Origin of the sequence: Frigoribacterium sp. Leaf44 (assembly GCF_001421865.1) — a bacterium.
Classification (GTDB): Bacteria; Actinomycetota; Actinomycetes; order Actinomycetales; family Microbacteriaceae; genus Frigoribacterium.
The window spans coordinates 24,292-81,356 of the sequence record NZ_LMLG01000010.1; the positions used below are offsets into that span (position 1 = coordinate 24,292).

A 57,065-nucleotide genomic window follows, 5' to 3' on the forward strand; every position below is an offset into this window, starting at 1 on the left:
GGGCGGGCCGTCGTCCCGGGCGCCGCGGCAGGCCACCCGCCGCCTGCGGCCCGCGGCCTACCGCCAGCGCCGCAGCGCCACGCGCTGCACCACGTTCAGCACGGTGTCGCTCAGCGTCCCGAGCAGCGCCAGCAGCACGATGGCGAGGAAGATCCGGTCGACGCGTCCGTTCGACTGCGACTCGGTCAGCAGGAAGCCGAGGCCCATCGACGACGCGATGAGCTCGGCCGCGACCAGGAACAGCCACGCCTGCGCGAGCCCCAGCCGCAGCCCCGACACGAGCGAGGGCAGCACGGCCGGCAGCTGCACCCGGGTGAAGAGCGACACCCGTCGCAGGCCGTAGGCGCGTCCCGCCTCGACGAGCTGCGGGTCGACGTGCCGCAGCGACCCCGCGACGGTGGTGAAGACGGGGAACGCCGCTCCGATCGCGATCAACGTCACCTTGGAGTCCTCGCCGATGCCGAGGTACAGGATCAGCAACGGCACCCAGGCCAGCGACGGCACCGCCCGCACGGCCGCGATCGACGGTGCGAGCAACGCCTCGCCCACCCGTGACAACCCGACGACGGCGCCGACGACCAGCCCGATCACGGACCCGACCACGAATCCGATCAGCACCCGCTGCACCGAGATGGCGATGTAGAGGCCGAGCTGACCCGTGGCGGCGAGGTCGACTCCTGCCCGCGCCACGTCCGCAGGGGACGGCAGGCGGTACGAGGGCACTCCGTCGACGGTGGTGGCGAGCACCCAGGCGGCGAGCACGGCGGCCGGCACGAGCACCCCGAGCAGTGCCAGGCGGCGGGGAGGGGTCGCGCCCGGGGCACCCGGGCGTCGCGGGGCGGGCGACCCGGACGAGGAGGCGCGGCGTCCGTCCTCGGCGACCCGCGCCTCCTCGGTTCGGGGGGTGGCGGTCAGGGTGCTGCTCACGAGGTGGACGCGGCTTTCGCGTACGAGTCGTCGAAGAGCGAGTCGAGGGCGGCGTCGACGTCGTCCTGCGAGGGGACGTCGCCCGACTCGACCAGGATCGGGCCGACGGTGTCGAGGACGGCGCGCTGGTCGGCTCCGGGGGCGGGGTCGATGTCGAGGTGGGTGCGGTCGATCACCGTGGTGGCGACGGCGGGGTCGATCGCGGCGGCCTTGGCCAGGATGGCGGCGGTCTCGTCCGGGTTCTCGAGTGCCCAGGCGCGGGCCTTCTCGTACGAGTCGACGACGACCTGCGCGACGTCGGGCGACGCCTCGAGGAACGACTCGGTCGCGTTGAGGAACCCGTAGCTGAGGAAGTCCACGTTGCGGTAGAGCAGCTTCGTGCCCGACTCGGCCTCGCTCGCGGCCATGATCGGGTCGAGCCCGGACCAGGCGTCGACGCTGCCGTTCTCGAGGGCGGCACGTCCGTCGGCGTGCTGCAGGTTCTGGATCGTCACGTCGGAGGCACTCAGCCCGGCCTGGTCGAGCGCCTGCAGCAGGAAGAAGTACGGGTCGGTGCCGGTGGTCGCCGCGATCGTCTTGCCGCGGAGGTCCGCCACGTCGGTGACGGTCGAGTCGCCCGGGACTACGAGTGCCGACCACTCGGGCTGCGAGTACACGTCGATCGTCTTGATGGGGGAGCCGTTCGAGCGGGCGAGCAACGCGGCCGAGCCGGCGGTCGAGCCGACGTCGACCGCTCCGGCGCGCAGCAGCTCGTTGGCCTTGTTCGAGCCGGCCGACTGGGTCCAGTTGACGGTGACGTCGTCGCCGAGGGCGTCCTCGAGGTAGCCCTGGTCCTTCACGACGAGGCTGAGCGGGTTGTAGGTCGCGAAGTCGATGTCGAGGGTGTCGGTCGACCACTCGCCGTCGCTCGCGCCGGTGCCTGCGGCGTCGGCCGAGCCGGTGCCGGCGTCCTCACCCGCGACGCAGCCGGTGAGGAGGAGGGCGCTCGCCGCGGCGAGGGCGAGACCGCCGGCCCAGGAGGCGCGGGTGCGGGTGGTGGGGGAGGTGCGGAAGGTCATCGGTTCGTCTCCGTGCTGTCGGGGGCGGTGCGGTGGTCTGCGGGGGTCGGTGCGGGTGCGGTCTCGGTCCGGGGGCGTCCGGCGGTGGCCGTCGCGCTCAGCGTGCTGGCGGTCGAGTGGCCGGCGTGGACGCGGTGGACGCCGAGGTCGGCGAGCAGCTGGAGGCGCAGTTCGGCCAGGGCGGGGTCGTCGCGGTCGCGGGGGCGGTCGCCGGGCACGGTGACGATGCGCTGGATGCTGGGGGCGACTCCTGCGGTGTCGGCGTGCGCCGCGCCTCCTGCAGTAGGGGCGGCTGCGCCCGTGTCGGACGCGCCCGTGGCGTCGGCGGGCCGGGGCTGCTGCTGCGAGAGATCGGCGAGGACGACGATGCGGTCGGCGAGGTAGAGTGCTTCGTCGACGTCGTGGGTGACGAGCAGGACGGTGGTGGGTTCGGCGCGGTGGATGTCGAGCAGCAGGTCGTGCATGCGGAGGCGGGTGAGGGCGTCGAGGGCTCCGAACGGTTCGTCGAGCAGCAGCACCTTGGGGGCGCGGGCGAGGGCTCGGGCGAGGGAGGTGCGTTGGGCCATGCCTCCGGACACCTGGCGGGGGCGGAGGCCGGCCGAGCTGCGGAGTCCGACGAGGTCGAGTAGTTCGGTGATGCGGGCCCGGCCGGCGGCCTTGTCCGGTTTGCTGCCCGTGGTGCCCTTGCCGGCCTCGGCGCGCTCGCTGCGCCTGCGAGCCTTCGGCAGGCCGAGTTCGACGTTCTGGCGGAGGGTGCGCCAGGGCAGGAGGCGCGGCTCCTGGAACGCGATGGCGCAGCGTTGGTCGGTGGGCCGGGTGGGGGAGTCGTCGATGTCGACGGTGCCGGAGTCGGGCTGGTCGAGGCCGCCCACCTGGCGGAGCAGGGTCGACTTGCCGCAGCCGGAGGGCCCGACGATGGCGATGATCTCGCCGGCCTTGACGTCGAGGTCGAGGTCGTTGAGCACGGGGCGCTCGCCGAATCGTCTCCCGACGCCGCGCAGACGGATCGGCAGGGCCGAGGAGGCGCGGGTCGTCGAGGTGGGCATGTCACGACGGTAGGTGGGCGGGGTGCCTGCCGTCCCGTGGGGTGTAACGGGGCGAAACACTCCGTTCGGTCCGCCCTGCCCTGGTTCGGTCTCAGGCACACCCATTCATCGGCTATAGTTGTGGGGTTGCCTCGGTCGGGGCAACACCAAGACCTGGGTTGCAATTCGAACCCGGATCTCGGGCTGTGGCGCAGCTTGGTAGCGCACTTGACTGGGGGTCAAGGGGTCGCAGGTTCAAATCCTGTCAGCCCGACCACGGGTGCGAGTTAGCAATCGGCCTGAGAACTGTTCACAACGAAGAAGCCCACCGAGAATATCGGTGGGCTTCTTCGTTCTGCTCGGGCTCGTTCCGGGGAGGCTCAATCGGTTGATTGCTAGCTCCAAGATTGTCCTTATCTCCGGCGCTGCAGGTACCGGCAACACTCGAAAGGTCGAGCACGTCGCGTCGTTCTCATTAGAAGCTCGCCAGTGTGTCCTCGTCAAGACCAATACCGCCGTCAAGAGCCTTCGGAGCTGAATCGCGACCAGCGATGCTTACTTCAGCACCGTCGTCAGCCACCTCAGTTCGAATGCCTCAGGCTCATCGCACTATGACCTACTCGCCATTGACGAGTGCAACACCGTCAGCAACTCGGAGCCGCTCAAGGTGCTCGATAAGACGACGCTCGACCTTCTCGTACTCGTCGGTGACGTTTACCAGATTGAATTCATCGAGTTCGGCGACTGGTTCCTAACCATCCGTTCCTACTTCACACCGGACCAAGTCTTCGAGCTCACCAAGCCGTATCGGACCAGGGGCCATATGCTCATGGTGCTCTTGAACCGGGTCCGCGCCCTCGACGACAGGATTGACGAGTCCATGTCCGGTCGCGAGTACGCCCGCCCGCTAGACGCATGCCTCTTCACCGGCACTGACCGGGACGACGTTGTGCTCTGCCTGAATTGCGACGGCCTCTACGGCATCATCAATATCGACGGCTTCTCGCAGACCAGCAACCCGGCAACCGCTGTGGTGCGGGGCAATTCAACCTTGAATGTCGGCGACCCCGTGCCGTCTAATTTTTAGCGAGATGGACCGCCTTCGCCCAGTAATTTCCACAACTTGAAATTCACGATCACCAAGCGCGACCACAAACCAATTCAAATCTCCCTCGATGTCTGGTTAAACCTCGGTGGCAGCGAGCGCATTGACCGCATTTATTTTTGGGGGGTGTTTAGCGGCACATAGGGTTGTTGTGCGCCCATAGGGTGTGGGGTGTGAGCGTATTCGACCGAGGCCCGCTAGAGTCCGAGACCATTGCATCGCTCGTGCGACCGGCGCTAAAGGCCGCGGGGTGGCGGGAAGACCAGATCTTGCCGGAATACGCCATTAAGGCGTCACGGCAGGTTGCGCTGGGCACCTCCGTCCGTGCATTACATCGGGAGTTCGCCGACTTCGTGCTCGAGGCGACCCCCGGCACGCCGGTTGCGGTCGTCGAAGCGAAGCGCGAGTATCGAACCGCAGATGATGCAATGCAGCAGGCCATTAAGTACGCCGTGAAGGTCGATGCTCTGCTTGCCTACGGCACAAACGGCACCGACATCATCCAACACAACCTCCGGACAGGGCAGGAGCGACGCGTCGACGGATATCTGCCGCCTGCGGCAACGTGGGCCGAGTACATCGCGGCCAACGAGCTTGATGACGCGGGTGCCGAACTCATTGCGATGCCCTTCAACCGTGGCCGAACGACTATCACCGGTGACATCGTCAGGCCGCGGCCATACCAGGTTCAGGCAATAAATCGCGTGCTCTCCGCGATCGCTCGCGGCGATGATCGGGCGCTGCTGCTCATGGCGACCGGTACCGGCAAGACATTCACGGCTATGCAGATCGTCGCGAAGCTGCGTGCGTACGCGGCGGTGGCAAAGGCTAACGCCAACTTCCGAGTGCTCTACCTTGCCGATCGGGACGCACTGCTGACGCAGCCGATGCGCAAGGACTTCCGGCCGGCGTTCGGCCCCGACCCTGTTCACCGGGTGCTTGGCGGTACCGACCTGTCCCGCGAGCTGTATTTCGCCTCTTACCAGTCTTTGACCGGGCAGAGCGACGGTGCGGTGCTGCTCGGGTTCCCGCAGGATTTCTTCGATCTGGTCATAGTCGACGAGTGCCATCGCGGGAGCGCCGAGGAGAACTCGCGGTGGCGGGCCGTGCTTGACCGTTTCGCCGGCGCAGTGCAACTCGGCCTGACAGCGACACCGCGCGACGACCGGGTGCAGAGCTACGAATACTTCGGCAATCCCTTGTTTGAGTACTCGCTGCGCGACGGCATCGAGGACGGCTACCTGGCGCCCTACCGAGTGCGGCGGGTCGCCTTAACGCCGGACGCCGAGGGTTGGCAGCCTACGCCGGGCGAACGCGACCGCTTCGCCCGTGAGATCCCCGATGACATGTATGAGACGCGCGACTTCGAACGTCTCGTCTCCCTGCTGCCGCGGACAAGGCTGGCCGCGCGTCACCTGTCACGCCTGCTGCGGGCACACCCGTATCCACGGGCGATCGTGTTCTGCGTCGACACGGAGCACGCGTCTGAGATGCGTAGGGCCCTCATCGCAGCGAACGCCGATCGCATGACAGTCGACCCTGAGTGGGTGGTACGCATCGTAGGGAGTGAGGGCGAGAAGGCGCGGCTGCTTGACGACTTGTGCGACCCAACCCGCAGTAGTCCCGCGATCGCGACGACATCGCGGCTGCTGGCAACTGGAGTCGACGTCGAAGACCTCACTCATGTCGTACTGTTCCGCCCAGTCGGTTCGATGATCGAGTTCAAGCAGATCATCGGTCGAGGGACGCGGCTCTACCCCGAGAAGGGCAAGACCGAATTCGAGATTATCGACTACGTCGGCGCCTCGGTGAAGTTCAATGATTCGAAGTTCGACGGCTTCCCGGTGCACATCACGGTCGAGTACATCGATGACGAAGGGGAGGTCATCGATTCGACGGACGAGCCCGTTGGAGCTGAACAGATCGACGGTTGGAACGAGCTTCCGACCGGCGATCCGTACGTGCATGTACCCAGCCCTGGTTTCGACGTTGAGCCGGGGCCCGGTGTCGTCTCTCGGATGCGTGAAAAGTACTACGTCGACAATGCCGATTTCGACGTTGAATCCGAGACAGTCCTGGTCCCGGATGTGTCGTCCGGCGAGCTGCGGCTGACGGACTACGGCGCGTACGTGCGCGATCGAGTCCGCGCACTCGGCGATGCCGAGACCGTGCGAAGCGAATGGGCACACGCGGAATCGCGCGAGCGGCTGCGGGCTGGGCTAGTCGACAGCGGGGTCGATCTTGACGAAATCGTCGTGACGACCGGTGTGCCGGGCATCGACCCGCTCGATGCGCTGCACCATCTCGCGTGGAACCTGCCGACCCGAACGCGTTCGGAACGTGCGCGCAGAGTGCGGGAGGCGCATGACACTGAGTTGCGCGGGCTTGAAGCGACGGCGAGGGCTTTGCTCGAGGGGCTGTTGCAGCGCTATGAGGAGCACGGGATTGCCGACCTTGAGACGACGCAGGTGTTCAAGCTTGAGCCACTCAGCGCCTTCAGCGTCGGCGAGCTCGCGCAGGCAGTCGGGGGCGCGGCAGGACTCCGCGACCAGCTCCGCCTGGTTCAGGAGTGGTTGTACGCAGCATAAACTTGAGTTTGGTGGAGTGTCGGCGCACGGAACTCAAGTTACTATTGAGTTGATCAGCCGCTAGACTAGGTTCATGATGCAGCGCAGAACGGATCAGCGCCGTCTCCTCGAGGCTTTGGCCTACCGGCAGGCGGGGTACTTTTCGGCTGCACAGGCAAAGGATGCCGGGTACAGCTATCAGGCGCAGAAACATCACGTCGACGTCGGCAACTGGGTGCGCGTCGATCGTGCCCTGTTCCGGCTGCAGTCGTGGCCATCTGGCTCCGAAGACCAGTACGTGCGCTGGTCTCTCTGGGGTGCAGGACGCGGAGTCGTCTCGCACGAGTCGGCACTGCAAGTACACAGGCTTTCCGACGTCGATCCGGCGAGGATTCACCTCACCGTGCCGCCGGGTTTCCGCGCAGAAGACCCGCTCGTAGTGCAGCATCGCGAGCCGCTGTCCGAAGCGGACATCGAGGAGCGCGAAGGCTGGCGGGTCACCACACCGATGCGCACCCTGGCCGACATCGCGAGCGGCGACGCCTCGCAGGAGATCGTCGACAGCGCAGTCGCGGACGCGATCGAGCACGGAATGCTGACACGCCGAACGCTCCGGCGATGCACCGCTGACCTGTCTGACAGGGCCGCGCTCCGCCTCGAACGTGCCCTTGCCGCGGTCGAGGCGGCAATGCGCTCGGTTGACGATGTCGGGCTCGGCGCGTGACGCGGGGCGATGCCGAGAGCCTCACCCAGCGCATCCGGAATGCCGCCGCCGAAGAGGGCATCGCCATTCCGCGTTTGCGGAGCCGCATCGCTTTCCAGCGCATGCTAGCCCGACTCGCCGCTGATGGCGGCTGGGTGCTCAAGGGCGGGTTTAGCCTCGAAACTCGGCTCGGGCTACGCGCGCGGGCGACCAAGGATCTGGACCTGCTGCTGCGCAGCCCGGGTCTCTCGAATCCGATCGACCTGCAGGATGCCCTTGACGAGGCGCTCGAGGCTGACCTCGGCGACGGGTTTACCTTTCGCGTGCGCCTGCCCAGGCAGATGCGCATGGAAGAAGCCGAACCGTCGACGTGGCGCGTTGTTGTCGAGGTGCGCTACGCGGACGCTGAGTTCGGCGTCGTAACGGTCGACGTCGTGACGGCGGCGGACGATCGCGCGGGCGTCGATGGCGCGGCGCCACTGCAAATTGAGCCCGTCGTGGTCGGTGAACCTTTCTGGGTCCCGGCGCTCGATCCGCACCGGCACGCGGCAGAGAAGTTCCATGCGTACGCCCGCCTTTACGCGTACGAGCGACCGTCGTCGCGGGTGAAGGACCTGATCGACCTTGCCCTTTTCGATGAAAGCGCCATGCTCGACGGCGAACGCCTCTACGCCGCCTTGGTCGAGGTCTTCGCCGAGCGCAACACAGAGTTGCCGTCTCGGCTCCCGGATCCGCCCAGCGAGTGGGCTGTACCGTTCGCGTCGCTTGCCGCCGAAACTGGCTTGAAAGTTGTAGCGCTCGACGCAGCACGCGACCTTGCCCACAACCTCTACGAACGCGTTCGCGCGCACCGCACCCCCACACCGGAAGGCACCATCCCATGAGCCCGATCGCCCATCCGGAGATCGCCCTGACCCAGTCGCGGTTGCAGGCCGTCATCAAAGAGGCGCGAAACATCATGCGCAAAGACGCGGGGCTTAACGGCGAGCTCGATCGCTTGCCGCAGCTCGCGTGGTTACTGTTTCTGAAGGCGTTTGACGACCTCGAAGACGAGCGGAAGATCCTCGACCCCGGGTACCGGCCCGCGCTGCCCACCGAGTACCGGTGGCTCACCTGGGCCGGCGAATCGAACCTCACCGGCGATCCGCTGTTGAATTTCGTCAATGAAAAGCTGCTCCCTCACATCCGAGGGCTCCAGGGCACAGGAGACGCGGGAGATCCGCGCGACACGCTCGCGCGGGTGTTCACGGATGTTTCTAATCGGATGCGCTCAGGTCACCTGTTGCGCGCCCTGATCGATCAGCTTGACTCCATACAGTTCTCGAAGTCCGATGAGATGCATGCGATGGCCGTGTTCTATGAGTCGATGCTGCGCGAGATGCGCGACGCTGCCGGCGACTCGGGTGAGTTCTACACGCCGCGCCCGCTCATCAAGTTCGTCGTTGACCAGGTGGACCCAAAGCCGGGCGAGGCGATCATGGATCCTGCCGTCGGCACGGCGGGCTTCCTCCTTGAGGCGTACCGGCACGCGACGAAAAATGCCTCGGCGGGGCAGGTTCAGCAGACGGCGGCGCAGTTGCGGGGCGTAGAGAAAAAGCCGATGCCGTTCCTGCTCGCAGAGATGAACCTGCTGCTGCACGGCGTCGATCGTCCGAACCTTCAGCTCGGCAATTCCCTCGCATTCGGGCTGAACGAAGTCGCGCGCGACGGCGTCGACGTCGTAGTCACAAATCCTCCGTTCGGCGGCGAAGAGGAAGCCCTAATTGCCACCAACTTTCCGACGCAGTACCGCACCCAGGAGACCGTCTGGTTGTTCCTGCAGTCGATCATGGCGCGCATCAGCACGAGTCGGTCGGGTCGTGCCGGCGTCGTCGTGCCGAATTCGACGCTGTTCGACACGGGAGTTGGAGCCCGCATCAAGCGCGACCTCATGGAGCGATTTAACCTCCACACCGTCGTACGGCTGCCGAACGGCGTTTTCTCGCCGTACACGCTGATCCCGTCAAATGTGCTGTTTTTCGAGCGGGGCAAACAGGACACGGTTTGGTTCTACGAGATCGCGGCGCCCGATGGCCGCAAGAACTATACGAAGACGAAACCCATGCGAGTCGAGGAGTTTGCCGATTGCCAGGAGTGGTGGGGCGGGAACGATCGCGCCGGTCGTATCGAGACCGAGCATGCGTGGAAGGTGCCGCTGGAAGAGATCGTCGAGAGCGAGTACAACCTCGACCGGCACAGCCCGAACCGGGCAGCAAGCCTCGACCAGCGTTCTCCGAGAGAACTGGTCGCGGAGTTGCTCGATGCTGAGCGCGAACTGCTCGAAGTTTACGAGCAGTTGCTGCGGCAGATCGAGGGGTTCACGGCGTGAACGTTGAACGGAGGCAGATCGGTGAAATTTGTTCTCGCCGGCAGGTGCCCGTCGAGATTGACCCGGCCGCTCTGTACGTCAAGGCGGGAGTTCGGAGTTTCGGCAAGGGGGTGTTCAGTTATGAGGCTTCCCCGGGTGCCGAGATCGGCAAGCTAAAGTTCTTCGAACTTGAACCCGATCGGCTCGTGGTGAGCAATATAAAGGCCTGGGAGGGAGCTGTTGCTGTGACCCACCAGCCCGAGGCAGGCCGGGTCGTGTCGAATCGGTTTCTTACGTATTCGTCCGACTCGGTATCGCTGCAGTATTTGCGCCACTGGCTCCTTTCAGCAGTCGGCAACCATGCTTTGCAGGCCGCGTCACCCGGGTCAGCCGACCGAAATCGAACGCTCGCGGCAAGTCGCTTCGAGGCGATCTGGGTCCCGCTCCCACCTCGCCCGGAACAAGACCGTATCGCCGACCACCTTGACATCCTTTCCGCCCGGATCACGAAGGCCAAGTGGACTTCACCTTCAGATCCAGTGTTGGCGCGGTTGCCGCACCTTATCGGCGACCTACTCCGAAGTCTCGATCTTCCACTGGTGGCGGTGGGTGATCTCGCTGCAAACAAGCAGGAGATCATCCACCCGGGCGACGACTTGTTGGGCGCCGAAGCGTTCATCGGCCTCGAACACGTGGAGTCGCATACGGGTAGGGCTTCGCAGGGTCGCCCGATCGACAGTGAAAAAGGAAGGAAACTCCTGTTCCGATCAGGCCAAGTGACTTATGGATATCTCCGTCCGTATCTAAACAAGGCTTGGGTCGCCGAGTCAGTAGGGCTCTGCTCAGTTGAACAGTTTGTCTTGCAGCCGACGCACAACGTCGACCCACGGCTACTTTCCCTAGTGCTTCGCTCGGACTTCACGTGGAATGCAGCCAAGACAGCAACGAACGGCCTCCAGCTTCCTCGTCTTAGCCTCAAGAAGCTGCTCGCCTTCTCGGTACCTGACATCAGAGGAATTGCTGAGCCCGAGAGCGTCGTCGCTCTAGCGGAGCGCATGACCGATCTAGCGTCGCGTATCGATGCTAGGCGCTCGGATCGGCTCGCGCTCGCAGATGCGATTCTCCCTGCCGCCCGCAATGAGATCTTTAACTCGATGCTCTGATCTCGCGGTGGTGCGCCACTACCCACCCGCAACGAGGGCCTGACTTAGGGTGCTAAGTGGAGTTACATGGTCGTGGCGGCGCTGGCCGCGATCATCGGCAACGTGTTGTACTTGGGCGCAATCGTTTGGCTCGGGTCGTGGATGCGGTCGGGGGTCGTGGAGCGGTGCCGCGAGGGCGGGGCACCGGCTGGCGGTTCAGGCACGGGCCCGGGCACGAGTTCGGCCTCTGTCCACGGGGGAGACGGGTGCCGTCGTACGGGCCTGCGGACTCGACATCGTCGCTGAACGCTGCTGATGATACGGAGATTCCGGCTGCGACCCGGGTTGTGACCGGCGACGAGGTGCGCGAGTCAAAGCCCGAGGAGGAGGGGCAGCAGCGCCTCAATCGCTAGCTGGTGAAGTTCGGCGTGCCGGACCAAGCCTGCTGGCACCCTAGGTGCTGCCGACAATGTTCACCGCAGCGACGCTCGTCAACACCGGGGTGTCGAAGAGCGGGGTGATGCTAGGGCAAGTCAGGGCGACCGTGCTGTAGACGGTGACGGCGGTGACGGCGGTGGCCAAGGGGAGTGAGGCGTCACATCGGCCTGACGAGGCATTAAGTCCAGCCCCTTGGGAGCGAGGCGCCTAAAGGTCGGCGCTTTCATCGACGACATAAACCTTCCGAAGGGGAATTCTTGCCCGCCACGTCGGCGAGAGCTCCTCGTAGTTAGAGATGACGAGTTCGACGAGTTCTTCTCCCCCGACAAGTCGAAGTCCCCGCCGCTGTCTCTCTATTGACAGCGCCTCGCGCGAGTATGTGCCCAAGGTTACGAATAGTCCTAGCTCGTCGCTAGCGAGGGTTCCGATGAGCTGACCGACCTCAGGTGCCCCAACGGTTGACGTCCGTTGCTTGCATTGGACTTTGATCAGAGGAGGCTCGACGCCAAGGGGGTCTCTATGAGCAATCACATCTATTCCGCCGTCGGCGGAGTACTGAGTGACGCGAGCCTGATAACCGAGTGTGCGAAGGACAGCCGCCGTGAATTCCTCGAACTCTCGGGGGGAAATGGAGCGAGTCAGCTGCTCGAGCACGAAGTCCTTCGTTTGCCGGTGTACGCGCTCTGCCCGCGGTTCATCGATGACATCGTCTTCAGGTGAAGAGACCGCGTCGACCGTCCTCGCTATGACCACAGGGTCTGCAGTTGACGATGTCAGGGCTGCAAGAAACTCGGAGTGGTGGCGCTTGACGCCAAAGACGGTCAGTACGGAACCGATTTCGTAGAGCGCGCTTTGCGAGAAAACAGTCCGAGACAGACCCACTTTTTTCCACTCAATTCGGCGCCGATGACGGTGTGTGTCTGCTTGCGACTCGAAGTAGTAATCGCTTGTGATGGTCCCGATATTGAGCGTGGAATCCGGCTTAAACGGCGCGACAACGATGTCGCCCGCCTGCATGCCGTCACGAAAGCGGAGAAGGGTACCTGCCCATACGGGGACCGCTCCCGGTTTGATGTCCGGATAAGCCGAGGACACGGACGCCTTAATGTCGTCGCGGCTGTTGCCTATGTTGCGCAGATCACCGATCTCGTCCCAGCCGATGCTGATGAATCCTTGATCGAGGAGTTCGTAGGTCATCGTGTCGTTATGAATCGCCCACATCTTCGTCACGGAGCTGACCTTAGCGGCACCAAAGCGTCTGCCAGCGCCCGAATCCTTGCCGACACGGTCGTGCTTGCTGGTGAAAACCGCCACGACGCATCCCATAAGGTCCATGTATGGGCACAAAGCGAGGGCTACTCGAGCAACACATAGCTGTCTTCGGCGAAAGCGGTAGCGGGAAGACCGTCTTGCTGTCGTCCTTTTACGGCGGCGCGCAAGAGCCCTCATTTCGGGAAGAAAGCCTTTTCGGCATCGTGGCCGACGACTCTGGGCAGGGCACGCGCTTGCATCAAAATTACCTTGGCATGAGAGACGCCGCACGAAGGCCTTCTACTACCCGATTTTCTTCGACGAGCTATGCGTTCTCTCTTCGTAGGCGCGATAAGCCTTCAGCAGTTGCCAAGAAAAGAAAGCCGTCAGGTGACCTGAGGCTCGTTTGGCATGACTATCCAGGTGATTGGTTCAGTGAGGAGCCCAGCAGCGCAGAAGAAGCCGAGCGTCGAGTCGAGACTTTTCGCTCACTCCTCACCTCGGACGTTGCCCTGATGCTCGTAGACGGTCAACGTCTCGCGGAGAACGTGGGCGAAGAAGAGCGGTACCTCAAGGCACTTTTTACAAACGTTCGTAATGGCATTAGTAAATTGGAAGATGATCTGCTCTCCGGCCGCAAGCCCTTCGCGCGATTCCCGCGAATATGGATCGTGGCCTTGTCGAAAGCTGATCTGCTGCCGGACCTCAATGTTGTGCAGTTCCGAGATCTTGTCATCGGCAAGGCTGGTGGCGAGCTAAGTGATCTCCGACTGGTTCTTCAGGGGCTAATTCAGATGCCTGAAGCTCTTTCTATTGGGGAAGATTTTGTTCTCCTGTCCTCTGCCAAATTCCAGCCGCAACGTATTCGGTTGGATGAACGTGTCGGACTTGACTTGGTGCTGCCCATAGCCGCGGTGCTGCCCTTCATGAGACACGAGCGCTGGGCCAGGGGCCTAGAAAAAGGCGGGGAGGTCGCGACCATTCTGTCGCGCCGAGCGAATGACTTCGCGGCCTTCATTGGCGGCCGATCGAACTTGCCAGGTCCCTTCGGCGCAGTCGTCAACATGTTGGCCCAACCTGCTGCTGAGATCGCCGCAAAACTCGCTGCTGAGACTGTTGACGAGTTGCATCGTTCAGCCGTTGCGAGACGTGATTTCATGACTGCAGTCCTGACGGGTCTCAAGATGGATCTCGATCGGGGTGAGCGAGAGCGAATTCTGATGCAGAGCCTCCGATGAGATTTATCTGGGCTTCGAGAGGCGAACAGTGGGGGTTTCGGTTTCTCATTGACGGTGGGATGTCAGACCCGCTGGCGGTGTACGAAGCAGCCTTTAGCGCAGTTGGTGACGACCACGAAGTCTTGAAAAGGTCCAAGGACTTCGTGGCATTGCGTTTTGATGACCCACTAAATAGACGTGACCATGCTGGCCGAGTCATTCCTCACGACTTCGTGCTTTTCATCAACCCGAAACTTGTCAGTTCAGTTGGGGAAGCACGTCAGATGGTTTGGCCTGAGGTATCCGAGCGTTTCGCCAGTATTTGGACGAGCCGAGAACCGCCACGCCCATAAGTCGTCGGGGGCCTGTCAATCGTGCATCACTGATGATGCGGACAGGGAATACGGCAAATGACACCTTCATGTTGCTCAGCCGCGTCCGCGCCTCCTCGTTTTCCCCCACCGAAGCTGAATACTGTCCTATGCCCGAGGCTCGTATGTCGTCGCGACGGCGCCGGAGGCGAGGTCGTGGCGGGCGGTCGGGGTGAGGTCGAGGGGGTGGGGGAGGCCGGCAAGCAGGTGCGGGCCATGGCCGGCGACCCAGGGGTAGACGGTGAACTCGTACTCGTCGACCAGGCCCCAACCGACGACGTCGGTGGCGAAGGTGGAACCTCCGAGACGGAGCGGGCCGCCGGGCCGGCTCTTCAGCTCGCGCACCGCCTCACGCACGTCACCGCCGAGCAGCTCGGCGTTCCAATCGACGCTCTCGAGCGTCGTCGACGCCACGTACTTCGGGATGTCGTGGATGGTCCGGGCGAAGGGCTGCATCCAGTCGGGGAACCCGTCGGAGGCGGGCGGACGCCAGGACTGCTCCATCAGCTCGTAGGTGACCCTCCCCAGCAGCAGACCGTCGGCCTGCGCGAGAGCCTCCGTGGCGAGCTGGTGGACCTCGGCATCCGGTCGACCCTCACGGTGGTCGATGCAGCCGTCGAGGGTGACGTTGATGGAGTACGTGAGCGTCCTCATGCCGGGGAGGCTAGCCCCACGACGCAGACGCCACCAGAGGCGCGGGTCCTACCGCCCGTCAGCCCAGTGCGTCGGCCGCGCGAAGCCCTCGGGCAGGCGCGTCGCCCCATCGCCCCGGGCGCTGTTGACCTGCATCTGCGTCAGGTAGATCGCCCCCGACAAGTCCGCCCCGGCGAGGTCGGCGTCCCGCAGGTCGACACCGAGCAGGTCACAGCGGTCCAGGTTGGCCCCGCGCAGGTCCGCCGCGATCGCGATGCTGCCGCGGAGCGTCCGACCCCGCAGATCCGCCCCGGCCAGGGCCGCACCCATCAGGTCGCTCCCCGGCTCGAGCGTCGGCCCCTTGGCTCTCGACCGCCAAGGAGGCGCGGGTACGGCCGCCCGGGCGACCTCACTCGCCTGCACCAACAGCGGGCGCACCGCGTCGTACTCGGCGTCGACGTCGAGGGCAGCCAGCTCGTCCGGCGTGCCGTCGGTGAGGCTCCGGACGTGCTCGAAGGCGGCGAGCCACGGGGCCGGGTCGGGGGTGGCTGCTCGGGCGCTGACGTGTTCGGCCGCGGCGGCGTGTTCGCGCTCGCGCTCGACCAGCGTGATCGCCTCATCCAGGTACCAGAGCAGCTCGTGCAGCCTCCGCACGAGCGGGAACGTCGAGAACATCTCCTGACGCGCCGCGGGGTCGTCACGCCACGATCGCCCGGCGAACGTCTGCCGGCTGACCTTCTGCCCCGCCCCGAAACAGTCGAACACCGTGCAGCCCTTGAACCCACGCTCACGCAACTGCGGGTGGATGCGGCAGCCGTCGTGCTCGTCGAGGTTCGTGCACGGGTCGCCGGCCGGCTTGTCGAACGGGAAGTCGGCGCTCTTCGTGAACGCCAGGGCCACGCAGCACAGGCCGAAGCAGTTGGCGCAGTCGGCTCCGAGGTCGGCGCGGCGGCCCAGCTCGATCCGTGTGCGGGTGCTCATCGGATCAACGCTAACGGGCGCAGCGGGCTGGGGCGATCGAACGGGGGGCGGATCACTTGTCCCACACCGTCACCGCAGGGAGACCACGAGCCGCTCGCTCATCGGTGACGAGGTCGGTGATGAGTGCGGTCTTCGCGGCTGTGTAGGCGCGTCCGTCGTCGAGGCCGGCCAGCGCCTCCTTCAGGGTCGCGTAGCGCCGTCGCGCGACCGGGTCGCGCAGCAGGCGGTCGCGGAACAGTCGCTGGTTGCACGCGTCCCACTGGTCGGGGCGGAAGACGTGGAGGATGTGCGTGCGTCGCGCTCCGTCCAGCCGGACGTAGACCGCGTGGGTTTTCGGGCCCGCGGCGTGTCGTTCGTAGCCGAGGTCGGTCAGGGCGGCACCTAGGGAGAAGGGGTCGGTGCCGGGAGACGTGCGGGCGGCGACGTCGATGATCGGCTTCGCGAGGAGGCCGGGGACGGCCGTGCTGCCGATGTGCTCGACGGCGTCGACCCGGGTGCCGAGGGCGATCGCGAGACGCTCGGCCTCACGGCGGTAGTCGTCGGCCCAGGTGGGGGAGTGCGGCTGCAGATCGACCATCGGGGCGATCGTACGGGGTGTCACTCTCGGCGGCGCGGGGTCGAGTGGTCCCGGATCGTCGTTCGCCCGGAGGGTAGGGACGATCCGGGACCACTCGATGACCGGTGGGGCGGACGACCCGCGCCTCCTAGGGGGTCGTCGGGCGGAGGTCGGCGAGGGGGCGCGACCAGGCGACCTCGCGGGCGAGCTGGCCGGAGGCGCGGAAGAGCCGCACCTGGTGCGTGTCGGGGAGGGCCGCGGCGAGGGCGTCGCGGTCGGCGGGGGTGAAGCCGAGTTTCTGCCAGAACGGTCCGGAGCGGCGGGAGAAGAGCCAGGCGTGGCGGGCTCCGTGCGCGGCGGCGTCGGCCAGGGCGTGGCGGGCGAGACGGGAGCCCGCGCCGCGCGTGCGGGCGGCGGGGGCGACGGCGACGCTGCGGATGAGGGCGTGCTCGCCGTCGGCGCTCAGCTCGTAGCCGGTGCTGCCGACGACCGTGCCGATGGCGTCACGGTCGGCCCAGAGCCGGAGGCGCGGCGCGGGGGAGTCGAGACCGGCGAGCGTGAGGTCGGCGGCGGCGAGGAAGGCGCGGAGGTCGGCTCGGGCGTCGGCGTCGGCGTCGGCATCGGTCGGGGCGATGCGGACGAGGGGCATGGGGCCATTCTTCCTGGGGCTCGGTGGGCTCGCCGGGCTCGAGTGGGCAGAAAGTGTCCTTCGGGGGCGGCGGAAGGACACTTTCTGCCCACTCGAAGACGCCGGGGTGGGCCACGGCCGCTCAGAACGGGCCGCGCGGGGGAGTCGCGCCCGGAGGCGGCGACCTAGCCTGGCGGGATGCTCGTCGTCGTTCCGCTCATCGTATTCGCCGGGTGCGCTGTCGTCTTCGGAACGACGCTCGCCGCCGCCCGGGGATGGCTCGGGGTCAACCACCTCGCCGGCATCCGGTTCCGGCACGTGATGGCGTCGCCCGTGGCGTGGCAGGCCGGGCACCGTGCAGCACTCGTGCCGGTGACGGTGGGATGCGCGCTCGCCGTGGGGTCGGTCGTGGTGCCGCTCGTCACGGGCCCGTCGGAGGACGCAATGGCCATCTGGGCGATCGTGAGCATGGTCGCGCTGCTGTTCGGCACGCTCGTAGGGGCGTGGCGGGCGGATCAGGCGGCGACGGACCTACTGGGGAGCTGAGCCAGAAGGATCAAAACAATGACGTCGCCCTTCCCGCGGTGGGGAAGGGCGACGTCATCGACGATCAGTTGGTCCAGGTGGTCTTTTCGTAGTCGAAACCGCCCGTGACGTCCATGACGATCTGGGCCGGGTCGGCGACATTGAAGCCAACGACGTAGCTGACGGACGAGCCCGGCAGGATCGTCGTCGAGGGCGAGCCGGTGAGGCCGCCCTCAGTGTCGAAGATCTGCTCGGCTTCCTGGCTGCCCGATGAGGCGCTGATGTACGTGAGCGACGGGTCGTAGCCCTCGGTGCTCGTGTTGGTGATGGAGATCGTGAACTTCACGTTGCTGGGCTGCGATCCCGTGAGGGCGTACTGGCTCGGCGTGAAGGCTTCCGGGGCGCTGATGCCGAGGGTGAGGCCGTCGAAGGTTGCAGTCTCGCCGAAGGTGAATGTCGTCTTGGCGGCTTCCGTCGCGGGTGCGGCGCTCTGTGATGCGGCCGCGGCGACCTGGGTCATGTTGGGCGCGGCTTCGCCGCTCGTTCCCGTCGCCGGGCTGCCTGAACAGCCGGCGAGGGTCAGGCCGATGAGGGAGGCGGCGGCGAGGGCGGTGGTGATCTTCGTGGCGCGGGACATCGTGTGTCTCTTTCTGCGGGTTCTCGACGGTGGAGAGGCCCTGCATTCGGGTGCAGAGCAATCCTCAGGACCCTATGGGTGGGAGTCGACCCCGGGAAACGGTTTTCGACAACAGATGTCTATTTCACCTCATGAGTGATGTTCATTCACCGCCAGGTGGCCTGGGGGATGGCTGGCCTTGGATGCGTGGTGACCCGGAGGTGAAATCCACCGTTCTACCCCCGGACGGGGGCTGCCTCCGAGCTCGGGCCACCGCCGACACTGTGCGAGGTCGATTCCGGCCTGACTTCGAGGGGGAACGAAGATGACGCTGTGGTGGAACAGGCTCACGAATACGGGTCGCGTATTGATCGCGTGTGGGTTCATGGCCTTCCTTCTAGTTGTGGGAGGTGCAGCGAACGCGGCCGCCGTGGCTGCACTCTCCGGGGCAGGCCAGGCCGCTGGCCCGGACGGCGCGGCGCGGCCCTTTGTTGCCGTCGACGCGACCACGAGCCCGACCCCCACTCCGACGCCCACCCCGGTCGTCAACATCACCCGCGTCGACGAGAGCGAAAGTGTTCCTTTCGAGTCGGTCTCGGTCGACGACCCGAACCGCGACGTCGGCACCAGCGCCGTGACGACCACCGGACGGGCAGGCACGAAGGTCCACACCTACGAGGTGACGACCACTGACGGAATCGAGACCGCGCGCTCTCTCGTCAGCGAGACCGTCACGGTCGCCCCGGTGCCGCAGGTCACGAGCGTCGGAACCCGCGTGCCCTACGTCGCCCCGGCACCCGTCGCCGCACCGGCACCGGCACCGGCACCGGCTCCGGCTGCGGGTGGGTGCGACTCGAACTACTCCGGGGCGTGCGTCCCCGTCGCCTCGGACGTCGACTGCGCCGGAGGCAGCGGCAACGGCCCCGCGTACGTCCAGGGGCCGGTCACCGTCGTCGGCTCGGACGTCTACGACCTCGACCGCGACGGCGATGGGATCGCCTGCGACCGGTAGGCGCTCGCCAGAAACGCCTCCTGACAAGGGTCGAGTGGTCAGAAAGTGTCCTTCCCACGCGGCGGAAGGACCTTTTCTGACCACTCGATCGGGCCCGCCGGCCCGGACGCGGGCTGACCTCCCCAACGGGGGCTCGTCTGCGCGTCACGTGTCGCCCTACCGTGTGGGCAAGGGGGAAACATGAGCGAGACCGTGGCGCGCGGAAGCGTGGCGATGACGTTGAAGGCCCGGCGGCCGGCCTACTCGGTGATGCAGGAGTGCCTGCGCGTCCAGGCCGAGGCGCCCGCACTGACCCGGCGGCAGCGCCTCTTCGGGCACACGCCCCTGAGCGCCGACGCCCGCAGCTGGTACCAGGGCGCCCTCGGCGAGATCGAGGTCGCGCGCGTGCTCGCCGAGCTCGGGCCCGAGTGGACCGTGCTGCACTCCGTCCCGGTCGGCTCAGGCGAGTCCGACATCGACCACGTGGTCATCGGGCCGACGGGCGTCTTCACCGTCAACACGAAGCACCACGCCGGCAAGAAGGTCTGGGTCGGCGGCGGCTTGGTGACGGTCGGCGGACACCGGACCGACCACTCTCGCAACTCCCTTCACGAGGCGGCCCGCGCCTCCCGGTTGATGTCGAGGGCGGCCGACTTCGAGGTCGTCGTCACGCCCGTCATCGTGCTCGTGGGCGAGGCCTCGCTGTCAGTCGGCAAGAAGCAGCCGACGGTGCCGGTGGTCGTGGCCGCCCGCCTGCGCAAGTGGCTGATGAACGGGCCGCGGGTGCACTCGCCCGAGGCGCTGGCCTACCTGGCCATGGTCGCCGAAGAACGCGGTACCTGGCACACGGAGGCGCTGGTCCTGACGGACACGCTCCGTCACGAACACCGCTTCGAACGCCTGCGCCGCGACATCGACGACGCGGCTCGGCGACGTCGGCGGTGGCGGGTGGGCACGGCGCTCGGCATTCTCGGGACGAGCGGGGGAGTCGCCATCGCGGTGGTGGCGACGGTCACGAGCACGGTCGTCTCGACCTTCGGGTAGGTGCCCTGCGCCGTGGGCCCTGAGCCGCGGGCCCTGAGGCCTTGGCCCAGAGACGGCAAGGCCGCCCGTGGTGATCCGGTACGTACTGGATCACCGCACGAACGACGACACCACGCGGGCCACCGCCGCGGTCACGGCGGCAAGAGCTGCAGCGATCAGTGCGAACGCCGACCAGACGGCGAGGTCGGCGTGCTGCAGGTGCAGGCCGACGAGGAACGCGGCGAGCGCGACCACGGCGACGGCTGCCCAGACCGCCAGAGCGCGGGCACTCCACCGGCGCGCCCGGGTCGTCGTTCCGCCCGATGCCGACCAGGCCACTGCGAGAGCGGCCACGGTGAACAATGCGGGGATGAGGGCGACGAGGTTGATCACGGGAATCCGATCAGGAGGGTCGAGGCGGTCAGTCGACGAACATCCACCGCACGAGAACGATGAGCCCGAGCACGAGCGCCGTCGGCAGGGCGATGACTGAGAGCCCCCACAGCAGGCCGCCGACGGTCAGCATGATCGTGAACCAGTCGATCGCCGGGGCGGTGGAATAGCGGGCGGCACCGCTCATGCCGGGCGCCACCTCGTTGATCACCATCAACCCGACGGCGGCGGCGACGCCCACGATGCCGAAGACGAGGGCGAGACGGCCAAGGCGGCGACGACGCCTGGCGGGAGACGACGCATCCATCTGCTGAGGCTAGGTGCTCGGCCGTGTCACCACCAGACCGGACGTTCAGGAGGCGCGACCACCGCGGCCGGGACGCGCGCTGACCAGCCGGTGCGCGAGCATCACCACCAGCAGCGCGACCGCGAACCCGATCGAGAGGACCGCGATGAGCAGCAACGGGCCGCCGATCGTCTGCACCCCGTCAAAGCCGTCGAAGCCGTCCGCCGAGGAGACCACGACGTACCTGACCGGGGCGGACGGACGGGTGAACGTCCACCATCTGAAGGCCGTGTCCGACAGGAAGGCGAACACCCCGAGAAGCCCGAAGGCGAGAGCGGGCCGCCCCAGCGCGAGGCGGGGCGTGGTCGGGGTGGCCATGAGCCGAGACTAGGGCGCGGCCCGGCTCCGGACGGAGTCCCGCTTCGAGGGGCACGCCGGTCCTCCGGGGCCGATCGAGCCGGGCGAGTGGGCAGAAGATGCTGCCGGGCGGTCCTCGACGAGCAGGTTCTGCCCACTCGAGCCGTCGCGGGGGTGACGGGCGCGGGCGGGCCGACCCGCGCCTCCTGCTCGGACGTCGCCCCGGCGAGTCGATCGAGTGGTCCGACAACGTTCTTCGTGGGGCGGGGAGGGACGTTTGGAGACCACTCGACCGAGACGAGCGGGCGAAGCCGAGGAGGCGCGGGTCGCGTCGGCGAGGCGCGCTCGTGTAACGAGTGGGTGAAGACTGCAGCCCGTGCACGCTGCCGCATGGGCATGCCCGCATCCGCGACGGGGCGCGGAGAACGGGGGCTGCGGGGGAGCGCCGAGCCGCGCCTCCGGGGCTCCGGCGAGCTGGCCGCCGCCACGAACCTCCCTTATCGTTCACCCGAACGATAAACGGAAGGCCATCCCCGCATGACACCGATCGTCCCCGAACACCGACACGCGCTCCGCCCGGCGCGAGACACCGGCAGCGGCCCCGACAGCCGCGCCGGCAGCGGCAGCGGCACCGACAGCCGCGCAGACCGCAGCACGGGCCCGACCCGCCGCACCGTCCTCGCCGGCGCCGCAGGGCTCGCCGGCCTCGGCCTGCTCACCCTCGCCGGCTGCACCCCCGCCCGCAGCACCCCGACCATCCCCGAGGCCGCCGCCACCGGCACCCCCGCCCGCGGCGGACGCCTGCGCATCGCGCGCCCGGCCGCCTCCGCCGCCGAGACCCTCGACTCCGCCAGCTCGCTCTCGGCCTACGAGTACCTCGGTGCCCTGTACAACCGGCTCGTCAAGCTCGACGACGCCGGCGTCACCGTGCCCGACCTCGCCGACGACTGGTCCGCCAACGCCGACGGCACGAGCTGGACCTTCCGCCTGCGCGCGGGCGTCCGCTTCCACGACGGCCGCCGCTTCACCGCCGCCGACGCGATCTACTCGATCGAGCACATCCTCGACCCCGACACCGCCTCACCCCAGGGCGAGGTGCTCGCCGCCATGATCGGCCCCGGCGGCATGACCGCCGTCGACCCGCTCACCCTGCGCTTCGACCTGCTGACGCCGAACGCCGAGTTCCCCTCGCTGCTCACCGCGTACCAGTGCTACATCGTGCCCGAGGGCAGTGCCGACCCGAGCCAGGGCGGCGGCATCGGACGCACGGGCATCGGCACCGGACCGTTCCGCCTGTCGAGCTTCGAGCCCGCGGGCACCGGCAGCGTCGAGGCCTTCGAGGACCACTTCGCCGGCCGACCGGTGCTCGACGGCATCGACTTCTTCTCGATCCAGGACACCACCGCCCGCGTCAACGCCCTGCTCGCCGGCCAGATCGACCTGATCAGCCAGACCAACCTCGACTTCGCCACCGCCCAGGTCGTCAGCGCCTCGGCCGGCGCCACCGTCGCCCGCGCCCCCGACGCCCAGTGGTACACGATCCCGATGCTCGCCACGAGCGCCGAGTTCAGCGACCCGCTCGTCCGCCAGGCGATGAAGCTCGCCTACGACCCGCAGGCGATCGTCGCCACCGCCCTGCAGGGCACCGGCTCGCCCGGCTGGGACAACCCCGTGCCTCCCTCGCAGGCCGTCTGGCTCGACGACCAACGCGCCTACGACCCCGACCAGGCCCGCGCCCTGCTCAAGCAGGCCGGCCGCGAGGGGCTGAAGACCGAGATCTACACCTCCAGCTACGAGTCGGTCTTCACCCCGATGGCGGTCGCCTACCGTGACGCCGTCCGCGACGCGAGCATCGACCTGACCGTGCGCAACGCCTCGTCCGACTCGTACTACACGCAGATCTGGATGCAGAAGCCGCTCACGGTCAGCTACTGGTTCACCGGACGCCCGATCGACCAGCTGCTCAACCAGATCTTCCGCACCGGATCGTCGTACAACGAGAGCGCCTGGTCGAACCCGACCTTCGACGGCCTGCTCGACGACGCCCGCGCCGAGATGGACGACACCCGCCGCATGACGCTCTACCAGGACGCCCAGCGCATCGTCGTCGAGGACTCCGCCGACATGACCCCGATGTTCGGCGACCGCCTCGTCGGCCTGTCGCGCGACGTCCTCAACTACCGCGAGTTCGGCTTCGAGTTCGACTACCTGCAGATCGGACTCCGCGCATGAGCCCCACACCGACCGGCGGCGGCACGAACGGCCGCGGCACGAACGACCCCCGCGCGAACGACGGCGGCGTCACCCGGCCCACCCCGCCGAGCGCGACCTCCGCCGAGGCCCGCGGACGGGCGGCCACGCGCGCTCTCGAGAAGGAACTCGGCGACGACGGCGCGACCCGCACCTCCTCGTCCGGCGGCCGAGGCGCCGGCGGCCGGGGCGCCGGCGGCCCGCACACCACGTCCCCGCTCGCCGCGACCCTGATCGTCGTCGCCCGCCGCGTCGGCACCGCCCTGCTCACCGTGCTGCTCGCCTCGTTCTTCGTCTTCTTCGCGGTGCAGGCCCTGCCCGGCGACGTCGCGCAGCAGCTGCTCGGCCAGGACGCCACCCCCGACGCCGTCGCCACCCTGCGCGAGACGCTCGGCCTCGACCAGAACGTCTGGGTGCGCTACGGCCAGTGGCTGGCCGGTGCCGCGCACGGCGACTTCGGCACCTCGCTCGTCAGCGGCCTGCCGGTCGGCCCCGACCTGCTGATCGCCTTCCGCAACAGCATGCTGATCGCGCTGCCCGCCATGATCGTCGGCGTCACCCTGTCGCTGACCCTCGGCGTCATCGCCGGCGTCCGTCGCGGCCGCCCGAGCGACCACGCGATCTCGCTGATCAGCCTGGTCGTCATGAGCGTGCCCGAGTTCATGGTCGCCACCGTGCTCGTGCTGCTGTTCGCCATCGCGCTGCCGATCTTCCCGGCGGTCGTGCTGCGCGGCCAGGACGCGACGGTCGCCGAACTGCTGCCGAGCATCTGGCTGCCCGTCATCGTGCTGACCCTCGCCATGGCCGCCTACATCGTGCGGACGGCGCGCTCGTCGACGATCGACGTGATGGCGAGCGAGTTCGTCACGACGGCCGAGCTCAAGGGCCTGTCGACGCGCCAGGTCGTCTGGCGTCACGCCGTGCCGAGCGCCCTGCTGCCGACGCTCAACGTCGTCGCGCTGAACGTCGCCTGGCTGCTCGGCGGCGTCGTGGTCGTCGAGAACGTCTTCAACTACCCGGGCATGGGCAAGCTCATGCTCGAGTCCGTCTTCAACCGCGACCTGCCGACGATCCAGGCGATCGCGGTCGTCAGCGCCCTCGTCTACGTGGTGTGCAACCTCGCCGCCGACCTCATCGCGCTCGCCCTCGACCCGAGGCTGCGCACCCGACGGAAGGCCCGCTCATGAGCCCCGCACGCGACCGGACCCCGCCCGCCGACAGCGGCCACGACGGCACCGGACACCGCACCGCCGAGGAGGCGCGGGTCGCCACGACCGCGGACCCCGCCACCCCGGGCGCGCAGGTCGGCGGCCCGGCATCGGCCGGCCCCGAGGCCGCGGGCGGCTGGCCGAGGCGACTGCGCGCGAGCGCGACGTCCCTCACCAGCAGTCTCAGCGCCTCCTCGGCCCTGAGCATCGGGCTCGGCCTCATCGCCCTGCACGTCCTGCTGGCGCTGCTCGCCCCGGTGCTGACCGGCCACGACCCGGTCGCCACCGACTCGGGGGCCGCCCTGACCGGCACGAGCTGGGCGCACTGGCTCGGCACCGACCAGTACGGCCGCGACATCCTGTCGCGCACGCTGAACGGCGGCCGGTACGCACTCGTCGTCACCTTCCTCGCGACGACGATCGCGGTCGGGATCGGCACCGTGCTCGGCTGCGTCACCGCCTACGCCGACAACTGGTTCGACGAGGTCGTCATGCGCATCGTCGACGCGCTGCTCAGCGTGCCGTCGATCCTGGCGCTGCTCGTCGTCGTCACGGTGTTCGACTCGGGCCTCTGGGTGATCGTGCTGGCCGTCACCGTGATCTACGCGCCGGCCGTGACCCGCGTCGTCCGCGGGGCCGCCCGCACCGTCATCACGCAGGACTACGTGACCGCCGCCCGCGCCCGCGGCGAGAAGCCGCTGAGCATCGTGTTCCGCGAGATCGTGCCCAACGTCACCGACGTGGTGCTCGTCGAGTACGCGATGCGCGCCTCCTGGATCGTGCTGCTGATCTCGACCCTGTCGTTCCTCGGGTTCGGGGCCAACCCGCCGACGCCCGACTGGGGGCTCATGGTGCAGGAGAACCGCACCGCCCTCACCGTCGTCCCGTGGGGCACGCTCGCCCCCGTCGTCGCCCTCGCCACGCTCGTCATCGGGCTCAACCTCAGCGCGGACGGGCTCAGCAAGTCGCTGGGCGTCGACCGCGCACAGAAGGGGGCGGTCTCGTGAACGAGCCCCTCACCACCACCGGCACCACCACCGGCACCGCCACCACCGCAGGAGGCGCGGGTCGCCCCGTCGACGTCGCCCCCGACCCCGTCGTCCGCGTCGACGACCTCTCCATCTCGTACGCCGCCGGTCGCCGCGAGGTGCCGGTCGTGCGGGGCGTGAGCTTCGAGGTCGGCGCCGGACGAGCCCTCGGCCTGGTCGGCGAGAGCGGCAGCGGCAAGTCGACGGTCGCCCGCACCCTGCTCGCCCACCTGCGTCGCGGGTCGCGGGTCGTCTCGGGCAGCGTCCGCGTCGCCGGGGACGACGTGTTCGCCCTCGACGAGCGGGCGCGCCGGGCCCTGCGGGGTGGCACGGCGGCCCTCGTCGCCCAGAACGCCGGGCAGGCGCTCACCCCGTCGATCCGCGTCGGACGGCAGCTGCGCGAGGCGCTCGAGAGCCACGGACTGCCCGGCGGCGACGACCGCGTGCTCCAACTCGTGCGCCACGTGCGCCTGCCCGACCCCGAGACGATCGTGCGGCGCTACCCGCACCAGCTGTCGGGTGGGCAACAGCAGCGCGTCGCGATCGCCATGGCCATCGCGGCCCGGCCGAAGCTGCTCGTGCTCGACGAGCCGACCACCGCTCTCGACGTCGTGACGCAGTCGGCCGTCCTCGAGTTGATCCGTGACCTGGCCGTCGAACTCGGCATGGCCATCGTGCTGGTCAGCCACGACCTCGGCGTCGTCTCGACCATGGCCGACGAGATCGCCGTCATGCACGAGGGCCGGATCGTCGAGCACGCGCCGACCGCGTCGCTCTTCACGGACCCGCAGCACGAGTACACCCGCGAGCTGCTCGCGAGCATCCCGCGCGTCCACGCCGACGCCACCGCACCGCGTTCCGTGCACGACACCGCGACCAGTCGGGGTGTGCAGCACGAAACGCGGCGCGAAGCGGACGACGCACCCGCAGGAGGCGCGGCGCAGGACCCGAGGACCGCACCCGCCACGGGGCCGGTCGTCACGGCGAGCGACCTCGTCGTCCGGTACGGGCGCGGCCTGCCCGCCGCGGTCGACGGCGTCTCGTTCACCATCGGCCGCCGCGAGACCCTCGCCGTCGTGGGGGAGTCCGGCAGTGGCAAGTCCACGCTCGCCACGGCCCTCGCCGGGCTGATCCCCGCCGAGTCGGGTCGGTTCGCCTTCCACGGAGCCCACGGGGTCGAGAGCGACCTGACGCGGCCCGTCGCCGGGCGCACGGGGACGCTGCGCCGGTCGATCCAGCTGATCTTCCAGAACGCCGACACGTCGCTCAACCCCCGCCGCACCGTCGGCGCCGCGATCGCCCGGCCGCTAAAGCTCTTCACGGGCGAGTCGAGCCCCGAGCGCGTCGCCGAGCTGCTCGTCGAGGTCGGCCTGCCGCCCGAGTTCGCCTCACGCCTGCCGGCGCAGCTCTCGGGCGGCCAGCGTCAGCGCGTCGGCATCGCCCGGGCGCTCGCCGCCGGACCCGAGCTGATCATCGCCGACGAGATCACGACGGCGCTCGACGTCCGCGTGCAGGCCGGCGTGCTCGACCTGCTCGCGGGGCTCCGCGACGAGAAGGGGCTCAGCTGCCTCTTCATCAGCCACGACCTCGCGGTCGTCCGCGGCGTCGCCGACCGGGTCGCCGTCATGACCGGTGGCCGCATCGTCGAGGTCGGCCCGACCGAGCGTGTCTTCCAGGGGCCGAACCACCCGTACACGCGCACCCTGCTCGACGCCACCCTCGACCCGGGCACGACCGAGCTGCCCGACGTGGGCGACGCCCGGCCCCGCTGGCGGGACGCCGACGGCTGGGACGACCACGGCGACGGACACCACGTGAAGCGCTGGGAGGCGATGTGAGCACGAGCGGCACGACCGGCACGGCACCCGGGCGAGACGAGCGGGGGGACGGGGAGCGCGACCCGCGCCTCCTCGGCGACCCGCGCCTCCTGCAGGAGCCGACGCGGACCGGGGCGGGCCGCACCCTGGGTGCCCCGCGGCCCGACCTCGCCGAGACCCGGCGGCCGGCGTCCGACCGGCCGCGGGGCAGCGGCCCGCTCGAGGTGCAGGTACGGGACGAGTGGGTGCCGATGCCCGACGGGACGCGGTTGCACGCCCGCATCTGGGCCCCGGTGGTCGACGAGCCCGTGCCGGTGCTGCTCGAGTACCTGCCCTACCGGCTCGACGACTGGACGGCTCCGCGCGACAGCGAGCGTCACCCCTGGTACGCCGCGCACGGCTACGCGTCGGTGCGGGTCGACATCCGCGGCACGGGGTCGAGCGACGGCCTGTTCGACGACGAGTACTCGGTGCAGGAGCTCGACGACGGCATCGCGCTGATCGAGTGGCTCGCCGCGCAACCCTGGTCGACCGGCGCGGTCGGTGCGTTCGGCATCTCGTGGGGCGGGTTCAACGCGCTGCAACTGGCCGGGCGGGCTCCGGCCGCGCTCAAGGCGATCGTCACCGTCTGCTCGACCGACGACCGGTACGACAACGACGTGCACTACATGGGCGGCGCCGTGCTCGGCATCGACATGGCGTCGTGGGGCGGCACGATGTTCGCCTTCAACTCGCGCCCGCCGCGACCCGAGGTCGTCGGGGCCGACTGGGTCGCCCGCTGGCGCGAACGCCTCGAGCACAACCGACCGATGACGACGACCTGGCTCTCGCACCAGGAACGCGACGACTACTGGCGCCACGGCAGCGTCTGCGAGGACTACTCGTCGATCACGGCGGCCGTCCTCGCCGTGGGGGGCTGGGCCGACCCGTACCGCGACGCCGTGCTGCGGCTGGTCGAGAACGTCGACGCGCCGGTCAAGGGCATCATCGGGCCGTGGTCGCACCAGTACCCCGACCGTGGCCTGGCCCCCGGCCCGGGCATCGGGTTCTTGCAGGAGACCCTTCGCTGGTGGGACCGCTGGCTGCTCGACTGCCCCAACGGCGTCGACGTCGAGCCCGCGCTGCGCGCCTGGATCAACGACTCCGAGCCGCCGGCGACGTACTACGCCGAGCGGACCGGGCGGTGGGTCGCCGCCTCGACCTGGCCGTCGCCCTCGACCGAGGCGCGCATCGTGCCGCTGGACTCGCTGCGCGGCGGGTCGGACGGCCCCGTCGTCGTGCGCTCGCCGCAGAGCACCGGGCTCGACGCGGGGCGGTTCTTCCCGTTCGGCAACGCGACCGACCTGCCGCCCGACCAGCGCGCAGAGGACGGCCGCTCGGTCTGCTTCGACCTGCCGGTCGACGCCACGCTCGACGTGCTGGGCAGCGTCGTGGCCGACCTCGCCCTGACGAGCGACGTGCCCGACGGCACCGTCATCGTGCGCCTGTGCGACGTCGCCCCCGACGGCTCGTCGACGCTCGTCACCCGCGGCGTGCTCAACCTCAACAAGCGGAACGGACGAGACCGCGCGGACGACCCGATGGAGGCGCGGGTCGAGCAGGTCGTGCGGGTCGCCCTGGTCTCGACCGGGCACTCCTTCCCGGCCGGCCACCGCCTCCGGATCGCCGTGTCGAGCGCCTACTGGCCGTGGGTCTGGCCGCACCCGGCCGAGGCGACCCTCACGCTCGACCCCACGCGCAGCAGCGTGACGCTGCCGGTGTGGACGCGCGGGCCCGGCGACGGGTCGGCGGAGCACCCGGTCGACGACGGCATCGCGTTCGAGGCGCCCGAGCGGGCCCAGCCCCTGGCGATCCGTGCCCTGCCACCCACCTCGGACCTGCCGCAGCGCAGCGTCTCGCACGACGTCGGCACGGGTGAGTGGGTGCTCGACGTCGACCCCGGCTACGGCGGTGGCCGTGAGTACCCCGACGGCCTGGTCTTCACCGAGGACAGCCGCGAGACCTACCGCATCGTCGACGGCGACCCGCTGTCGGCGTCGGCCGAGTCGCGCTGGGCGATCGGGCTCGAGAAGCCGACCTGGAAGGCGTGGCTCGAGACGACGTCCCGCGTGACGGCGTCGGCGGAGGCGTTCCGCGTCGAGAACACCGTGCGGGCCTGGGCCCGGGACGGCGGGCCCGAGGCCGAGACGGTGCTCGTCGCCGACCGGACCTTCGACGAGCTCGTGCCGCGGACGTCGGCGTGAGCGGCCCGAGCGGCACGGGCGCGGGCGGCGTCAGCAGCGTGAGCGGCATGGGCGGCGCGGGCGTGCGGCAGAAGCCGGTCGTCCGGCGGGCGTCCATCGTCGAGGCGGCCCGCGAGGTGATCGTCCGCGAGGGCATGGGCGCGACTCGTCTGCGCGACATCGCCGCCGCGGCCGGGGTCTCGGTCGGCACCGTGACCTACCACTTCGACGGTGTCGCCGAGATCCTCAACGAGGTCGTGGTCCTCGAGACCGCACGGTTCTACTCGTCGATCATCCAAGCCGTCGACGCCGAGTCCGACCCGGTCGTCGGGGTGCGGATGCTCGTCGAGCCCCTGTTCGCCGACACCGACGCGACCGACGAGCACTGGCGGCTCTGGTCGGACTACTGGACGGCCGTGGCACGCAAGCCCGCGGTCGCCGCCGAGTACGTCGAGCGCATCCGCGTGTGGGAGGCCTGCTTGACCCGCACCCTGCGCCGCGGGGTCGAGCAGGGGCGCTTCGCGACGGCCGACCCGTCGGCGCTCGCCCTCAAGCTCGCGGCCTACAGCGACGGCCTCGCGACCCAGCTCGCCCAGAAGGCCCCCGGCCTGACGTCCGCCCTCGCGCTCGACTGGATGTGGACGCTGCTGGAGCACGAGACCGGGGCGTCCTTCCGGGGCTGACCCGCGCCTCCTCGTCCGGGAACGGGCGGGTCCGGCGGAGCCGGGCGTCCGGAGACGCCCGCTTCCACCGAACCCGCCCGCTCCGGCGCACGCCTGCGCCTGGGCCCGCCGCCCGCATCCGCCTCACTCGTAGCGGAGCGACTCCACCGGGTCGGCCTTGGCGGCGCGGGCGGCGGGCAGGGTCCCGGCCAGGAACGCGATCACCATCACCACGACGATGATCAGGACGATCGAGACGGGGTCGAACGCGATCAGCGTCAGCCCGGGCAGGTTCGACAGCAACGACCCGGCCAGGGCCGCGCTGACCAGGCTGCCGGCGATCATCGCGACGCCGACGCCGATCGCACTGCCGAGGAACCCGATGAACGCCGCCTCGAGGCTGAACAGGCCGAACACCTTGCCGCTGCCCATGCCCATGGCCTTCATCAGGCCGATCTCGCGGGTGCGCTCCTGCACGCTCATCAGCAGCGTGTTGACGATGCCGAAGCTCGCCGCGAGCAGGGCGATGATCGCGAAAGCGTTGAGCACCAGCACGATGCCGTCGATCACCGTCGTGAAGGTGCCCAGCTGGTCGGCGACGGTCGTGCCGGTGTAGCCGGCGGAGGCCAGACGGTCCTTGAGGTCGGTGACCTGCTGGTCGGACGCATCCGAGGCGAACCGCACCGTGGCCTGCGCGTAGCGGTCGACCTGGTCGGCGGGCAGCCCGACGTTCTGCGCGTCGAACAGGGCCGTGCCGAGCGCCGCGTTCGGGGTGACCGCCGCCCCGGCGGGCGAGGCGATGCTCTCCTCCGCGACGCCGACGACGGTCGCGGTGACGGTGTGCTGCGTGCGCGTGGCGTCGGTCACGGCGAGCGTCACGGACCGACCGACGGCCGCCTCGTCGTCGCGGTACCCCAGGGGACCGACGTACGACGTCGGGACGACCACCTGCAGGTCGGTCGCGTCGTCGTCGGGCTGGTCACCCGCGGTCAGGGTGAGTTGCTGCCCGGGTACGAGGGCGCTCGCCGACACGACGTACTTCGTGCCGCTCTCGCCCTCGACGTAGTCGGTCGAGAGCGACTGGGTCGGCTGCACGTCCAGCACGCCGTCGATGCCCTCGAGGGTCGTCACGTCGTCCGGGGTCAGGGCCACGACGGTCGACCCGGGGGCACCGAACCCGCCGGCGGCGACGGTGTCGGGGTCGTACTCGGTCGGACCCGAGTCACCCACGCTGAGACCCTGCGCGTCGTCGGAGGCCTTCGTGACCGTCATGGTGTCGGACGAGCCGACGGCCGAGACCGTGTCGTCGATGTAGGCGTTGATGCCGGTGCCCAGTCCACTCGTCAGCGTCAGCGTGAACGCGCCGACGAAGATCGCCAGGATGGTCAGGATCGTCCGCGTCTTCGACCGGAACGTGTTCGAGACGGCGGTCAGCAGCAGGTCGGTGGTCTTCACGCGGCCACCTCGGCCTCGTCGTCGACGATCAGCCCGTCGCGGATCACGATGCGCCGGTCGCAGCGCGCCGCGAGCTCCTCGTCGTGGGTCACCACGATCAGCGTGATGCCGTTCTCGCGGTTCAACGAGAACAGGATGTCCTCGACGACCGCCCCGGTCGCCGTGTCGAGGTTGCCCGTGGGCTCGTCGGCGAAGATGATGCGCGGATCGTTCACCAACGCCCGCGCGATCACCGTGCGCTGCTTCTGACCCCCCGACAGGTCCAGGGCCTTGTTCTTCGCCTTGTCGGCGAGCTCGAGCTGCTCGAGGGCCGCCAGTCCTCGGCGACGGCGCTCGCCGCGGGGCACGCCCGCGATCTTCATCGGCAGCACGACGTTCTCGAGCACCGACGAGCTCGACGTCAGGAAGAACTGCTGGAACACGAAGCCGAACGTCTTGTTGCGCGTGCGGTTCAGGCGCCCGCCCTTGAGCGTGCTCGTGTCGACGCCCTCGAGCTCGACGGTGCCGGTCGTCGGGGCGTCGAGCAGCGCGAGCACGTGCATCAGGGTCGACTTGCCCGAGCCGCTCTTGCCGACGATCGCCACGCTCTCGCCCTCGGCGATGTCGAAGCTCACCCCCTTCAGGGCCTCGAACCGGTTCGGGCCGCGCCCGTACGAACGGTGGACGTCTCGGACCGAGATGATCGGCGCCATGGTGCTCCTGTCGCTGACGGCCCGGTGTCTCCGGGGCCGAGACCCACACTCGCGGGCCGCGCCGTTCGGGGCGTCCCCCCACCGCGGACACCTGCCCGAGCGCCCGTACCGCGACCGCGGTACGCGACGTCGGGCCACAGGGGGACTCGTCCGTGGGCGTTCCAGGGCACGATGGGGTCATGACGACGACGGACGGCAGGAGGCGCGAGCCGCCCTACCCGCGACCTCGCGTCCCGTGGTGGCTGGGCGACACGCTCGCCGCGGCGCTCGTCGTCGGTGCGGCCTTCGCCCCATTCCCCGTCCCGGGGTTCCGGCCGACCGGCGTGCTGGCCGTCGCGGTCGTCCTCGCCCCCGTCGTGCTGCTGCCGGTCCGTCGTCGACGCCCCGTCCCGGTTCTCGCCGCGATCGTCGGCCTGTTCGGCATCGCCGCCCTGCTCGGCACGCTCGCACCGGGCGTCGTCCTCGCCACCGGCATCGCCGTCTTCGCCGTGGCCGCGCGGACCCCGCGCCGCCGCACCATCGTCGTGACGGTCGCCACGGTCCTGGCCGTCGCGCTGCTCGGCCTGCTGGGCGTGGGGGGACGCGTCGTCGACCTGCCCGTGGTCCAGTTCACGCTCCTGGTCGCCTTCGCCGCCGCGGCGGGCGACGCCAGCCGCTCCCGACGGGAGTACATCGAGGCCGTCACCGAGCGCGCCGAACGAGCCGAACGCACCCGCGAGGCCGAGGCCTCGCGCCGGGTTGCCGAGGAGCGGCTGCGCATCGCCCGCGACCTCCACGACGCCGTCGCCCACCAGATCTCGGTGATCAGCCTCAACGCGGGCGTGGCGTCGTCGGCGATCGAGACGCGACCCGAGAAGGCGGTGACGGCCCTCGCGACCATCCGCCGCGCCTCCCGGACGGTCCTCGGCGAGATCGGCGACCTGCTCGAGGTGCTGCGCGCCGAGGACTCCGAGCGGGTCGCGTCGCCGCAACCGGGCCTCGCGCGACTCGACGAACTCGTGGCCGGGTTCGCCGACGCCGGGCTCGTCGTGGGCACCCGGGTCGAGGGGCCGCTCGCCTCGGTGACGGGCGCGGCCGACCTCGTGGCGTACCGGGTCGTGCAGGAGGGGCTGACGAACGCCGGCAAGCACGGTGCCGAACACCGCGCGCACGTGCTCATCGCGGTCGACGAGCACGAGGTGTCGATCGTCGTGACGAACCCGGTGCCGGTGGTGCGGGTCGAGCCCGACTCGGACGACGTGCGGGGTGGGCACGGGTTGCTCGGGCTGCGCGAACGCGTCGCCTCGGTGCGCGGGGTGGTCGAGACCGGGCCGACGCCGGGAGGCTACCGGTTGGCGGCCGTGCTGCCGGTGACGCGTGCGGCCGACGGGGCCGGCTCGGCCGGCTCGTCCGGTGGGCTCGGGGGAGTCTCGTGACGACCGTGCTCGTCGTCGACGACCAACCGCTGATCCGTCAGGCCGTCACCGACATCCTCGACGGGGAGGACGGGGTCGACGTCGTGGGCGACGCCGTCAACGGTCGTGAGGCGGTGATGCGGGCCTCGTCCCTCAAACCGGACGTGGTCGTCATGGACATCCGCATGCCCGAACTCGACGGCATCGGCGCGACGGCCGAGATCTGCGCCGACCCGCTGCTCGCCGGGACGAAGGTGCTGATCCTCACCACGTTCGAGGAGGACGAGTACCTCGTCGCGGCCCTGCGCGCCGGCGCGAGCGGGTTCATCGGCAAGGGCGCGGAGCCCGACGAGATCGTCCGGGCGGTTCGGGCCGTCCACGCGGGGGAGTCGCTGCTGTCGCCCGTCGCGACGCGCAGCCTGATCGAGAAGTACGTGCTGCCGGGTGGTGGCGGGGCGGGATCGGTCTCGGGAACGCCGTCGTCAGGGGAGCCGTCGTCGGGAAGCACGCCCTCGCCGGCCGTGCCGCCCGAGCTCGCGCACCTGACCGACCGCGAGCGCGAGGTGCTGCTGCTCGTCGCCCGGGGGCGCGCCAACGCCGAGATCGCCACCGACCTGGTCATCTCGCCGCACACCGCCAAGACCCACGTCAACCGCATCATGACCAAGCTCGACGCCCACGACCGGGCGCAGCTCGTGATCCTGGCCTACGAGACGGGGTTGCTCGCGCCGGGATACTGACGATCGGGGAACGAGGTGCTGGAGCCCGGTGCGTCCTGCGGGGCCCGACCCGCACCTCCTGGAAGCGGGCGGGTTCGGCGGACTCGGGCGCACACGGACGCCCGGCGACCACGAATTCGCCGGTGTCCCCGCCTGGTCATACTGCACGCGAGTGGGCAGAAGGTGTCCTTCCGCCGGGAGCGGAGGACATCTTCTGCCCACTCGATCGGAGGGAGGACGGGGAGGCGCGGGTCAGCCGAGCGCGGCGGGGTCGAGGCCGTGCTGCTCGACCTCGATCGCCTGGCGGATCGTCAGCGGGTAGATGCGCGACAGCTCGGGGTTCGACGGGTCGCTCGAGATGTAGGCCACGCTCTCGACGTGCTGCTCGAAGGCGTTGACCTTGTCGCGCGGCGCGCCCACCACGAGCTGGAAGCCCAATGAGGTCAGCGCCGCCAGGGCCCGGCCGGTGTACTCGGCGTCGGCCTTGACGAAACCCTCGTCGAGCACGATCGGCGCGTAGGTCGGCACCCGGTCGGTGCCGTCGCCCAGCCGGAACCGCAGCGCGGCCCCGAGCACGAACGCGATGAGCTCCTGCCCCTCGCCGCCCGACTTGCCGGCGACGCCCTCGTGGACGATCTGCGTGCCGTCGGCCCGGGTCTCGATCGCCCGGAACTGGTAGTGCTCCCGCGCGTCCAGCACCCGGCGGCGCCAGGCGTCACCGACCTTCGACTTCTCCTCGAGGTGGGCGAGGTCGCGGCGGAGCCTCAGGAACCGGCGCTCGACCTCGGACGCGTCCCGCGCCTCCGGGGCTCGTCCGTCCGATGCCCGTGCCTCGGACGCGCCCCCGGCCCCGCCGGTGTGCTCCCGCAGGGTGCGCTTGAACTCGAGCAGGTCGCCGTTCGACACCGGCCGCGGCTCGATGTCGAGCGTCGACCCCTGGCGGAACTCGATCGACCGCAACGCCTGCGAGATCGGGCGGACGCCGCGACGGATGACGTGGCCGTCCTCCTCGATCTGGACGAGCAGCGCCCGGAGGCTGTCGCCCACGTCGCTGCCGGCCTTCTCGAGCCAGCGCTGCTTCGCGTGCGGCAGGTCGTCCTCGACGAGCTGCCGGTGGATCGCGCGGACCGACGGCAGGCTCTCGATCGTGGCGTCGATGCCCGCGGTGCGGTCGAGCTCGAGGTAGCGCTCGAAGACGACGACGAGCGTCGACTCGGCGTTCGCCCGGTCGCGGTCGTGCGCGTCGACCTGGGCCCGCAGCTGCGACGCGGCGTCCCGGTGGAGCCGGGCGACGTCGGTCGCCTCGCGCGGTGCCGCGAACGGCAGCGGGGCGAGCAGGGCCCGCTCGTCGTCGGTCAGGGGCTCGGCGTCGGCGGCGTCCGCGAACTCGTCCTCGATGTCGACGAGCGTCGCGTGCTTCTCGTCGAGCTGCGCCAGCACCTGGTCGATCTCGGCCAGGCGGCGCGTCGCGACGGAGCGGTCGTCGTCGTGCTGCGTCGCCTCGGCCTGCAACGTCGCGAGCTCGGGACGCTCGACCGCGATGCGGTCGAGCTGGGCGCGCAGGTCGTCGAGTCGCGTCTGGGCGGGCGCGGTGTCGAGCTCGTCCCAGGTGAACTCCTTCGACCGGGCGACGGCGTCGGCGACCCGGCGGCGGTCGGCCGCCTCGGCTTCGATCGCGTCGTACTCGCCGCGGACCCGGGCCAGCACGGCCTCGAGGTCGACGATCTCGTCGCCGAGCTCGGCGATGCGCGCGGCGTTGTCGAGGCCGATCCACGAGCGGGTCGTCCGGTCGTCCTTGATCACACGGTCGCGCGACCCGGTGCGGAGGCCCCGTCGCGTGACGGCGCCGCGGGTGCCGGTCGGACGCGGGTCGTCGAGGTCGTCGGGACCCTCGACGCAGAGCACACTCCGGTCGCCGACGAGCTCGTCGTGCAGCCAGCCGCGGAACGGACTGGCCGGGTCGAGCCGCACCATCGCGGGCACGGTGTGGTCGACGGGGGTGAGCTTCGGCTCGGCCCCGGCGGTCGCCGGCACGAGCGTGACGCGTCCGCGCACGTCGTTCTCGTTCACCCAGCGGCGCACGGCGTCGAAGTGCGAGCGGTCGACGAGGAGGTGCGTGGCGAGATCGCCGAGCACCCGCTCGATCGCGACGGCCCACCCGGTGTGCTCGGGCGCGACCTCGAACAGCTCGCCGGCGTAGGGCAGGCTCGACACCGGCACGCCCGCTCCCTCGGCGATGCGGCGACGTCGCTCGATCGCGTCGTCGGGCACGTTGCTGCGGCGCTGCTCGAACGACCGCTTCTGCTTCTCGAGGGCGGCGAGGGCGCGCTTCGTCTCACCGATGCGGGCGGCGAGGTCGCTGCGGGTGTCGGCGGTCGCGGCCCGGGCCGCGGCGTCGTCGGCCGCGAGGCGGTCGGCGCGCTGTCCGAGGGCGGCGAGCTGCTCGTCGTTCCGGGGGAGGGACTCGCCGGTGGACTCCAGGGCGGCGGCGAGCCGGCCACGGGTGCGCTCGACGGCCGCGAGCTCGGCCTCGGCGGCGGCCACGTGCTCGCGGAGCGACTGCGTGGGGTCGCCCCCGAGCTCGCTGATCCGCGCCAGGGCCTGTTCACGGGACCGGAACGCGAGCTGCTCGTCCGCCTGGGCGCGCCTCCGGCGTTCGCCCTGCTCGCGTTTCTCGGTCGTGACGCGGTCGACCTCGCCGCTGACCCAGCTGCCGACGCGTTCGGCCAACCAGACGCGCAGGCGGCTGGGCCCGTCGGCGTCCGCGAGCAGGCGGCGCTTGGCCGTTCCGTCGCGGCCGGCCAGCTCGTAGCGGTCGGCGAGCGTCGGCACGGACTCGAGCACGTCGAGCTTCTTGCGGGTCGTCTCGAACACGTCGTAGAGGGCCGAGGCCTCACGGTAGGTGGCGAGGGTGGTCTCCCACCGGCTCAGCGCCTGCGGCTGCACGAGCACGAACTGCTTGAACAGGTCGTCGATCGAGAACACGCCCTTCGACGCCTGCGCCCGACGCAGCAGGGTCAGGGCCTTGAGCTGTGACTCGTCGCTGCCGCCGATGCCGAGCTGACCGCAGAGGCGCACGCGCAGCTCGGGCTGTGACGAGGTCGCGAGGTCGGTGGTGGGGTCGAGCAGGCGGGCGAGCGAGCCGCGGGTCAGCGGGTTCTGGCTCGTGCCCTCGCGGGTCACTTCGGACAGGCGGCTGAGGTCGAAGCGGCCCTGCGCGAGCAGGTAGACGCTCGCCTGGGTGACGTCGTCCTGGCTCGCGGTGTCCTCGCCGATCCAGGCGACGCGGACGGCCGTGACGGTCTGGCCGAGCTCGGTCGACCAGGTGATCGCCGCACCGCTCGGGAACGCCTGGCCGAGCGGTCGCAGGAACCGCGTCGTCGTGCGGTCGGAGGCGGCGTCGCGGACCTCGTCGGTCTTGCCGCGCGCGTAGCTGTAGACCGTGCGCTCGGACCGCTGGCGGCTGTCGTCGCGGGCGGCCCGGTTGAACTCTTGCGGGTTGGGCATGATGACCGCGGCCATCGCGTCGAGCACGGTCGACTTGCCGCGGCCGGTGGGCCCCAGGATGGCGATGCCGCCGCGCCCCACGGGCATGCGGTGCAGGCCGGCGTAGCTGCCCCAGTTCAGCAGCTGCACCTGCTCGATACGGTACTGGCCCGAGTGGAACATGCCGAGGTCGGGCGGGGTGTCGGCGATGCTCATGCCTGGGGTGCTTCCGGGTCGGTGTCGGTGTCGGTGTCGAGCGGGGGCTCGAGGTCGAGGTCGAGCGGGACGGCGGTCGGGTCGGGCTCGGGGTCGGGCTCGGGGGCGTCGTCCGCCGGGGCGGCAGGGTCGTCGACGAGGTGGGGTTCGACCTCCGGGTCGGCGACGGTGACGACGTCGACGTCGACGTCGTCAGCCGGGTCGGCCTCGGTGCTCGGGTCGCCGGTCGTGTCGACCGCGTCGTCGTCCTCGCCGGTCTCGTCCCCCTCGACCCCGGCGGCCTCGAGGTACACCCGCTCGAGGTGCGCGAGTCGGTCGGCGGTCATCAGCGGCACGATCGCGGGCGAGACGACGAACAGCTCGGGGTCGTCGGGCTCGGCCGTCAGCAGGTCGCGGGCGACGAGCGCGGCGATCGCGGCGTCGACCCGGCGACGGGCGCGCACCTCGTCGGAGCCCGAGTCGTCGTGGTACCGACCGAGGAACTCGGCCACGGCGTCCTTCGAGATCACGACCGCCTCGTCGAGGCCGTCGGTGAAGGCGTGCTCGCGGCGCGCGAAGACCATCAGCAGCGAGGCGTCGCGCGACAGCGGTTTCTCGCGGCGCAGCAGCACGGGGACGTCGTCCTCGCCGCCCTGCCGCTTGAACGCGACCTCGTGGTCGTGGTCGACGACCAGCACCAGGAACAGCTCCTCGAGCCGCGCCCGGATCTCGGGTTCGTGGGCGAGCAGGCCGGCCCAGGCCTCCTGCTGCCGGGCGCGGGACACGAACCGATGGGTCAGCAGCGTGACCAGTGCCTTGCGTCCGGCCAGCGGCAGCGCGTCCGGGACGCCGGTCGCCCCGTCGTCGGCGTCGCCGTCGTCGAAGGCGTCGCGGGAGGCGCGCGCCGATTCGTCGCCGGAGGGGGCGATCGCCTCGGCGAAGGAGGCGCAGGTCGCCTCGTCGGCGCCGGTCTCGTCCGAGGGGGCTGCGGGGCTCATGCGAGGTCCTTCGTGGAGGTCGTGCTGGTCGTGAGGGCGGGCTCGGCGGGGGCGGCGGGTGCGGCGTCGGGCGGGCCCGCGGGGTCGCGCCGGAAGACGAGGCGGGGCAGCGTGACCTGCCGACCCGCGCCTCCTGGGCCCGCGTCCGACGACGCACCGGGGCCGGTGGGATCGCCGACGAGCTCGACGGTCTCGGTGTCGTCGCCGACGACGCCGCGCTCGAGCGCCAGGTCGAGCATGCTGAGGACGAGCGCGAGGCGGCGGAACTCGGGCTCGGTGGCGCGGTAGACGTCGACGCTCGTGACCTCGTCGTGGTCGGCGAGCAGCCGGTCGATCGTCGCCGAGACGGCCGCCGTGCTCGTGCCCGAGGTGAGGCGGAGGGCGGCCCGGTCGGCCTCGGGCAGGGTCGCGTCGCCGATCGTCACCTGCACGTCGACCGTCGGCCGTGCGCGGTCCGTGTGCAGCTGCACCTGGCTGACGTCGCGGACGTCGAGCGCCCCGAGGTCGAGCCCGTCGCCGTGCTCGACCGGCAGCATGGCGTGGCCCGGCCGGCGCTCGGCCCAGACGCCACCCGCGTGCAGCGCCCGGTCGGCGAGGGTGAGCAGGCGTTGCTGCTGGTCGGAGCCCGACCGGCTGAGGAAGCGCCGCAGCGAGGACGTCCAGCGACCGTAGGTCTCTTGCACGCTCTGCTCTTCGGCGAGCAGCGACGAGATGAGCGACTCGAGCTGCGTGCGCTGCCGCTCGGTGAGCTGTGCGGCGGCGTCGGGTTGCGCGAGGACCTTCTCGATGTCGGCCCGCATCACGTCGATGCCGCGCGACGACAACATCTGGGCGAAGCCGCGGTAGGCGCGTCCCTCGGGGGTCTGCTCGAGCAGGTCGTTGTCGCGCAGGTACTGGTCGACGAGCGCGCCCTTGCCGACGTGTTCGGACGACGCCCGGCGCGCGACCTCGCGGTGCCGCTGCTCGACCATGGCGCCGAGCTGCCGGAAGTCCTCGGGCAGCGACGCGGTCAGACGGACCACCTCGCGCACCTGTCGGCGCAGCACGTCGGGAGCGGTGGGTTCGGTGCCGTGCCGCTCGATCTCGGCCTTGCGGCGCTCGAGCTCGGCGATCTGCTCGTCGAGGCGCGCGAGTTGCGACTCGCGGCTGGGATCGGCGAGGCCCGCGAGCTGTCCGACGGCGTGGGCGATGCTGCCGAGGCGGGCCTCGCTGACGGCGTTGTCACGCTCGACGAGGTCGCGCACGAGACGCAGCGCCTTGAGCGCGTGCGGCGACAGGCGGTACTCGGCACGGGCGTCCGGTCCGGAGGCGCGGGTGCGGACGAGCCAGCGGCTCTCGACCCAGCTGCGGCAGTACTCGGCCGGGGTGGTCTTCTGCTCGGTGGGGGCCGGCGTGGCGACGGGCGTCGGGGACGCGGGCCGCGCCTCCTCGGGGTCCCGCTCGGACGCCGCCTGCTCGGCGGCGTTCTGCTCGAGGGCGTCGGCGACCTGCCGGTGGAACCAGTCGGCCGACACCGGACCCTCGGCGTGCTCGAGGTGGCGGGAGAAGAGCGGCAGCATCCACCGGGCGTTGTAGCCGCGGAGCAGGGCCCAGGTGGGGTCGTCTTCGTACGCCGCGCGCACGTCGTCGCGGCTCAGGGCGTCGTCGTGCCCCGACGGGTGGTTCACCAAGCAAGACCTCCGGCAATCGTCGGACGACGATACCAACTGGTGACGCTCCGCTCGGCGACAGTGTCGCTCGTCGTCCGCAGCGGCCAGGATGGGGGGATGGGGATGGGAATGGGGATGGGCATCAGGTCGAGGCGGGGCGTCGTGGCGACCGTCGTCGTGGCCGTCCTCGCGCTCGCCGCCGGATGTGCCAGCTCGAGTGACTTGCTCCAACGGTTCGAGTCACTCATGGACGGTGTCGGCGGCGTGGTCGAGATCGAGACGGCCGGGACCGACTCTCCCCTCGGCGTCGCGGAGGCCCAGGCCACGGTCGTGGTCGAGGACGACCTCTCCGACGACGACCTCGAAGCCGTCGCCGAGCGCATCAGGCCGTTCGTGGCCCGCAACGTCGGTGACTCCTCCGGCTGGCGGTTCGTCGACGTCCGGCGAGGCGCCGTCTCGTTCGAGGTGCTCGCCGACGAGGGCGACACAGCGGCCCAGCTCGACCTCGCCCGTCGCGTCGCGGACGACCCGGTCTTCGCCGAGGTGTCCCTCACCACGCACGCGTTCGGCGAGGGCCGGGCGATCGGAACCGACTCGCCTCGGCAGGGGTTCGGGATCACGGTGGTCCCCTCGGACTCGTCGGACGTCGTCTCGGCCTGGCAGCGGGCACGGTCCCTGCGGGATGCCGCGGCTCAGCTGGCCGACGTCGACGTGACGGCCTGGAGCCCCGACTCCCGCCGGTTCGTCACCGAGAACGTCAGCGGGTTCCCCTCGGTCCTCGACGATCCCGCGACGTCCGACGTCGTCCTCGACGCCGCCGACCAGGCTCGGCTGCTCGACGCCGTGGGGGCTGCGGATCTCGGGGCCGGGCGGGTCGACGTGTTGCCGGAGGGCATCCGGGTCGACCTCGACACACCGACCGTCACGGGGTACCACTCGCCGGACGAGGTGGCGGAGGCGTCCCCGCGAGCTGCCCGGATCGCCGGCGTCCTCGTCGCGATGTCGGAGGTGCCCGGCACGTCGATCGGCTTCGTCGACTCACCGGACGAACGGCGGGAGCTCGACGGCGACCTGTCCGCGGCCGAGTCGTTGGTGGACGTCGTGGCGCCCGGCACGGTCACCTACTCGGCGATCAGTGCCCGGTCGGTCGAGGTACGGACGTCGGGGCTCGAGGGCGCCGTGCCCGCGATGCAGGCCATCGGTGGTTCCGGGGCCGTGTCCGGGATGGACGAGATCCGCGTCTCGTCCGATGCAGCCGACGGTCGGGGACTCTGGTTCTCGGGACGGCCCGAGGCGCTCGCGGTGCTCGCCACCGTCACGGGCGCCATCGTGACCGCACCCCGGATCGAGGGCGTGGCCGTGACCGCCACGGAGGGTCGAGTCAGCATCGAGCTCGGTGACACCGCCACCGACGCCGCCCTTGCGGACGTCGTCGGCGCGGTTCGGACGGCACCGGCCGGGACCGTCGTGACGTTCCGGCGAGACGTGCGCGGGGCGGCCGACCTCGCCACCGAGACGGTCGGGCAGGGGGCGACGGGTGACTGCTCGACGCTCGACACCGACGATCGACGTCTGTGCGAGATCGTCGCCTCCGCCTGGGGCGGGTAGTCGCCGGACGACGAGGCTCCTCACCTCGTCACGCCCTGTCGAGGTGGCCGTCGAGCCCTGATCCTGAGATCGCCCTCACCACGTCCGTCGCGAGACACGGCGTCACCCTCCGTCACGAAACGTCACGTCGTTCGTGTGATGGAAGCACCGGGCCGAGGATGACGGGACGCGGGGTCGTCGCTCGCCGACGCTCCGCACCGATCCGTCGTCGAGCGCAGGGGAGTCGTCGTGACCAGCAGGAGCACCCGTCCGACCGCGGCCTCCCGCCGGGCGCCGCGCGACCTCGGACGAACGTTGCTGCAGACCGCGGGCGCGGCGTCGTGAGCGGCGTCGGCGACACGGCAGTCGACTCCGCGGACTCGAGCGCGGTCGGCCAGACCCCGACCGTCGACGTGCGCGGCACCGTGATCGTCCTGCTCGGGGAGGGCGAGCGAGCGGACGACTTCGCGAGGCTCACCGACCGTCTCGTCTTCGACGGGTACCGGGTCGAGCTGTTCGACGACGTCTCCACCGACGTCCGCGCCGTGCGGGCGGGCGTCGAGCGGCTCGTGCGTGACCGGGCACTGCCGAGACCCCTCGTGCTGCTCGGCTCCGACGTCGGGGCGACCCTCGCGGCATCCGTCGCGGCCGACTCGGTTGCGGCCGTGGACGCGGTCGTCCTGACCGGCGTGCTGACGCCGGCCTCGCGACGAGGCGTCGGGCTCGACGGACGGGACGACCGGAACCGGAGGGCTCTGCCGGCGGGGTTGTCTCTGCCGGCAGCACGGTCGGTGGTGCAGCCCACCCTGGTCTTCCATGGCGACGGGGACCGGGTCACCGAGGTCGCGGACGCCGTCGCCTGGGCGGCCCAGCTCCCGCGGGGTTCGGTCCGCCTCGTCGGCCAGGGTGGGCACGACGTGCTGCGGGGCTCCGGTCACCGCACGGTGACGGCCTCGATCGTGCTCTTCCTCGAACGTCAGCGCAGTGACGATCCCGTGCTCGTCGACGCGTTCGCGGCGCGCACGCCCCGGCCCGCCTGACGCGACGTGTCCGCGTGTGTCGGTCGGGCCGACGTGACTCGACCTGTCCGCGTGTGTCGGTCGGGCTGGCACCCCGGGCCCGAACGGTGCACGATCGAACGATGACCTCGCCGATCGACCACGCCGACCCGACACCCGTCGTGCACGTGCTGCACGACAACGCCGAGTGGCTGCCGCCGCTCGTCGCCGCGCTCGACGCCGCGGGGGTGCCCCACCGCGAGCACCTGCTCGACGGGACGTCCTTCGACCTCGCGGCCGCGCCTCCAGAAGGGGTGTTCTGGTCGCGGCTGAGCGGATCGGCCCACACGCGCGGCCGGGGGACCGCCAAGGAGGTCGCCCGGGCGACCCTGCGCTGGGCCGAACGGCACGGGCGCCGGACCATCAACGGCAGCGGTGTCGTCGAACTCGAGGTGAGCAAGGTGGCGCAGTACCTGGCGCTGGCGTCCGCCGGGTTCGACGTCCCCGCGACGACCGCCGTGTTCGGCACCGCCGACCTCAAGGCGCGGGCCCGCGAGCAGACGCTGCCGTTCATCACGAAGCACAACCAGGGCGGCAAGGGCCTCGGGGTGCGCCGCTTCGACGACCTCGATTCGTTCGACGCGTACGTCGACGGGCCCGACTTCGAGGTGCCGGTCGACGGGATCACCCTGCTGCAGGAGTTCCTGCAGGCCGAGCAACCCTTCAACACGCGCGTCGAGTTCGTCGGCGGGCGGTTCGTCTACGCGGTGTGCGTCGACACCTCGGCCGGCAGCTTCGAGTTGTGCCCCGCCGACGCGTGCGTCGTGCCCAACGGCGCCGACCCGGCCACCTTCGCCCCGTTCGCGGTGCGCCCCTCGGTCACCGCCGAGCACCCGCTCGTGAGGCGGCTCGAAGCCTTCGTCGCCGAACAGGGCATCGAGGTCGCGGGCATCGAGTTCATCGAGACCGTCGACGGTCGCTTCGTGCCCTACGACGTCAACACGAACACCAACTACAACCCCGACGTCGAGCGGTCGTCGTCGGTGTCGGCCGCCGCGACGCTCGCCGCGTGGCTGGGCGAGGTGCTGGCGGCGGAGTACGCCGCGACACCGGCCTAGCGCCGGTCGCCTGGACACCGTCGAGTGGACGCCGCGCCACGTCGTGCCGCGGTTCGTCGTCCACTCGACGGCGTCCCGGGACGGGGTGTCTCGGGCGGCGGTTGTCAGGGGCCGGCGATCAGGACGACCAGCGCCCAGGCAGCGGGCAGCAGCGTCACGGCCATGACCACGTTGGCCACCAGGAGCCCGGTCACACGGGCCTCGCGCCTGGCGGGCGGTCGTCGCCACGTCGCGTCGACACCGGGTCCCTTCGATCGTACGGTCGAGCGTTGCAGGCGGACGCCGGGACGGGCTAGCGACGCGGAGGCGCGGGTGGCGCCGGCGAGGTCGCGAACGCCACGGCCGCGAGGCCGGTCAGCACGACCGCACCGATCGTCACGGGTGCGAGCGGCCCGGCGAACGCTGCGGCAAGGCCGACGGGCGTGCCGAGGCCGACGACGATCTGGCCCACCACCAGCAGCACGAGGCCGAACGCGGAGCCCAGAAGGCTCACCCGGGCCAGGTCGTGCAGTCGCCGGGAGTCGTCGGCGAGGCGGCGCGTGCCCGATGTTCCCGGCAGGCCGGCGGAGAGTCGGCGTCGCATCCGCACGAAGAGCACCAACGCGACCAACGACAGCAGCAGTGGGACGGCACTGCCGATCGTGAGGGCGGTCTGCACGACGCCGAACAGCGCATCGGTGCCACCGGGGGAGGGCGGGGTGCTCATCGGACTCCGTTCGAACGAGGTGGTGGGTTCACGGGCGAGTTCGTGGTGGACGGGCGCCTCCGGCGGCCCGGGGACCACGAATCCGCCCGTCCACGACCATCACGGGCCGAGTCGCCGACGAACCGCCCGGACACGACGACGCCGACCAGGCGGAAGGCGAGGTCGGCGTCGTGGGCCGTGCGGCCGGGTGTCTAGTAACGGGGCTTGCGGGCGGGCCGCTCGCCACCCTGTGACCGGTCGGGGCGGTCGTCGCGGCGGGGCGCGCCTCCTCGGCGGTCGGGCTTGATCTCGATGAGCTTGCCGCTGATTCGGGTGTCGCTCAGACGGTCGAGCATGTCGGTCGAGACGTCCGAGGCGAGCTCGACGACCGAGAAGTCGGGGCGGATCTGGATGGCTCCGAAGTCGTCGCGGCTCAGGCCACCCTCGTTCGCCAGGGCGCCCACGATCTGACGCGGCTCGACTCGGTGGCGACGACCGACCTCGATGCGGTACGCCGTCATCGGCTTCGACGTGCGCGGTCCGCGCTCGCGGCGCTCGCCCCGGTCGTCGTCACGGCCGCCGCGCGGGGCGCGGTCGTCGCGCTCGCGCAGCGGACGCTCGTCGCGCTGCGGTCGCTCGTCCTTCGGGTCGAGCAGCAGGGGAGTCTCGCCCTGGGCGACCACGGCGAGGGCGGCGGCGACGTCGGCTTCGGGCACGTCGTGGTGCTCGACGTAGTGGCTGATGATGTCGCGGAACGCCGAGATGCGGCTGTCCTGCGACAGGGCCTCGGTGATCGCGTCGTCGAACCGGGTGAGCCGGGTGCTGTTGACGTCCTCGACGGTCGGCAGCTGCATCTGCGTGAGCGGCTGGCGGGTGGCCTTCTCGATCGCACCCAGCAGACGACGCTCGCGCGGGGTGACGAAGCTGATCGCGGCACCGCTGCGGCCGGCACGGCCGGTGCGGCCGATGCGGTGCACGTACGACTCGGTGTCGATCGGGATGTCGTAGTTGACGACGTGGCTGATGCGGTCGACGTCGAGACCACGCGCCGCGACGTCGGTCGCCACGAGGATGTCGAGCTTGCCGCTCTTCAACTGGTTGACCGTGCGCTCGCGCTGGGCCTGGGCGACGTCACCGCTGATGGCCGCGGCCGAGTAACCGCGGGCGCGCAGCTTCTCGGCGAGGGTCTCGGTCTCGCTCTTGGTGCGGACGAAGATGATCATGCCCTCGAAGTTCTCGACCTCGAGGATGCGCGTCAGGGCGTCGACCTTCTGCGGGTACGACACCATCAGGTAGCGCTGGGTCGTGTTGACCGAGGTGGTGGTCTTCGCCTTGACCGTGATCTCTTCGGCGTCGTTCAGGTACTGCTTCGAGATGCGACGGATCTGCGGCGGCATCGTGGCCGAGAACAGCGCCACCTGCTTGTCGTCGGGGGTGTCGGCGAGGATCGTCTCGACGTCCTCGGCGAAGCCCATCTTCAGCATCTCGTCGGCCTCGTCGAGCACGAGGTACTTGAGCTCGCTGAGGTCGAGGGTGCCCTTGGCGAGGTGGTCCATGATGCGACCGGGCGTGCCGACGACGACGTGCACGCCGCGGCGCAGGGCGCTCAACTGCACGCCGTAGGCCTGGCCACCGTAGACGGGCAGGACGTGGACGCCACGCATGCCGGAGGCGAACTGCTCGAACGCCTCGCAGACCTGCAGTGCGAGCTCGCGCGTCGGCGACAGCACGAGCGCCTGCGGCTTCTTGGCCGAGACGTCGAGGCGCGACAGGATGGGCAGGGCGAAGGCCGCGGTCTTGCCGGTGCCGGTCTGCGCGAGGCCGACGACGTCGCGGCCGTCGAGCAGGGTGGGGATCGTGGCGGCCTGGATGGCCGAAGGGGTCTCGTAGCCGATCTCACGGATGGCCTTCAGGACCTGGTCGCTCAAGCCCAGATCGGCGAACGTCGGCGTCGTGTCGGCTTGCTCTGTGGCGTCGCTCGGGGCTTGCTCGGTGGTGTCACTCATGGTGCAACGGTAGCTTGTCCGGGGCCTCTGCCGTTGCTCCCGCCCGCGAGGCGGGTCGAGTCATGTCGGTGCGGGGTGCAGCAGCGCCACGGCGAGCGTGGCCCCGACGATCGTCGTGGCCAGGACCGAGGTCGTGACGGCGACCCGGCGCAGGGTCCGCGACCGGCCCGGGCGTGGCCCGACGGTGGCCGACAGCAGGGCCGTCACGGCGAAGGCGGCCGAGGTCAGGCCGACCACGGGCGCCGAGGCCCGTCGCCCTCGTGCGAGGTCGAGCGGGAACTCGGCGGCTCCCTCGTGCAGTTCGGCCCAGCCCCACGCGACGTACCCGGCGGTGGCCACGGCCGACAGGGCGAGCGCGAGGGCCGGCCGGTGCGGGATCGGCTCGCGATGGACGTGGACCGCCGGGGGACCCCGCCGGGGGTGGCGCCTCGGCCGCAGGATCGGGTCGTCGGGGTCGAGCGTGTCGTCGAGCGGGAGCCGACCCTGCCGGCGGAGCACGATCACCTCGTCGACGGGCCGAGGACGCCTCGAGTACGGCATCTGCTTCTTCGCAGGGGGCGACACGGTCGTCAGCATACCGGTCGTCTGCACAACGGGCGGGCCTCGATGTCGGCGGCCCGAAGTAGTCTTCTCGACGACCGATCCCACCTCGCGACACCCCGAAGGACGACGTGCAACCGACGTACCGCACCGCCAGCGGTCGGCTCTTCCAGGCCGATTGCCTCGAGGTCCTCGCCGAGCTCGACGACGAGTCGGTCGACCTCGTGTTCGCCGATCCGCCGTTCAACCTGGGCAAGGTCTACGGGGCGGGCATCGACGACTCGCTCGACGAGGACGCCTACCTGGCCTGGTGCAGCCGGTGGATCGCCGAGTGCGTCCGGGTGCTGAGGCCGGGCGGCTCCTTCTACCTCTTCAACCTCCCCCGCTGGAACATCGAGCTGGGCCACGTGCTCAACGGCGAGGGCATGACCTTCCGTCACTGGGTCGCCGTCGACATCAAGTACGGTCTGCCGATCCCCAACAAGCTCTACCCGTCGCACTACTCGCTGCTCTACTACAGCAAGGGCAAGCCGTCGCGCTTCGTCCGACCCCGCCTGCCGATCCAGGTCTGCCGTCACTGCGGCCGAGACATCAAGGACTACGGCGGCCACCGCAGCAAGCTGCACCCCGACGGCATCAACCTGACCGACGTCTGGCTCGACATCCCCCCGGTCCGACACCGGGCGACGAAGACCCGAGGGGCGAACGAGCTCAGCGAGAAGCTGCTCGAGCGAGTCCTGACCATCAGCTCCGAGCCCGGCGATCTCGTGCTCGACCCCTTCGGCGGGTCGGGCACGACCTACGCCGTGGCCGAGAAGATGCACCGGCACTGGGTCGGTGCCGAGATCGGCGACGTCCGGCCGATCATCCGTCGTCTCGAGGGCGAGGACGCCCAGGTCGAGCTGCCGGGGCGCGGAGACACGGGGCGCGGAGACACCGGCCGCGGCGACACCGGGCGCGGCGACACCGGCCGTGGGGTGACTGCCGGGGCCGAGCGCTAGCCGCCCGAGGTCCCGGCGTCTGCCGGGGGCTCGGCGGACCGGACCGGAGTCGAGAGAGCGACCCCGGGGAGGTGCGGTGCCGTCGGGTCCGCGAAGCGCGGGCGCTCCGGGAAGGGTTTCGGCTCCGAAGCCGTCTCAGGCGCGGACGGGACCAGGGGGATCGGCGCGGTCACGGGCGTGGGCGCGGCGACCGGCGGCTCCGTGACGGGTGGTGCCGTGACGGGCGCCTCCGCGGCGACCGTCGGCACGATGACGCTGATCGGCGTCGTGTCCGTGTGCACCGACTGCACGCGCACGCGCTTGGCCCGGCGTAGCCACCGACGGGCGCCCGGCGTCGCGAGCAGGCTGCCGAGCACGAGTCCGGCGCCGATCGCCAGCGTCGTGAGCATCGAGAACACGAAGTCGACCTCGGCACCGTCGTTGCCGGCCATGAAGTTCAGCAGCGACGACGCCACGGCGAGCGACGGCAGCAACGACCCGCAGAAGGCCGGCACCGCGATGACCGTCGCGGCCGTCCGCAGACGTGCCGCGGCCACGGTCGAGAGCGCACCCAACAGGGTCGCCGCGACGAACGTCGCCCCCATCAGCGGCAGCCCGAGGTGGCGCAGGGTGAAGAGCGAGACGTTGCCGACCAGGGCGACCCCGATCGTGATCGGGATCATGCGGGCGGTCGACCCCTGGGCGATCGAGTTGGCCGACGCCGCGGCGAAGCTCGAGATGAGCGAGAGCCAGAGGGGCAGCGCCTGCAGCGTGATGTTCGTCGGGTCGACCTCGATGTCCGCGAACCGTGCGGTCACGGCGAGTCCGGCCGGGATGCCGCACACGACCCCGGCGACGATCAGCCCGATCACCAGGGCGCGGCCGACCGCCATCGACCGGAAGCCCGAGATCGCGTCTTGGGCCCAGGTGACGATCGTTGGGTGCGGCAGGACGAGGACGACCACGGCCGCGACCAACGCCGCCGCGCCTCCCGGGGTCAGCAGCCCCGCCCAGATGCCGAGCGTTCCGAGGGCGGCGGTGGACGCGGCCTGCAGGCCGATGACGAAGAACTGGGGGATGCCGCGGGCGCTGAGCCCTCGACCGGACGTCATGATGCCGATCATCACCACGAAGGCGCCGACGGCGGCCTGCCACGTGCCGCCGGCCTGCAGCGTCACGGAGACGCCCAGCAGACCCATCGCCAGGTCGGTCAGCCACGACGGCCACCGGGGCGGGGACTTCAACACCTCGACGAGGCCGGCCACCGCCTCGGTCATGTCGCGGTCGTCGTGCAGCAGGTCGTCGACGATCTGGTAGACCCTCGACAGCCGGTGCAGGTTCGAGCCCTCGGCGTAGATGACCCGGGTCTTGACCAACGGGTTGACGCCGGCCGGGGCGTACTGGATGGTGATCGCCGTGCCCGTGATGTCGAGTTCGAGCGGGGCCAGGTTCCATTTGGTGCTCACGGCCACGATCGCGACCTCGGTGCTGCGGACGTCGGCACCCGACGACAGCATGACGTCGCCCAGGTCGAGGCAGAAGTCGACGATCTGTCGGGGCGAGTAGAGGTCGCCGCCGATGCCGTGCTCGGGCGTCGTGCCCTCGTAGATGGTGCCGCGCAGTCGTGCCCGGACGTCGCGCAGTTCGTGCTGGTTGACCAGTCGTGACTGGGCGGGCCCCTTCGGTCTGGCCTTCGGGGCCTTGGGCACCCGAGGAGGCCGAGGCCTCACCGGAGTGGGCCGCTCAGGGCGCCTGGCGTCCGACACGCTGACCTCTTCCTCGCTCGTGACCGGTCGGGCCGGGGCACCGCCGAGGCGGTCCCGCGGACCCGTCCGTCGAGTCTAGGAGGCGCGGCGCCGGGCGTCCGGGCCCGTCGCGTCGAGCAGGTCGTCGGCCCTAGGACGCGTGGTCGGCGTCGTCGTCGTCGCCACGTTCGACCCGCGGCTCGCCCGCGTCGCCCCGCTCGCGTCCGGCGTCGGCCATGTCGTGGTGACCGAGGTCGGTTCGCGTGGGCGCATCGTCCCCGTCGCGCTCGGCGGCGTAGGCCCGGGCGTCGCGTTCGGCCTGCGCGACGAGCTCGGGGTCGTCGTCCATCTCGTCCTGTCCGCCGGCGAAGGGCGACTGCGTCTGGGCCACGATGGCCTGCGAGGTCGAGCCGAGGATCACCCCCGGGTCGACTCCCTTCTCGTGGGCGAGGGCGGCGGTGAGGCCGGCTGCGAGGCTGCCTCCGGCGGTGCCGAGGGTCGCCATGACGTCCTCCTGTCGAGGCGTCAGCGGTTCGTCGGTCAGCTCGGCGACGACCTCGCGGAGGTTCTCGTCGCTGGCCTCGACGGCCTCGGGGTCGCCCTGCGTGATGGCCGCGGCCTGGGACACGATGGCGAGCGCGAGAGCGGCCGCCTCGTCCTCGGGCGTTCGACCGGTGGGCTCGTTCGTGTCCTGATCCATGGGCCGACCGTACGCCCGCGCCTCGGGGGTCCTGTCAGACGGGAGGCGCGGGGTACGTCGCGTGGACACGCCGACCGGGAATGCCGGGAGGCGCGAACGGCTTGGACCACGGATGAGCACCACCGAAACCCCCCAGACCGACAGCACGCAGCCCGCCGCCGGAACCGTTCCCGGCACCGCCCTCGTGGTGGGCGCCAGCGGCATCACGGGCACCGCCCTCGTCGAGCAGTTGACGCGCGACGGGTGGGACGTCCTCGCCCTCTCGCGCCGCGCCTCCTCGTCCGCCGGGGTGACGGGCATCGCCGCCGACCTGACGAGCGCCGAGAGCCTGCGCACCGCGCTGGCCGACGCGAAGCCGACGCACGTGTTCTTCGCCGCGTGGCAGAAGCGCGACACCGAGGCCGAGAACATCGCGGTGAACGGCGCGATGGTCCGCGACCTGCTGGCCGCTCTCGACCACGCCCCGGTGCGGCACGTGTCGCTCGTCACGGGGCTGAAGCACTACCTCGGCCCGTTCGAGGCCTACGGCACGGGGAACATGCCCGACACGCCCTTCCACGAGGACGAGGAGCGCCTGCCCTACCCGAACTTCTACTACGCACAAGAGGACGAACTCTTCGCCGCCGCCGAGCGCCAGGGGTTCACCTGGTCGGTGCACCGCTCGCACACCGTCATCGGGTTCGCCGTGGGCAACGCGATGAACATGGGGCTGACCATCGCCGTGCAGGCCGCGCTGAGCAAGCGCCTCGGTCGTCCCTTCGTCTTCCCCGGCAGTGAGACCCAGTGGAACTCGCTCGTCGACGTCACCGAGGCGGGCGTCCTCGCCGAGCAGATGATCTGGGCCGCGACCGACCCGGCGGGTGCCGACGAGCCGTTCAACATCGTCAACGGCGACGTCTTCCGGTGGCGTTGGCTGTGGCCCCGTCTCGCCGGCCACCTCGGCATCGACCCGGCCCTCGTCGAGGGCTTCGAGGGCGAGCCCCGACCGCTCGAGCAGCAGATGGTCGGCCTCGAGCAGGAGTGGCGGGACCTCGTCGCCGAGCACGACCTCGCCGAGCCCGAGCTGTCGCGGGTCGCCTCGTGGTGGCACACCGACGGCGACCTCGGCCGTGACATCGAGGTCGTCACCGACATGGGCAAGGCCCGCGACGCCGGCTTCACCCGGTACCGCCGCACCGAGCAGGCGTTCGTCGACCTGTTCGAGCGCTACCGCGCCGCCCGCCTCATCCCGTAGGCCGAGGCGCCGAGGAGGCGCGGTGCCGGTGACGAGACCGGCGTCGCGCCTCCTGCGTCCTCGACCCGCGCCTCCCGCACTCCCCTCGAGGTCGCGGACCGTCTACGCCCCGGGGTCGGTGCGCTCAGCGTCCGCGATCGCGTCGCTCGGCACCGGCCGGCCCCGACGTGACAGGAACGTCACGAGCCAGAGCACCACCCCGATCGCGAGCAGGCCGCCGGCGATCGTGTACTGCTCGGCGCCGCGACCGGAGGACACCGGCAGCACGAGCCAGAGGCAGGCCACGACGCCGATGATCGGCAGCACCCTTCCCGCCCGGAAGTGGTCGTGCGTCACCGTGTCACGCCGCAACACGAGCACGACGACGTTGACCAGGGCGAACACCGTCAGCAACAACAGGGACGTCGTGCCGCCGAGCACGGCCACGATCGGGGACTCGGGCGACAGCGAGACGTAGCCGATCAGCACCAGGCTGAGCGCCGTCGTGAAGACGATCGCCGCCCACGGGGTCTGCCGCTTCCGGTGCACCTTGCCGAGGAAGCCCGGCAGCACGCCCTGCTTGCTCATGCCGTAGAGCAGTCGGCTGGCCATCATCATGTTGATCAGGGCGCTGTTCGCGACGGCGAACATCGAGATGAACGGCAGCAGCTTCCCGATCGGGAAGTCCGGTGCGGCGGTGTTCACCACCGTGACCAACGGAGTCTCGTTGTCGGCCAGCTCGCCGATCGGGACGATCGCCACGGCGCAGATCGAGACGAGCACGTAGATCACCGCGGTGATGCCGAGCCCGGTCAGCATCACCTTCGGGAAGATGCGGCTCGGGTCCTTCGTCTCCTCCGCCATGTTGACCGAGTCCTCGAAGCCGACCATGGCGAAGAACGCCAGCGACGTCGCCGTGCTGACGCTCAGGAGCAGCGACTTGTCACCGGGCGTCTCGAACAGCACGACCTGGCCCCAGTCGGCGTTGCCGCCGGCGATGAACCAGAACCCGATCAGGATCACCATGACGAGGCCCGAGAGCTCGATCAGGGTGAGCACGACGTTCGCCTTGACGCTCTCGCTGACCCCGCGGAAGTTCACGGCCATCACGAGCAGCATGAACGCCATCGCGATCAGCATCACGGCCGAGTTCGACAGCTCGACGCCGATGCCCGCCGCCAGGTTGGCCGCGAATGCCCGGGACGCCGTCGACGCGCTCGTGATGCCCGAACACATCACCACGAAGCAGACGATGAACGTCACGAAGTGGATGCCGAACGCCTTGTGCACGTAGAGGGCCGCGCCCGCGGTCTGCGGGTACTTCGTCACGAGCTCGAGGTACGAGAACGCCGTCACCAGCGCCACGGCGAACGCGATCAGGAACGGCAGCCAGGCCGCACCGCCGACCTCGGCCGCGACCTGCCCGGTCAGGGCGTAGACCCCCGTGCCCAGGATGTCGCCGACGATGAAGAGCAGCAGCAGCTTCGGGCCGATGGCCCGCTTCAGCTCGGTAGGACTCTCACCCGTGTCGGTCGTGGGGGGCTGGGCCTGGTTCGCGGACCGTGGGTTCGGGGGCTGCTGGTTCGTCGTCGACATGCTGACCTCCGGGGCGCATCGGTGTGTCTCGGGCGTTCCGGTCATCCTGCTCCGGTCGTCGTGGCGACGGAAGAGGAGGCCGCACATCGTCACGGCCCCGAAACGTGGGAGGGCGTCCACACGACGGCGAGGAGGCGCGGCCGGCACCCGGGGACGCAGGCCGTTCCCGAGCCACGCGTCGTACCCTGAGCCCATGTCGGTCCGCCTGTCCCCACCCGAGTCGGCGACGCCCGGCCCCGTCCCCTCGCCCGGGCCCGGCGACCCGATGACCCCCCGCGCCGCCGGACTGTGGGCCGCACTCGCCGGAGTCGTGTCGATGGCCGCGTTCCTCGCCGCCGCCGAGGTCGTCGCCCTCGTCACCGGACCCACCGGCAGCCCGCTCTTCGCCGTCGGCTCCGCCGTCATCGACCTCGCCCCCGCCGGCGTCAAGGACACGATGGTGTCGCTGTTCGACACCGGCGACAAGGTCGCCCTCTTCGTGCTGATGGGCGTGCTGCTCGTCGTCATCACCGGCGCGGCCGGCTACGGCGAGTACCGCCGCCAGCCGATCGGCAAGATCGCCTTCGTGGCGGGCGGGGCGCTCGCCGTGATCGCGGTCCTGACCCGCGCGGACGCCGGCCAGGTGGACGCCATCCCGAGCCTCGTCGGCACCTTCGCGGCGGTGCTGCTCGTCGACAAGCTCGCCTCGCGCCTCCGTCGGTGGGTCCGTTCGACGTCGCCCGGGTGGGCCGAGCAGACGCAGCCCGTCCCGCCGCTGCGCGGGCCCGGACTCGAGCGCCGGTCGTTCCTGACCTACACGGTGGCCGCCGGCGTGGCCGCGGTCGTCGTCGGCACGGGGGCGCGCGTGGTGAACGCGGGCCGCGCGAACGCGGCGGCGCTGCGGCGTGCCCTGACGCTGCCCCGCGCGAGCGTGACCGAGGCCGCGGTGCCGGCCGGCGCCTCCTTGGACGTCGTCGGCATCACCCCGTACGTGACGCCCAACGCCGACTTCTACCGCATCGACACGGCCCTGCAGGTGCCCTCGATCGACCCGGCCGACTGGAGCCTGCGCATCCACGGTCTGGTCGACCGCGAGGTGTCGATCACGTTCGACGAGCTGCTAGCCCTGCCGCTCGAGGAGCACATGGCGACCCTCAGCTGCGTCTCGAACGACGTCGGCGGCGACCTCATCGGCAACGCGCTCTGGCTCGGCTACCCGATCCGCTCGCTGCTCGAGCGCGCGGGCCCGAACGGCGGCGCCGACATGGTGCTCTCGCGCAGCATCGACGGCTTCTCGGCGGGCACCCCGCTCGACGTGCTGCAGGACGAGGGCACGGACGCGCTGCTCGCGGTCGGCATGAACGGGCAGCCGCTGCCGATCGAGCACGGCTTCCCGGTGCGGATGGTCGTGCCAGGCCTGTTCGGCTACGTGTCGGCGACCAAGTGGGTCGTCGAGATGGAGGTCACCCGTTTCGCGGACGCCGAGGGCTACTGGACGCCCCGCGGTTGGGACGCCCTGGGGCCGGTCAAGCTCGAATCGCGCATCGACGTGCCCCGCGACGGGGGATCGGTGGACGCGGGGACGGTGTCGATCGCGGGCGTGGCCTGGCAGCCGCACACCGGGGTCGAGGCGGTCCAGGTGCGCGTCGACGGCGGCTCGTGGCTCGACGCGACGCTGGCCGACTCGGTGTCGGCCGACACCTGGCGCCAGTGGGTCTACCGCTGGGACGCCGGGTCGGCCGGATCGGGGTCGCACACCATCGACGTGCGGGCGCAGGGCGCGGACGGCACCTGGCAGCCCGAGGCGTACGTCCAGCCGGCTCCGAACGGGGCCGAGGGGTGGCACCGCGTGACCGTCGACGTCGCCTGACCCGGCGGACGAGGAGGCGCGGGTGCCAGGGTGGGAGGTCGCGGCCCGTCCGCCGCGCGGCCCGCTCCCGGGGTCGCCGCCCGATCGAAGGAACCACCATGCCCACCACCGTCCACCTCGAGATCCACGTCGACCCCGCCCGGCTCGACCTCGCCCACGAGATCGCTCGCGAGACCCTCGTCGCCACGCGCGCCTGGCCCGGCTGCGAAGGGCTCGAGGTGCTGATCGACGACGCCGACCCGTCGGTCATGATCGTCGTCGAGACCTGGGCTTCGTCGGCCGACCACGACGCCTACGTCGCGTGGCGGGCCACTCCCGAGGGGGCCAACCGCCTGCCCGAGGTGCTGCTCGCCCCGCCGACCACCCGCACGTTCGCCGAGACGGTGTCGCTGGCCTGAGGCCCGTCCGCCCGCGACGACGGGCGGGTTCGACGGGCGCGGTCGTCCGGGGACGACCGAGGTCGACGAACTCGCCCGTCCCCGTCGGGCGACACGACACCGACCCGCGTCAGGCGTCGAGCAGGCCGCGGATGTCGTCGGCGGTGAGCGCCGCGCTGAACACGGCGTCGTCGTCCATCACGGCGTCGAACAGTTGCGACTTCTGCGCCTGGAGGGCCAGCACCTTCTCTTCGATGGTGTCGTTGGCGATCATCCGGTAGACCATCACGTTGTCGGTCTGGCCGATGCGGTGCGTGCGGTCGACCGCCTGGGCCTCGGTGGCCGGGTTCCACCACGGGTCGAGGATGAACACGTAGTCCGCCTCGGTGAGGTTGAGCCCGAACCCGCCCGCCTTGAGGCTGATGAGGAATGCGGGTGCGTCGCCGGTCTTGAACCGGTCGATCACCTCGGCCCGACGTCGGGTCGACCCGTCGAGGTACTCGAACGCGACTCCACGCTGTTCGAGCCGGGCGGCGACCTTGTGCAAGAACGTCGTGAACTGGCTGAAGATCAAGGCGCGGTGCCCCTCGGCGACCACGTCCTCGAGTTCGTCGAGCAGCTGGTCGAGCTTCGCCGAGGGGATGTCGGCGTAGGCCTCGTCGACGAGCGAGGCGTCGAGCGACAGCAGGCGCAGCAGGGTGAGCGACCGGAAGACGATGAACCGGTTGCGGTCGAGGTCGTCCATCAGGCCGAGCA

The 57,065-nt window shown here is 70.3% G+C and carries 50 protein-coding genes and 1 tRNA gene (1 of these 51 running past the window's edge); 26 read left to right on the plus strand and 25 right to left on the minus strand.

What is annotated here, in order from left to right; all coding sequences use genetic code 11:
* Positions 1-57: 57 nt before the first annotated feature.
* From ASE87_RS15235 to ASE87_RS15245, 3 genes are read right to left on the minus strand one after another with little or no spacing between them, the layout of a single operon-like run.
* Positions 58-927 (minus strand): ABC transporter permease, encoded by an 870-nt coding sequence (locus tag ASE87_RS15235; RefSeq protein WP_082452717.1) that lies wholly within the window; start codon positions 925-927, stop codon positions 58-60.
* Complete coding sequence (locus ASE87_RS15240; RefSeq protein WP_056230166.1) at positions 924-1,985, minus strand: aliphatic sulfonate ABC transporter substrate-binding protein; 1,062 nt, start codon at positions 1,983-1,985, stop codon at positions 924-926. Before ASE87_RS15240 ends, ASE87_RS15235 begins: the two co-directional genes overlap by 4 nt.
* Complete coding sequence (locus tag ASE87_RS15245; RefSeq protein WP_082452718.1) at positions 1,982-3,031, minus strand: ABC transporter ATP-binding protein; 1,050 nt, start codon at positions 3,029-3,031, stop codon at positions 1,982-1,984. The genes ASE87_RS15240 and ASE87_RS15245 overlap by 4 nt, the downstream gene beginning before the upstream one ends.
* 179 nt (positions 3,032-3,210) lie before the next feature.
* Between ASE87_RS15245 and ASE87_RS15250 the strand changes: the two genes are divergently transcribed.
* The 7 genes from ASE87_RS15250 (at position 3,211) to ASE87_RS16255 (ending at position 10,895) form a co-directional block, all read left to right on the plus strand.
* Positions 3,211-3,287, plus strand: a tRNA-Pro gene (locus ASE87_RS15250).
* 261 nt (positions 3,288-3,548) lie between these two features.
* Entirely contained in the window at positions 3,549-4,097 is a 549-nt protein-coding gene (locus ASE87_RS15255; RefSeq protein ID WP_157489940.1) for a hypothetical protein, read from the plus strand.
* Between the two features lie 191 nt (positions 4,098-4,288).
* Positions 4,289-6,703, plus strand: coding sequence for an EcoAI/FtnUII family type I restriction enzme subunit R (gene hsdR, locus ASE87_RS15260; RefSeq protein ID WP_157489941.1), 2,415 nt, complete (start codon positions 4,289-4,291; stop codon positions 6,701-6,703).
* 73 nt (positions 6,704-6,776) lie between these two features.
* Positions 6,777-7,406, plus strand: coding sequence for a hypothetical protein (locus tag ASE87_RS15265; protein ID WP_056230173.1), 630 nt, complete (start codon positions 6,777-6,779; stop codon positions 7,404-7,406).
* The gene (locus ASE87_RS15270) at positions 7,403-8,269 is read left to right on the plus strand and encodes a nucleotidyl transferase AbiEii/AbiGii toxin family protein (protein WP_056230175.1); all 867 of its coding nucleotides are present in this window, start codon (positions 7,403-7,405) and stop codon (positions 8,267-8,269) included. Before ASE87_RS15265 ends, ASE87_RS15270 begins: the two co-directional genes overlap by 4 nt.
* The gene (locus ASE87_RS15275) at positions 8,266-9,753 is read left to right on the plus strand and encodes an N-6 DNA methylase (RefSeq protein ID WP_056230178.1); all 1,488 of its coding nucleotides are present in this window, start codon (positions 8,266-8,268) and stop codon (positions 9,751-9,753) included. The genes ASE87_RS15270 and ASE87_RS15275 overlap by 4 nt, the downstream gene beginning before the upstream one ends.
* Complete coding sequence (locus tag ASE87_RS16255; protein ID WP_157489942.1) at positions 9,750-10,895, plus strand: hypothetical protein; 1,146 nt, start codon at positions 9,750-9,752, stop codon at positions 10,893-10,895. The genes ASE87_RS15275 and ASE87_RS16255 overlap by 4 nt, the downstream gene beginning before the upstream one ends.
* A 432-nt stretch (positions 10,896-11,327) precedes the next feature.
* On the opposite strand, the gene ASE87_RS16860 is transcribed toward ASE87_RS16255, so the two are convergent.
* Together ASE87_RS16860 and ASE87_RS15910 are read right to left on the minus strand one after the other, a co-directional pair.
* Positions 11,328-11,456 carry a hypothetical protein gene (locus tag ASE87_RS16860; protein WP_255350960.1) on the minus strand — a complete coding sequence of 43 codons (129 nt, stop codon included), beginning with the start codon at positions 11,454-11,456 and terminating at the stop codon, positions 11,328-11,330.
* A gap of 63 nt (positions 11,457-11,519) precedes the next feature.
* Complete coding sequence (locus tag ASE87_RS15910; RefSeq protein WP_235472372.1) at positions 11,520-12,626, minus strand: restriction endonuclease; 1,107 nt, start codon at positions 12,624-12,626, stop codon at positions 11,520-11,522.
* A 23-nt stretch (positions 12,627-12,649) separates the two neighbouring features.
* Here ASE87_RS15910 and ASE87_RS15915 point away from each other — a divergent pair, with 23 nt between their 5' ends.
* Positions 12,650-13,801: an ATP/GTP-binding protein gene (locus ASE87_RS15915; RefSeq protein ID WP_082452719.1), complete on the plus strand. Its 1,152-nt coding sequence runs from the start codon at positions 12,650-12,652 to the stop codon at positions 13,799-13,801.
* 458 nt (positions 13,802-14,259) lie between these two features.
* Here the strand turns inward: ASE87_RS15915 and ASE87_RS15285 are convergent, their stop codons facing one another.
* The 4 genes from ASE87_RS15285 to ASE87_RS15300 all read right to left on the minus strand — a co-directional run bounded on the left by ASE87_RS15285 (position 14,260) and on the right by ASE87_RS15300 (position 16,970).
* Positions 14,260-14,805, minus strand: a complete 546-nt coding sequence (locus ASE87_RS15285; RefSeq protein ID WP_056230185.1) for a dihydrofolate reductase family protein — start codon at positions 14,803-14,805, stop codon at positions 14,260-14,262.
* A 48-nt stretch (positions 14,806-14,853) separates the two neighbouring features.
* The gene (locus ASE87_RS15290; RefSeq protein WP_056230189.1) at positions 14,854-15,765 is read right to left on the minus strand and encodes a pentapeptide repeat-containing protein; all 912 of its coding nucleotides are present in this window, start codon (positions 15,763-15,765) and stop codon (positions 14,854-14,856) included.
* Positions 15,766-15,817: 52 nt separating this feature from the next.
* Positions 15,818-16,342 (minus strand): GrpB family protein, encoded by a 525-nt coding sequence (locus tag ASE87_RS15295; protein WP_056230191.1) that lies wholly within the window; start codon positions 16,340-16,342, stop codon positions 15,818-15,820.
* Positions 16,343-16,469: 127 nt separating this feature from the next.
* Complete coding sequence (locus tag ASE87_RS15300) at positions 16,470-16,970, minus strand: GNAT family N-acetyltransferase (protein WP_082452721.1); 501 nt, start codon at positions 16,968-16,970, stop codon at positions 16,470-16,472.
* Positions 16,971-17,147: 177 nt separating this feature from the next.
* On the opposite strand from ASE87_RS15300, the gene ASE87_RS15305 reads away from it, so the two are divergent.
* Positions 17,148-17,495 carry a hypothetical protein gene (locus ASE87_RS15305; protein WP_056230194.1) on the plus strand — a complete coding sequence of 116 codons (348 nt, stop codon included), beginning with the start codon at positions 17,148-17,150 and terminating at the stop codon, positions 17,493-17,495.
* Between the two features lie 64 nt (positions 17,496-17,559).
* Here the strand turns inward: ASE87_RS15305 and ASE87_RS15310 are convergent, their stop codons facing one another.
* On the minus strand, positions 17,560-18,111 hold the full coding sequence (locus ASE87_RS15310) for a hypothetical protein (RefSeq protein WP_056230197.1): 552 nt from the start codon (positions 18,109-18,111) through the stop codon (positions 17,560-17,562).
* A gap of 409 nt (positions 18,112-18,520) precedes the next feature.
* Here ASE87_RS15310 and ASE87_RS15315 point away from each other — a divergent pair, with 409 nt between their 5' ends.
* A complete protein-coding gene (locus tag ASE87_RS15315) occupies positions 18,521-19,102 on the plus strand; it encodes a G5 domain-containing protein (protein ID WP_235472373.1) in 582 nt (193 codons plus the stop codon).
* A 180-nt stretch (positions 19,103-19,282) separates the two neighbouring features.
* Positions 19,283-20,125 (plus strand): nuclease-related domain-containing protein, encoded by an 843-nt coding sequence (locus ASE87_RS15320; RefSeq protein ID WP_056230199.1) that lies wholly within the window; start codon positions 19,283-19,285, stop codon positions 20,123-20,125.
* 90 nt (positions 20,126-20,215) lie between these two features.
* Here ASE87_RS15320 and ASE87_RS15325 read toward each other — a convergent pair whose 3' ends face one another.
* From ASE87_RS15325 to ASE87_RS15335, 3 genes are read right to left on the minus strand one after another with little or no spacing between them, the layout of a single operon-like run.
* Positions 20,216-20,497: a hypothetical protein gene (locus tag ASE87_RS15325; protein WP_056230203.1), complete on the minus strand. Its 282-nt coding sequence runs from the start codon at positions 20,495-20,497 to the stop codon at positions 20,216-20,218.
* 28 nt (positions 20,498-20,525) lie between these two features.
* Positions 20,526-20,804, minus strand: a complete 279-nt coding sequence (locus ASE87_RS15330) for a hypothetical protein (RefSeq protein ID WP_157489944.1) — start codon at positions 20,802-20,804, stop codon at positions 20,526-20,528.
* Between the two features lie 45 nt (positions 20,805-20,849).
* Positions 20,850-21,161 carry a hypothetical protein gene (locus tag ASE87_RS15335; protein WP_056230209.1) on the minus strand — a complete coding sequence of 104 codons (312 nt, stop codon included), beginning with the start codon at positions 21,159-21,161 and terminating at the stop codon, positions 20,850-20,852.
* A gap of 516 nt (positions 21,162-21,677) precedes the next feature.
* On the opposite strand from ASE87_RS15335, the gene ASE87_RS15340 reads away from it, so the two are divergent.
* The 6 genes from ASE87_RS15340 to ASE87_RS15365 are packed head-to-tail and all read left to right on the plus strand — an operon-like array spanning position 21,678 to position 30,348.
* Positions 21,678-23,372 (plus strand): ABC transporter substrate-binding protein, encoded by a 1,695-nt coding sequence (locus ASE87_RS15340; RefSeq protein WP_082452723.1) that lies wholly within the window; start codon positions 21,678-21,680, stop codon positions 23,370-23,372.
* Complete coding sequence (locus tag ASE87_RS15345; RefSeq protein WP_235472374.1) at positions 23,369-24,577, plus strand: ABC transporter permease; 1,209 nt, start codon at positions 23,369-23,371, stop codon at positions 24,575-24,577. Before ASE87_RS15340 ends, ASE87_RS15345 begins: the two co-directional genes overlap by 4 nt.
* Complete coding sequence (locus ASE87_RS15350; protein ID WP_235472376.1) at positions 24,574-25,605, plus strand: ABC transporter permease; 1,032 nt, start codon at positions 24,574-24,576, stop codon at positions 25,603-25,605. Before ASE87_RS15345 ends, ASE87_RS15350 begins: the two co-directional genes overlap by 4 nt.
* Positions 25,602-27,464: an ABC transporter ATP-binding protein gene (locus ASE87_RS15355; protein WP_082452724.1), complete on the plus strand. Its 1,863-nt coding sequence runs from the start codon at positions 25,602-25,604 to the stop codon at positions 27,462-27,464. The genes ASE87_RS15350 and ASE87_RS15355 overlap by 4 nt, the downstream gene beginning before the upstream one ends.
* Positions 27,461-29,686 (plus strand): CocE/NonD family hydrolase, encoded by a 2,226-nt coding sequence (locus tag ASE87_RS15360; RefSeq protein WP_235472378.1) that lies wholly within the window; start codon positions 27,461-27,463, stop codon positions 29,684-29,686. The genes ASE87_RS15355 and ASE87_RS15360 overlap by 4 nt, the downstream gene beginning before the upstream one ends.
* Positions 29,683-30,348 (plus strand): TetR/AcrR family transcriptional regulator, encoded by a 666-nt coding sequence (locus tag ASE87_RS15365; RefSeq protein WP_235472380.1) that lies wholly within the window; start codon positions 29,683-29,685, stop codon positions 30,346-30,348. The genes ASE87_RS15360 and ASE87_RS15365 overlap by 4 nt, the downstream gene beginning before the upstream one ends.
* Positions 30,349-30,471: 123 nt before the next feature.
* Here ASE87_RS15365 and ASE87_RS15370 read toward each other — a convergent pair whose 3' ends face one another.
* Together ASE87_RS15370 and ASE87_RS15375 are read right to left on the minus strand one after the other, a co-directional pair.
* The gene (locus ASE87_RS15370; RefSeq protein ID WP_056230212.1) at positions 30,472-31,782 is read right to left on the minus strand and encodes an ABC transporter permease; all 1,311 of its coding nucleotides are present in this window, start codon (positions 31,780-31,782) and stop codon (positions 30,472-30,474) included.
* Complete coding sequence (locus ASE87_RS15375; RefSeq protein WP_056230216.1) at positions 31,779-32,474, minus strand: ABC transporter ATP-binding protein; 696 nt, start codon at positions 32,472-32,474, stop codon at positions 31,779-31,781. Before ASE87_RS15375 ends, ASE87_RS15370 begins: the two co-directional genes overlap by 4 nt.
* A 179-nt stretch (positions 32,475-32,653) precedes the next feature.
* On the opposite strand from ASE87_RS15375, the gene ASE87_RS15380 reads away from it, so the two are divergent.
* Positions 32,654-33,889 carry a sensor histidine kinase gene (locus tag ASE87_RS15380; RefSeq protein ID WP_056230219.1) on the plus strand — a complete coding sequence of 412 codons (1,236 nt, stop codon included), beginning with the start codon at positions 32,654-32,656 and terminating at the stop codon, positions 33,887-33,889.
* Positions 33,886-34,608, plus strand: a complete 723-nt coding sequence (locus ASE87_RS15385; RefSeq protein ID WP_056230222.1) for a response regulator transcription factor — start codon at positions 33,886-33,888, stop codon at positions 34,606-34,608. The genes ASE87_RS15380 and ASE87_RS15385 overlap by 4 nt, the downstream gene beginning before the upstream one ends.
* 231 nt (positions 34,609-34,839) lie before the next feature.
* On the opposite strand, the gene ASE87_RS15390 is transcribed toward ASE87_RS15385, so the two are convergent.
* Genes ASE87_RS15390 through ASE87_RS15400 form a run of 3 tightly spaced genes read right to left on the minus strand, consistent with a single transcriptional unit; the run spans position 34,840 to position 40,933 of the window.
* A complete protein-coding gene (locus tag ASE87_RS15390; protein WP_056230225.1) occupies positions 34,840-38,289 on the minus strand; it encodes an ATP-binding protein in 3,450 nt (1,149 codons plus the stop codon).
* Positions 38,286-39,266 carry a DUF4194 domain-containing protein gene (locus ASE87_RS15395; RefSeq protein ID WP_056230228.1) on the minus strand — a complete coding sequence of 327 codons (981 nt, stop codon included), beginning with the start codon at positions 39,264-39,266 and terminating at the stop codon, positions 38,286-38,288. The genes ASE87_RS15390 and ASE87_RS15395 overlap by 4 nt, the downstream gene beginning before the upstream one ends.
* Entirely contained in the window at positions 39,263-40,933 is a 1,671-nt protein-coding gene (locus tag ASE87_RS15400; protein ID WP_056230231.1) for a DUF3375 family protein, read from the minus strand. Before ASE87_RS15400 ends, ASE87_RS15395 begins: the two co-directional genes overlap by 4 nt.
* A gap of 144 nt (positions 40,934-41,077) precedes the next feature.
* Between ASE87_RS15400 and ASE87_RS15405 the strand changes: the two genes are divergently transcribed.
* The 3 genes from ASE87_RS15405 (at position 41,078) to ASE87_RS15415 (ending at position 44,618) form a co-directional block, all read left to right on the plus strand.
* Positions 41,078-42,523 (plus strand): hypothetical protein, encoded by a 1,446-nt coding sequence (locus ASE87_RS15405; RefSeq protein WP_082452726.1) that lies wholly within the window; start codon positions 41,078-41,080, stop codon positions 42,521-42,523.
* Between the two features lie 320 nt (positions 42,524-42,843).
* Positions 42,844-43,542: an alpha/beta hydrolase gene (locus tag ASE87_RS15410; protein ID WP_056230235.1), complete on the plus strand. Its 699-nt coding sequence runs from the start codon at positions 42,844-42,846 to the stop codon at positions 43,540-43,542.
* A 101-nt stretch (positions 43,543-43,643) separates the two neighbouring features.
* Positions 43,644-44,618: a RimK family alpha-L-glutamate ligase gene (locus ASE87_RS15415; protein ID WP_056230351.1), complete on the plus strand. Its 975-nt coding sequence runs from the start codon at positions 43,644-43,646 to the stop codon at positions 44,616-44,618.
* Positions 44,619-44,910: 292 nt separating this feature from the next.
* On the opposite strand, the gene ASE87_RS15420 is transcribed toward ASE87_RS15415, so the two are convergent.
* The 3 genes from ASE87_RS15420 to ASE87_RS16260 all read right to left on the minus strand — a co-directional run bounded on the left by ASE87_RS15420 (position 44,911) and on the right by ASE87_RS16260 (position 47,873).
* Entirely contained in the window at positions 44,911-45,324 is a 414-nt protein-coding gene (locus ASE87_RS15420; RefSeq protein WP_137847029.1) for a hypothetical protein, read from the minus strand.
* A 191-nt stretch (positions 45,325-45,515) separates the two neighbouring features.
* On the minus strand, positions 45,516-47,309 hold the full coding sequence (locus ASE87_RS15425) for a DEAD/DEAH box helicase (RefSeq protein ID WP_043594821.1): 1,794 nt from the start codon (positions 47,307-47,309) through the stop codon (positions 45,516-45,518).
* 60 nt (positions 47,310-47,369) lie between these two features.
* Positions 47,370-47,873, minus strand: coding sequence for a hypothetical protein (locus tag ASE87_RS16260; RefSeq protein WP_157489946.1), 504 nt, complete (start codon positions 47,871-47,873; stop codon positions 47,370-47,372).
* Between the two features lie 107 nt (positions 47,874-47,980).
* Here ASE87_RS16260 and ASE87_RS15435 point away from each other — a divergent pair, with 107 nt between their 5' ends.
* On the plus strand, positions 47,981-48,850 hold the full coding sequence (locus ASE87_RS15435) for a site-specific DNA-methyltransferase (RefSeq protein WP_157489947.1): 870 nt from the start codon (positions 47,981-47,983) through the stop codon (positions 48,848-48,850).
* Here the strand turns inward: ASE87_RS15435 and ASE87_RS15440 are convergent.
* Together ASE87_RS15440 and ASE87_RS15445 are read right to left on the minus strand one after the other, a co-directional pair.
* Positions 48,847-50,538 carry a threonine/serine exporter family protein gene (locus ASE87_RS15440; RefSeq protein ID WP_231567069.1) on the minus strand — a complete coding sequence of 564 codons (1,692 nt, stop codon included), beginning with the start codon at positions 50,536-50,538 and terminating at the stop codon, positions 48,847-48,849. The two genes, ASE87_RS15435 and ASE87_RS15440, sit on opposite strands and share 4 nt — an antisense overlap.
* Positions 50,539-50,725: 187 nt before the next feature.
* Positions 50,726-51,274, minus strand: a complete 549-nt coding sequence (locus ASE87_RS15445; protein WP_056230244.1) for a hypothetical protein — start codon at positions 51,272-51,274, stop codon at positions 50,726-50,728.
* A 112-nt stretch (positions 51,275-51,386) separates the two neighbouring features.
* Here ASE87_RS15445 and ASE87_RS15450 point away from each other — a divergent pair, with 112 nt between their 5' ends.
* On the plus strand, positions 51,387-52,508 hold the full coding sequence (locus ASE87_RS15450; protein WP_082452729.1) for an SDR family oxidoreductase: 1,122 nt from the start codon (positions 51,387-51,389) through the stop codon (positions 52,506-52,508).
* A gap of 102 nt (positions 52,509-52,610) precedes the next feature.
* On the opposite strand, the gene ASE87_RS15455 is transcribed toward ASE87_RS15450, so the two are convergent.
* A complete protein-coding gene (locus ASE87_RS15455) occupies positions 52,611-54,083 on the minus strand; it encodes an APC family permease (RefSeq protein WP_082452730.1) in 1,473 nt (490 codons plus the stop codon).
* A 193-nt stretch (positions 54,084-54,276) separates the two neighbouring features.
* Between ASE87_RS15455 and ASE87_RS15460 the strand changes: the two genes are divergently transcribed.
* Both ASE87_RS15460 and ASE87_RS15465 read left to right on the plus strand, forming a co-directional pair.
* Complete coding sequence (locus ASE87_RS15460) at positions 54,277-55,932, plus strand: molybdopterin-dependent oxidoreductase (protein ID WP_369814020.1); 1,656 nt, start codon at positions 54,277-54,279, stop codon at positions 55,930-55,932.
* A gap of 98 nt (positions 55,933-56,030) precedes the next feature.
* Entirely contained in the window at positions 56,031-56,330 is a 300-nt protein-coding gene (locus ASE87_RS15465) for a putative quinol monooxygenase (RefSeq protein WP_056230247.1), read from the plus strand.
* 109 nt (positions 56,331-56,439) lie between these two features.
* On the opposite strand, the gene ASE87_RS15470 is transcribed toward ASE87_RS15465, so the two are convergent.
* A protein-coding gene (locus ASE87_RS15470) for a DEAD/DEAH box helicase (RefSeq protein ID WP_056230249.1) crosses the window boundary here: on the minus strand, positions 56,440-57,065 show its 3' end. The gene runs 2,800 nt beyond the window's last position; only the last 626 of its 3,426 coding nucleotides appear in the window; its start codon lies beyond the right edge, outside the window; it ends in the stop codon at positions 56,440-56,442.

Bases quoted from the DNA above. Each gene is read 5' to 3' on its own strand.
- ASE87_RS15240 (WP_056230166.1), bottom strand. From the start codon at position 1,985: ATGACCTTCCGCACCTCCCCCACCACCCGCACCCGCGCCTCCTGGGCC.
- ASE87_RS15245 (WP_082452718.1), bottom strand. From the start codon at position 3,031: ATGCCCACCTCGACGACCCGCGCCTCCTCGGCCCTGCCGATCCGTCTG.
- ASE87_RS15265 (WP_056230173.1), top strand. From the start codon at position 6,777: ATGATGCAGCGCAGAACGGATCAGCGCCGTCTCCTCGAGGCTTTGGCC.
- ASE87_RS15275 (WP_056230178.1), top strand. From the start codon at position 8,266: ATGAGCCCGATCGCCCATCCGGAGATCGCCCTGACCCAGTCGCGGTTG.
- ASE87_RS15915 (WP_082452719.1), top strand. From the start codon at position 12,650: ATGGGCACAAAGCGAGGGCTACTCGAGCAACACATAGCTGTCTTCGGC.
- ASE87_RS15285 (WP_056230185.1), bottom strand. From the start codon at position 14,805: ATGAGGACGCTCACGTACTCCATCAACGTCACCCTCGACGGCTGCATC.
- ASE87_RS15290 (WP_056230189.1), bottom strand. From the start codon at position 15,765: ATGAGCACCCGCACACGGATCGAGCTGGGCCGCCGCGCCGACCTCGGA.
- ASE87_RS15295 (WP_056230191.1), bottom strand. From the start codon at position 16,342: ATGGTCGATCTGCAGCCGCACTCCCCCACCTGGGCCGACGACTACCGC.
- ASE87_RS15300 (WP_082452721.1), bottom strand. From the start codon at position 16,970: ATGCCCCTCGTCCGCATCGCCCCGACCGATGCCGACGCCGACGCCGAC.
- ASE87_RS15305 (WP_056230194.1), top strand. From the start codon at position 17,148: ATGCTCGTCGTCGTTCCGCTCATCGTATTCGCCGGGTGCGCTGTCGTC.
- ASE87_RS15310 (WP_056230197.1), bottom strand. From the start codon at position 18,111: ATGTCCCGCGCCACGAAGATCACCACCGCCCTCGCCGCCGCCTCCCTC.
- ASE87_RS15320 (WP_056230199.1), top strand. From the start codon at position 19,283: ATGAGCGAGACCGTGGCGCGCGGAAGCGTGGCGATGACGTTGAAGGCC.
- ASE87_RS15330 (WP_157489944.1), bottom strand. From the start codon at position 20,804: ATGGATGCGTCGTCTCCCGCCAGGCGTCGTCGCCGCCTTGGCCGTCTC.
- ASE87_RS15335 (WP_056230209.1), bottom strand. From the start codon at position 21,161: ATGGCCACCCCGACCACGCCCCGCCTCGCGCTGGGGCGGCCCGCTCTC.
- ASE87_RS15340 (WP_082452723.1), top strand. From the start codon at position 21,678: ATGACACCGATCGTCCCCGAACACCGACACGCGCTCCGCCCGGCGCGA.
- ASE87_RS15345 (WP_235472374.1), top strand. From the start codon at position 23,369: ATGAGCCCCACACCGACCGGCGGCGGCACGAACGGCCGCGGCACGAAC.
- ASE87_RS15350 (WP_235472376.1), top strand. From the start codon at position 24,574: ATGAGCCCCGCACGCGACCGGACCCCGCCCGCCGACAGCGGCCACGAC.
- ASE87_RS15375 (WP_056230216.1), bottom strand. From the start codon at position 32,474: ATGGCGCCGATCATCTCGGTCCGAGACGTCCACCGTTCGTACGGGCGC.
- ASE87_RS15380 (WP_056230219.1), top strand. From the start codon at position 32,654: ATGACGACGACGGACGGCAGGAGGCGCGAGCCGCCCTACCCGCGACCT.
- ASE87_RS15390 (WP_056230225.1), bottom strand. From the start codon at position 38,289: ATGAGCATCGCCGACACCCCGCCCGACCTCGGCATGTTCCACTCGGGC.
- ASE87_RS15395 (WP_056230228.1), bottom strand. From the start codon at position 39,266: ATGAGCCCCGCAGCCCCCTCGGACGAGACCGGCGCCGACGAGGCGACC.
- ASE87_RS15415 (WP_056230351.1), top strand. From the start codon at position 43,644: ATGACCTCGCCGATCGACCACGCCGACCCGACACCCGTCGTGCACGTG.
- ASE87_RS15420 (WP_137847029.1), bottom strand. From the start codon at position 45,324: ATGAGCACCCCGCCCTCCCCCGGTGGCACCGATGCGCTGTTCGGCGTC.
- ASE87_RS15425 (WP_043594821.1), bottom strand. From the start codon at position 47,309: ATGAGTGACACCACCGAGCAAGCCCCGAGCGACGCCACAGAGCAAGCC.
- ASE87_RS15445 (WP_056230244.1), bottom strand. From the start codon at position 51,274: ATGGATCAGGACACGAACGAGCCCACCGGTCGAACGCCCGAGGACGAG.
- ASE87_RS15450 (WP_082452729.1), top strand. From the start codon at position 51,387: ATGAGCACCACCGAAACCCCCCAGACCGACAGCACGCAGCCCGCCGCC.
- ASE87_RS15455 (WP_082452730.1), bottom strand. From the start codon at position 54,083: ATGTCGACGACGAACCAGCAGCCCCCGAACCCACGGTCCGCGAACCAG.
- ASE87_RS15460 (WP_369814020.1), top strand. From the start codon at position 54,277: ATGTCGGTCCGCCTGTCCCCACCCGAGTCGGCGACGCCCGGCCCCGTC.
- ASE87_RS15465 (WP_056230247.1), top strand. From the start codon at position 56,031: ATGCCCACCACCGTCCACCTCGAGATCCACGTCGACCCCGCCCGGCTC.